The sequence below is a fragment of the Actinokineospora inagensis DSM 44258 genome (genome assembly GCF_000482865.1).
Lineage (GTDB): Bacteria > Actinomycetota > Actinomycetes > Mycobacteriales > Pseudonocardiaceae > Actinokineospora > Actinokineospora inagensis.
On sequence record NZ_AXWW01000013.1, the window covers coordinates 1 to 57671 of the forward strand.

At 70.0% G+C, this 57671-nt stretch carries 56 protein-coding genes (1 of these 56 running past the window's edge); 32 read left to right on the top strand and 24 right to left on the bottom strand.

Annotation, left to right across the window (positions count from 1 at the left end; all coding sequences use genetic code 11):
* Positions 1-659: 659 nt before the first annotated feature.
* Positions 660-2081 (bottom strand): M20/M25/M40 family metallo-hydrolase, encoded by a 1422-nt coding sequence (locus H504_RS0103955; protein WP_035303264.1) that lies wholly within the window; start codon positions 2079-2081, stop codon positions 660-662.
* Between the two features lie 443 nt (positions 2082-2524).
* Between H504_RS0103955 and pdhA the strand changes: the two genes are divergently transcribed.
* From pdhA to H504_RS0103975, 4 genes are all read left to right on the top strand, one after another.
* A complete protein-coding gene (gene pdhA / locus H504_RS0103960; protein ID WP_026421715.1) occupies positions 2525-3730 on the top strand; it encodes a pyruvate dehydrogenase (acetyl-transferring) E1 component subunit alpha in 1206 nt (401 codons plus the stop codon).
* The gene (locus H504_RS0103965; protein ID WP_026421716.1) at positions 3730-4758 is read left to right on the top strand and encodes an alpha-ketoacid dehydrogenase subunit beta; all 1029 of its coding nucleotides are present in this window, start codon (positions 3730-3732) and stop codon (positions 4756-4758) included. Before pdhA ends, H504_RS0103965 begins: the two co-directional genes overlap by 1 nt.
* Before the next feature lie 3 nt (positions 4759-4761).
* Positions 4762-6165: a dihydrolipoamide acetyltransferase family protein gene (locus H504_RS0103970; protein ID WP_026421717.1), complete on the top strand. Its 1404-nt coding sequence runs from the start codon at positions 4762-4764 to the stop codon at positions 6163-6165.
* Positions 6166-6243: 78 nt separating this feature from the next.
* Positions 6244-6777, top strand: coding sequence for a DinB family protein (locus H504_RS0103975; RefSeq protein ID WP_245614067.1), 534 nt, complete (start codon positions 6244-6246; stop codon positions 6775-6777).
* Here H504_RS0103975 and H504_RS0103980 read toward each other — a convergent pair.
* Entirely contained in the window at positions 6764-7414 is a 651-nt protein-coding gene (locus H504_RS0103980; RefSeq protein ID WP_026421719.1) for a TetR/AcrR family transcriptional regulator, read from the bottom strand. The genes H504_RS0103975 and H504_RS0103980 overlap by 14 nt on opposite strands.
* A gap of 124 nt (positions 7415-7538) precedes the next feature.
* Between H504_RS0103980 and H504_RS0103985 the strand changes: the two genes are divergently transcribed.
* Together H504_RS0103985 and H504_RS0103990 are read left to right on the top strand one after the other, a co-directional pair.
* Positions 7539-8090 (top strand): SCP2 sterol-binding domain-containing protein, encoded by a 552-nt coding sequence (locus H504_RS0103985; protein WP_026421720.1) that lies wholly within the window; start codon positions 7539-7541, stop codon positions 8088-8090.
* A 50-nt stretch (positions 8091-8140) separates the two neighbouring features.
* Entirely contained in the window at positions 8141-8668 is a 528-nt protein-coding gene (locus H504_RS0103990; protein WP_026421721.1) for a hypothetical protein, read from the top strand.
* On the opposite strand, the gene H504_RS0103995 is transcribed toward H504_RS0103990, so the two are convergent.
* A complete protein-coding gene (locus tag H504_RS0103995; RefSeq protein ID WP_035303266.1) occupies positions 8665-9492 on the bottom strand; it encodes a MaoC/PaaZ C-terminal domain-containing protein in 828 nt (275 codons plus the stop codon). The two genes, H504_RS0103990 and H504_RS0103995, sit on opposite strands and share 4 nt — an antisense overlap.
* Positions 9492-10829: a 3-oxoacyl-ACP reductase gene (locus H504_RS0104000; RefSeq protein WP_026421723.1), complete on the bottom strand. Its 1338-nt coding sequence runs from the start codon at positions 10827-10829 to the stop codon at positions 9492-9494. Before H504_RS0104000 ends, H504_RS0103995 begins: the two co-directional genes overlap by 1 nt.
* A gap of 108 nt (positions 10830-10937) precedes the next feature.
* Here H504_RS0104000 and H504_RS0104005 point away from each other — a divergent pair, with 108 nt between their 5' ends.
* Positions 10938-12209: an acetyl-CoA C-acetyltransferase gene (locus H504_RS0104005; RefSeq protein ID WP_051385465.1), complete on the top strand. Its 1272-nt coding sequence runs from the start codon at positions 10938-10940 to the stop codon at positions 12207-12209.
* 41 nt (positions 12210-12250) lie between these two features.
* On the opposite strand, the gene H504_RS33185 is transcribed toward H504_RS0104005, so the two are convergent.
* The 8 genes from H504_RS33185 to H504_RS0104045 form a co-directional block, all read right to left on the bottom strand.
* Positions 12251-13261 (bottom strand): nitric oxide synthase oxygenase, encoded by a 1011-nt coding sequence (locus H504_RS33185; protein WP_035303269.1) that lies wholly within the window; start codon positions 13259-13261, stop codon positions 12251-12253.
* Between the two features lie 79 nt (positions 13262-13340).
* Positions 13341-13979, bottom strand: coding sequence for a tRNA (guanosine(46)-N7)-methyltransferase TrmB (gene trmB, locus H504_RS0104015; RefSeq protein WP_245614072.1), 639 nt, complete (start codon positions 13977-13979; stop codon positions 13341-13343).
* 114 nt (positions 13980-14093) lie between these two features.
* Entirely contained in the window at positions 14094-14663 is a 570-nt protein-coding gene (locus H504_RS0104020; RefSeq protein WP_026421726.1) for a hypothetical protein, read from the bottom strand.
* Positions 14664-14832: 169 nt separating this feature from the next.
* Positions 14833-15585 carry an ABC transporter permease gene (locus tag H504_RS0104025; protein ID WP_026421727.1) on the bottom strand — a complete coding sequence of 251 codons (753 nt, stop codon included), beginning with the start codon at positions 15583-15585 and terminating at the stop codon, positions 14833-14835.
* A complete protein-coding gene (locus H504_RS33190) occupies positions 15582-16568 on the bottom strand; it encodes an ABC transporter ATP-binding protein (protein ID WP_084467377.1) in 987 nt (328 codons plus the stop codon). Before H504_RS33190 ends, H504_RS0104025 begins: the two co-directional genes overlap by 4 nt.
* Before the next feature lie 151 nt (positions 16569-16719).
* Positions 16720-17442: an ABC transporter permease gene (locus H504_RS0104035; protein ID WP_026421728.1), complete on the bottom strand. Its 723-nt coding sequence runs from the start codon at positions 17440-17442 to the stop codon at positions 16720-16722.
* On the bottom strand, positions 17442-18206 hold the full coding sequence (locus tag H504_RS0104040; protein WP_026421729.1) for an ABC transporter permease: 765 nt from the start codon (positions 18204-18206) through the stop codon (positions 17442-17444). The genes H504_RS0104035 and H504_RS0104040 overlap by 1 nt, the downstream gene beginning before the upstream one ends.
* Before the next feature lie 4 nt (positions 18207-18210).
* Positions 18211-19155, bottom strand: coding sequence for an ABC transporter ATP-binding protein (locus tag H504_RS0104045; protein ID WP_026421730.1), 945 nt, complete (start codon positions 19153-19155; stop codon positions 18211-18213).
* A 256-nt stretch (positions 19156-19411) separates the two neighbouring features.
* On the opposite strand from H504_RS0104045, the gene H504_RS0104050 reads away from it, so the two are divergent.
* The gene (locus H504_RS0104050; protein ID WP_026421731.1) at positions 19412-19990 is read left to right on the top strand and encodes a TetR/AcrR family transcriptional regulator; all 579 of its coding nucleotides are present in this window, start codon (positions 19412-19414) and stop codon (positions 19988-19990) included.
* A 27-nt stretch (positions 19991-20017) separates the two neighbouring features.
* Complete coding sequence (locus tag H504_RS0104055; protein WP_026421732.1) at positions 20018-20923, top strand: SDR family oxidoreductase; 906 nt, start codon at positions 20018-20020, stop codon at positions 20921-20923.
* A gap of 12 nt (positions 20924-20935) precedes the next feature.
* On the opposite strand, the gene H504_RS0104060 is transcribed toward H504_RS0104055, so the two are convergent.
* Positions 20936-21592, bottom strand: a complete 657-nt coding sequence (locus tag H504_RS0104060) for a response regulator (RefSeq protein ID WP_026421733.1) — start codon at positions 21590-21592, stop codon at positions 20936-20938.
* 25 nt (positions 21593-21617) lie between these two features.
* Entirely contained in the window at positions 21618-22778 is a 1161-nt protein-coding gene (locus H504_RS0104065; RefSeq protein WP_157440201.1) for a sensor histidine kinase, read from the bottom strand.
* A 127-nt stretch (positions 22779-22905) separates the two neighbouring features.
* Here H504_RS0104065 and H504_RS0104070 point away from each other — a divergent pair, with 127 nt between their 5' ends.
* The 9 genes from H504_RS0104070 (at position 22906) to mctP (ending at position 33002) form a co-directional block, all read left to right on the top strand.
* The gene (locus H504_RS0104070) at positions 22906-24498 is read left to right on the top strand and encodes a dynamin family protein (protein WP_035303289.1); all 1593 of its coding nucleotides are present in this window, start codon (positions 22906-22908) and stop codon (positions 24496-24498) included.
* Positions 24495-25067 carry a maleylpyruvate isomerase family mycothiol-dependent enzyme gene (locus H504_RS0104075; RefSeq protein WP_026421736.1) on the top strand — a complete coding sequence of 191 codons (573 nt, stop codon included), beginning with the start codon at positions 24495-24497 and terminating at the stop codon, positions 25065-25067. Before H504_RS0104070 ends, H504_RS0104075 begins: the two co-directional genes overlap by 4 nt.
* A gap of 72 nt (positions 25068-25139) precedes the next feature.
* Positions 25140-25520 carry a nucleotide exchange factor GrpE gene (gene grpE, locus H504_RS0104080; RefSeq protein WP_026421737.1) on the top strand — a complete coding sequence of 127 codons (381 nt, stop codon included), beginning with the start codon at positions 25140-25142 and terminating at the stop codon, positions 25518-25520.
* The gene (locus tag H504_RS0104085; protein ID WP_026421738.1) at positions 25517-27346 is read left to right on the top strand and encodes a dynamin family protein; all 1830 of its coding nucleotides are present in this window, start codon (positions 25517-25519) and stop codon (positions 27344-27346) included. The genes grpE and H504_RS0104085 overlap by 4 nt, the downstream gene beginning before the upstream one ends.
* 96 nt (positions 27347-27442) lie before the next feature.
* Positions 27443-28225 (top strand): hypothetical protein, encoded by a 783-nt coding sequence (locus H504_RS33195; protein ID WP_051385466.1) that lies wholly within the window; start codon positions 27443-27445, stop codon positions 28223-28225.
* A gap of 409 nt (positions 28226-28634) precedes the next feature.
* On the top strand, positions 28635-30467 hold the full coding sequence (locus H504_RS0104095; protein ID WP_026421739.1) for a phosphoenolpyruvate carboxykinase (GTP): 1833 nt from the start codon (positions 28635-28637) through the stop codon (positions 30465-30467).
* Between the two features lie 136 nt (positions 30468-30603).
* Positions 30604-30837 carry a hypothetical protein gene (locus H504_RS0104100; protein ID WP_157440194.1) on the top strand — a complete coding sequence of 78 codons (234 nt, stop codon included), beginning with the start codon at positions 30604-30606 and terminating at the stop codon, positions 30835-30837.
* Between the two features lie 264 nt (positions 30838-31101).
* On the top strand, positions 31102-31374 hold the full coding sequence (locus H504_RS0104105) for a DUF3311 domain-containing protein (RefSeq protein WP_026421741.1): 273 nt from the start codon (positions 31102-31104) through the stop codon (positions 31372-31374).
* Complete coding sequence (mctP, locus tag H504_RS0104110; protein ID WP_026421742.1) at positions 31371-33002, top strand: monocarboxylate uptake permease MctP; 1632 nt, start codon at positions 31371-31373, stop codon at positions 33000-33002. The genes H504_RS0104105 and mctP overlap by 4 nt, the downstream gene beginning before the upstream one ends.
* Before the next feature lie 66 nt (positions 33003-33068).
* Here the strand turns inward: mctP and H504_RS0104115 are convergent, their stop codons facing one another.
* On the bottom strand, positions 33069-33410 hold the full coding sequence (locus tag H504_RS0104115; protein ID WP_157440195.1) for a hypothetical protein: 342 nt from the start codon (positions 33408-33410) through the stop codon (positions 33069-33071).
* A 691-nt stretch (positions 33411-34101) separates the two neighbouring features.
* Entirely contained in the window at positions 34102-34257 is a 156-nt protein-coding gene (locus H504_RS41805; protein WP_169735318.1) for a hypothetical protein, read from the bottom strand.
* Positions 34258-34576: 319 nt separating this feature from the next.
* Here H504_RS41805 and H504_RS0104125 point away from each other — a divergent pair, with 319 nt between their 5' ends.
* On the top strand, positions 34577-35770 hold the full coding sequence (locus H504_RS0104125; RefSeq protein WP_026421744.1) for an AAA family ATPase: 1194 nt from the start codon (positions 34577-34579) through the stop codon (positions 35768-35770).
* 50 nt (positions 35771-35820) lie between these two features.
* The gene (locus tag H504_RS0104130) at positions 35821-37125 is read left to right on the top strand and encodes an amidohydrolase family protein (protein ID WP_026421745.1); all 1305 of its coding nucleotides are present in this window, start codon (positions 35821-35823) and stop codon (positions 37123-37125) included.
* Here the strand turns inward: H504_RS0104130 and H504_RS0104135 are convergent.
* The 4 genes from H504_RS0104135 to H504_RS0104150 all read right to left on the bottom strand — a co-directional run bounded on the left by H504_RS0104135 (position 37122) and on the right by H504_RS0104150 (position 42628).
* Entirely contained in the window at positions 37122-37790 is a 669-nt protein-coding gene (locus tag H504_RS0104135; protein ID WP_026421746.1) for an SDR family oxidoreductase, read from the bottom strand. The genes H504_RS0104130 and H504_RS0104135 overlap by 4 nt on opposite strands.
* A gap of 868 nt (positions 37791-38658) precedes the next feature.
* Positions 38659-40734: a PhoX family protein gene (locus tag H504_RS0104140; RefSeq protein WP_425394031.1), complete on the bottom strand. Its 2076-nt coding sequence runs from the start codon at positions 40732-40734 to the stop codon at positions 38659-38661.
* Between the two features lie 183 nt (positions 40735-40917).
* Positions 40918-42009 (bottom strand): inositol-3-phosphate synthase, encoded by a 1092-nt coding sequence (locus tag H504_RS0104145; RefSeq protein WP_026421748.1) that lies wholly within the window; start codon positions 42007-42009, stop codon positions 40918-40920.
* Positions 42010-42082: 73 nt separating this feature from the next.
* Complete coding sequence (locus tag H504_RS0104150; protein WP_026421749.1) at positions 42083-42628, bottom strand: PadR family transcriptional regulator; 546 nt, start codon at positions 42626-42628, stop codon at positions 42083-42085.
* Positions 42629-42893: 265 nt separating this feature from the next.
* Between H504_RS0104150 and H504_RS0104155 the strand changes: the two genes are divergently transcribed.
* The 3 genes from H504_RS0104155 (at position 42894) to H504_RS33205 (ending at position 47995) form a co-directional block, all read left to right on the top strand.
* Positions 42894-43298 carry a DUF5318 domain-containing protein gene (locus H504_RS0104155; RefSeq protein ID WP_026421750.1) on the top strand — a complete coding sequence of 135 codons (405 nt, stop codon included), beginning with the start codon at positions 42894-42896 and terminating at the stop codon, positions 43296-43298.
* 100 nt (positions 43299-43398) lie between these two features.
* The gene (locus tag H504_RS33200; protein WP_051385467.1) at positions 43399-46251 is read left to right on the top strand and encodes a transglycosylase domain-containing protein; all 2853 of its coding nucleotides are present in this window, start codon (positions 43399-43401) and stop codon (positions 46249-46251) included.
* Positions 46252-46363: 112 nt separating this feature from the next.
* Positions 46364-47995, top strand: coding sequence for a glycosyltransferase family 87 protein (locus H504_RS33205; protein ID WP_425394032.1), 1632 nt, complete (start codon positions 46364-46366; stop codon positions 47993-47995).
* A 65-nt stretch (positions 47996-48060) separates the two neighbouring features.
* Here H504_RS33205 and H504_RS0104170 read toward each other — a convergent pair whose 3' ends face one another.
* Positions 48061-48291, bottom strand: coding sequence for a hypothetical protein (locus H504_RS0104170; protein WP_026421751.1), 231 nt, complete (start codon positions 48289-48291; stop codon positions 48061-48063).
* Between the two features lie 215 nt (positions 48292-48506).
* Between H504_RS0104170 and H504_RS33210 the strand changes: the two genes are divergently transcribed.
* The 3 genes from H504_RS33210 to rarD all read left to right on the top strand — a co-directional run bounded on the left by H504_RS33210 (position 48507) and on the right by rarD (position 51289).
* Positions 48507-49766, top strand: a complete 1260-nt coding sequence (locus H504_RS33210; protein WP_157440196.1) for a helix-turn-helix transcriptional regulator — start codon at positions 48507-48509, stop codon at positions 49764-49766.
* Positions 49759-50265, top strand: coding sequence for a flavoprotein (locus H504_RS33215; RefSeq protein WP_035303273.1), 507 nt, complete (start codon positions 49759-49761; stop codon positions 50263-50265). The genes H504_RS33210 and H504_RS33215 overlap by 8 nt, the downstream gene beginning before the upstream one ends.
* Before the next feature lie 130 nt (positions 50266-50395).
* Positions 50396-51289, top strand: a complete 894-nt coding sequence (gene rarD, locus H504_RS0104185; RefSeq protein WP_026421752.1) for an EamA family transporter RarD — start codon at positions 50396-50398, stop codon at positions 51287-51289.
* Here the strand turns inward: rarD and H504_RS0104190 are convergent.
* The 3 genes from H504_RS0104190 to H504_RS0104200 are packed head-to-tail and all read right to left on the bottom strand — an operon-like array spanning position 51286 to position 53854.
* Positions 51286-51675: a hypothetical protein gene (locus tag H504_RS0104190; protein WP_026421753.1), complete on the bottom strand. Its 390-nt coding sequence runs from the start codon at positions 51673-51675 to the stop codon at positions 51286-51288. The two genes, rarD and H504_RS0104190, sit on opposite strands and share 4 nt — an antisense overlap.
* Positions 51672-53090 (bottom strand): glycosyltransferase 87 family protein, encoded by a 1419-nt coding sequence (locus H504_RS0104195; protein ID WP_084467368.1) that lies wholly within the window; start codon positions 53088-53090, stop codon positions 51672-51674. Before H504_RS0104195 ends, H504_RS0104190 begins: the two co-directional genes overlap by 4 nt.
* Complete coding sequence (locus H504_RS0104200) at positions 53087-53854, bottom strand: deoxyribonuclease IV (protein ID WP_026421755.1); 768 nt, start codon at positions 53852-53854, stop codon at positions 53087-53089. Before H504_RS0104200 ends, H504_RS0104195 begins: the two co-directional genes overlap by 4 nt.
* A gap of 195 nt (positions 53855-54049) precedes the next feature.
* On the opposite strand from H504_RS0104200, the gene H504_RS0104205 reads away from it, so the two are divergent.
* The 6 genes from H504_RS0104205 to dnaB all read left to right on the top strand — a co-directional run.
* Positions 54050-55066, top strand: coding sequence for a hypothetical protein (locus H504_RS0104205; RefSeq protein WP_026421756.1), 1017 nt, complete (start codon positions 54050-54052; stop codon positions 55064-55066).
* A 117-nt stretch (positions 55067-55183) separates the two neighbouring features.
* A complete protein-coding gene (gene rpsF / locus H504_RS0104210) occupies positions 55184-55474 on the top strand; it encodes a 30S ribosomal protein S6 (protein ID WP_026421757.1) in 291 nt (96 codons plus the stop codon).
* Between the two features lie 2 nt (positions 55475-55476).
* Positions 55477-56004, top strand: coding sequence for a single-stranded DNA-binding protein (locus tag H504_RS0104215; RefSeq protein ID WP_026421758.1), 528 nt, complete (start codon positions 55477-55479; stop codon positions 56002-56004).
* A 60-nt stretch (positions 56005-56064) separates the two neighbouring features.
* Positions 56065-56313, top strand: coding sequence for a 30S ribosomal protein S18 (gene rpsR, locus H504_RS0104220; RefSeq protein ID WP_026421759.1), 249 nt, complete (start codon positions 56065-56067; stop codon positions 56311-56313).
* A 13-nt stretch (positions 56314-56326) separates the two neighbouring features.
* A complete protein-coding gene (gene rplI / locus H504_RS0104225) occupies positions 56327-56785 on the top strand; it encodes a 50S ribosomal protein L9 (protein ID WP_026421760.1) in 459 nt (152 codons plus the stop codon).
* A 555-nt stretch (positions 56786-57340) separates the two neighbouring features.
* Positions 57341-57671, top strand: the 5' portion of a protein-coding gene (gene dnaB, locus H504_RS0104230) for a replicative DNA helicase (RefSeq protein ID WP_425394036.1). It continues 992 nt past the right edge of the window; the window shows 331 of its 1323 coding nt (coding positions 1-331); it begins with the start codon at positions 57341-57343; its stop codon lies off the right edge, out of view.

Consider the following 57671-nt stretch of genomic DNA (forward strand, 5'->3'; position numbering starts at 1 on the left):
GCGAGGCGGGCGTGACGGGTGCGAGGCGGGCGTGACGGGCGCGGGTCAGTGAAGGTGTGGGTCTCGTGTTTGCCGGCGTCGTGACGGGTGATGCGGAAGACCTGTACGGCGGCGGTGTCGTTGACGTTCTCAGGGACGGACGCGGTGTTCGATCCGGCTGCGGACGGGGACTAGGGGTGGCTCCGGTCCAGGCCGCGCGCAGCGGGGGTTGACGGTGAACACGTGGCGACCGCCGCAGCCGGTGACGTGGCGGGACGTGGTCGCAGATGGCGTGCGGGGTGCCCACCGCCCCAAGCGGGTGGGCGAGACTCGACCCAGACGATCAAGCACCGAGGCGATCGGCAAGAGGAACGGCACCCTCACGTGATCGCGCGACCGAGGCACTCCCATGATCGACCCAACCCCGGCCCCCACCCTTCCCGGGGGGCGTCCCCGAGGCCAGTCTACCGGGCAGGCCCGACAGGCAGGGTGGCGTGGATCTTGCCTGTGGATAACTCGGCACCGGATTGTGACAAGTTGTCGCTGGACCAGGGGAGGAGCGGCCACCTGAACGGGTGGAATTCGCGGCCCGACGTGGATACACAGCGGCATCGGCGCAGGTGGAACGCGTCGGCCGCCCCGGCAGACGGGAAGTCTGGCAAGGCGGCCGACAAAGATGACTACGAGCGGGCGTGGGCGTCGAGGAGGTGGGCGACGGCCTCGGTGAGGCGTACGGCTTGTTTCACGTGAAGCCATTCGTTGGGGACGTGGGCGTTGCTGTCCGCGCCGAGGGCTCCGGTGATCACGAACTGGGCGGCCGGGTAGCGGCGGGCCAGCAGGCCCATGAACGGGATCGACCCGCCGAGGCCGACGGTCGCCCACGGGTTGCCGAAGACGTCGGTGGAGACCTGGTCGAGTGCGTCGCGCAGCCAGGGGGCGGGTTGTGGGGCGTTCCAGCCGTCCACGTGTTCGACGCGGCTCAGCTCGACCGTCGCGTTGTACGGGACGTCTACGGTCAGGGCCTCGCGGACGGCTTCGAGCGCCGCGGTCGAGTCGGCAGTGGGGGGCAGGCGGAAGCTCAACGACAACGTGGTGAAGGGGCGGAGGACGTTGCCCGCGTCGACCGGGATGGGGAAGCCATCGGCGCCGATGACGGAAAGGGTGGGGCGCCAACTGTTGTTGAGGATCAGCTCGACCTCGTCGTCGTCCACCGGGCGGGTGTCGGCGTGCAGCGGGAACGTGGTGCGGAAGGCGCCGGGGGTGGCGGCGACGGTGGCCGCGGCCTCGGCGATGCGGTCGTCGGGGATGTCGACGTGCATTTCCTTGATGACGATCTCGCCGCTTTCGGCGTCCTCGATGCGGTCGAGCAGCCGCCGCAGGACGCGGAAAGAGCTCGGGACCACGCCACTCGCGAGACCGGAGTGCTGGCCGGAATCCAGGACCCGAACGGTCACCGTCGCCGAGGCAAGACCGCGCAATGACGTGGTCAGCCACAGGCGCTCGTAGTCGTTACCGCCGGAGTCAAGGCAAACGATCAGGCTGACGTCACCGAGCCTGTCTTCCAGTTGTTCCAGGTACGCGGGCAGGTCGGGGCTACCTGATTCCTCACCGGTTTCCAGGATCACCACGCACCGGCTGTGCGAGCCGCCACCGGCGCGGACAGCCTCGATCGCGGCGGTGGCGGCGTAACCGGCGTAGCCGTCGTCGGCCGCGCCGCGGCCGTAGAGCCTGCCGTCCTTGAGCACCGGCTTCCATGGGCCGAGCCCTTCGGCCCAACCGCCGACCGGCGGCTGTTTGTCGAGGTGGCCGTAGAGCAGCACGGTGCCCTTGTCGTCACCCGTCGCCGGGACGTCGAGGAGGAGAACGGGGGTGCGGTCCGGGAGCTGCACGACCTCGACCTGGGCGCCGGGGATGTCCCTGGCGGCCAGCCACTCGCGCACGTGCTCCACGGCCGCGTCCAGGTGCCCGTTGGTCGCCCACTGGGCGTCGAACATCGGGGAGAGTGCTGGTATGGCGACCAGGTCCGACAGGCTGGGCAGGATCTCTGCTTCCCACGTCTGCCGAACGGTCTGCGCAACGGCGGTCTTGTCCACGGACCCGATCCTGCCACCCGGACCGGCCCGCGACCCGAACGCTTAGGGGTTCATCAGGTTCTACCGGGCAGGGTCGGGGTCGGCGCGCGGGGCGGACCGTTCCCGCACCGCGCCGCGCGCCGCCGAACTGTGATGCAGGTCACCGGCGGGTCACGATCGCTCGCCGACGGGTCCGGCCGGGTCCGCCTGAGCTGCCCCTACCCCCGGCTGTTCTGACCCCCTAACGTCGGGCATCCAAGCGTTTCCGCAGCTCAAAGCACCCCTGTGCACAACTGGACGCACCTTCGCGCTCACTCGTGCACACTCACCCGTGTCAGGATGTGAGAGGAACGCCGTCAGCGCCGACGGTGGCCAACGCCCCAACCCCGATGGCGGTGGCGAACCCGGCGGCGCGTCCGCATGCCGTCGCCATAAGCGACTGCGCGGCACAGACACGACTGAGGAGAACGCGCATGTCGTCTGCAGAACAGTGGACGCACCCGGAACCCCGGGAGGGGCCCGCCGCAACGGCCGCCGCCCCGACAGCAGAGCAGGTGATCGCCGGTTTGCGTGCGACCAGTGAGGGTGGGCCGGAGCTGGTCCAGTTGCTGACGCCGGAGGGCGAGCGGGTCGAGAACCCCGAGTTCGACCGGTACGTCGCCGATGTCACGGCCGAGGACCTGCGCTCGCTCTACCGGGACATGGTCCTGGTCCGCCGGGCCGACCGCGAGGGCAACGCCCTGCAGCGACAGGGTCAACTGGGCATCTGGGTCCCGCTGCTGGGCCAGGAGGCCGCGCAGATCGGCGCCGGGCGGGCGCTGCGCGCGACCGACATGGTGTTCCCCAGCTACCGCGAGCACGGCGTGGCCTGGTGCCGCGACATCAGCCCGAAGGACGTCCTGGGCATCTTCCGCGGCACCGACCACGGCAGTTGGGACTCGCAGGCCAAGCGCTTCCACCCGTACACCATCGTGATCGGCAACCAGGTGCTCAACGCCGCCGGTTACGCGATGGGCCAGCGCTTCGAGGGCAGGGTCGGCGACGACGACGGCGAGGCCACCATGGTCTTCTTCGGCGACGGCGCCACCAGCCAGGGCGATGTGCACGAGGGCTTCGTGTGGGCGGCTGTCTACGACGCGCCGCTGGTGTTCTTCTGCCAGAACAACCAGTGGGCGATCTCCGAGCCGACCGAGCGCCAGTCCCGGTTGCCGCTCTACCAGCGCGCCCGCGGCTACGGCTTCCCCGGCGTGCGGGTCGACGGCAACGACGTGCTGGCCTCGCTCGCGGTGTCCCGGTGGGCGCTCGACGAGTGCAGGCACGGCAACGGCCCGGTGCTGATCGAGGCGTTCACCTACCGGATGGACGCGCACACGACCACCGACGACCCGACCCGCTACCGGCACTCCGACGAGTTGGAGGCCTGGAAGCTGAAGGACCCGATCGAGCGGGTCCGGGTCAACCTGGTCCGGCACGGCGACGCCGACCAGGACTTCTTCGACTCGGTGCAGGCCGAGGCGGACGCGCTGGCCGCGGACCTGCGCGAGTTCTGCTTCACCATGCCGCAGCCGCCGACCGAGCAGATCTTCAACCACGTGTACGCGGAGGCCAGCCCGTACCTCGACGCCCAGCGCGACGAGTTCCTGGCCTACCACGCGAACTTCACCGGAGGTGAGCACTGATGGCCGCACCTGTGATCAACAAACCCGGCGCGGCCACCTCGACGGTCCAGTCGCTCACCCTGGGCAAGGCGCTCAACCTGGGTCTGCGGGCGGCCATGGAGGCCGACCCCAAGGTACTGGTGATGGGTGAGGACGTCGGCAAGCTCGGCGGCGTCTTCCGGATCACCGACGGGCTGCAGAAGGACTTCGGCGAGCACCGCGTGCTGGACACGCCGCTGGCCGAGTCCGGCATCATCGGCACCGCGGTCGGCTTGGCCGTGCGCGGGTTCCGGCCGGTGTGCGAGATCCAGTTCGACGGGTTCATCTTCCCCGGGTTCGACCAGATCGTGTCCCAGGTCGCCAAGCTGCACGCGCGCACCCTGGGTCGGGTGAAGGTGCCGCTGGTGATCCGGGTCCCGTTCGGCGGCGGCATCGGCGCGGTCGAGCACCACTCCGAGTCCCCCGAGTCGTACTTCGCGCACACCGCTGGCCTCAAGGTGGTGTCCTGCTCCAACGCGGTCGACGCGTACTGGATGATCCAGCAGGCGATCCAGTGCGACGACCCGGTGCTGTTCTTCGAGCCCAAGCGGTACTACCACTCCGGGTTCATGAAGGCCGAGGTCGACACGGAGGCCACCCCGGAGCCGCTGTTCGCGTCCAGGGTGGTGCGCCAGGGCAGCACCGCGACGCTGGTCGCCTACGGCCCGTCGGTGAAGGTCGCGGTGGACGCGGCCACCGCCGCCGAGGAGGACGGGCACTCACTGGAGGTCATCGACCTGCGCTCGTTGTCCCCGCTCGACCTGGCCCCGGTGTTCGAGTCGGTGCGCCGCACCGGCCGGCTCGTGGTGGTCAGCGAGGCGCCCGCGGAGGCGTCGCTGACCTCGGAGATCGCCGCGCGGGTGCAGCAGGAGTGCTTCTACTCGCTGGAGGCGCCGGTGCTGCGGGTGACCGGGTTCGACACGCCGTACCCCCCGGCCAAGCTGGAAGAGGAGTTCCTCCCAGACCTGGACCGGGTGCTCGACGCCGTCGACCGCTCGCTGGCGTGGTGACCCGTGCCTGAGTACAAGAGCTTCCCGCTGCCGGACACCGCGGAGGGTTTGACCGAGGCCGAGATCCTGGGCTGGCGCGTCCAGCCGGGGGACACGGTCACGGTGAACCAGATCATCGTCGAGATCGAGACCGCGAAGGCCGCCGTCGAACTGCCCTGCCCGTGGGCTGGTGTGGTCACCGAGCTGCACGTGCAGCCCGGCCAGACCGTGGACGTCGGCACCCCGATCCTGACCATCGACGTCGACCCTGGTGGTGCCGCCGCACCGGCTCCGGCCGCCCCGGCCGCCGCCGCGCCCGCCGAGGAGGAGATGAAGCCGCTGGTCGGCTACGGCTCCAAGGCGGTCACCGCGAAGCGGCGCGCCCGCAGGGGGCCCGCGGTTCCGACCGAGCCCGCGGCCGCCGCGGCGCAGAGCACGGTCGCGGCCTCGTTCGAGCACCGGCAGGGCCCGATCCCGGACGGGCCGCCGCCGGGAACCCCGCTGGTGCCGTCGGTTCCGGTGGTGCCGGACACCCCGGCGGCGCTGATCGACCTGCCCGGCGGGTACGTGCCGCTGGCGAAGCCGCCGGTCCGCAAGCTGGCCAAGGACCTCGGCGTCGACCTGCGGGCGCTGTCCGGCTCCGGCACGAACGGCGTGATCACCCGCGCCGACGTGCAGCAGGCCGCGACCCGGCCCGCCGTTCCCGAACAGGCGCCGTCCACCCGGGAACGCGGTGAGCGGCGGGTGCCGATCAAGGGCGTCCGCAAGGTCACCGCCCAGGCCATGGTGAGCAGCGCCTTCACCGCGCCGCACGTCACGGAGTTCCTGACCGTCGACGTCACGCCGATGATGGAGTTGCGGGCCAGGCTGAAGGACCACCCGGAGTTCCGCGGCGTCAAGCTCACCCCGCTCGCGTTCTGCGCGAAGGCCCTGGTGATGGCGGCCCGCCGGACCCCGGAGGTCAACAGCGCCTGGGACGAGCGGGCCCAGGAGATCGTCTTCAAGGACTACGTGCACCTCGGGATCGCCGCGGCCACCCCGCGCGGCCTGATCGTGCCGAAGATCCGCGACGCCGACACCCTGTCCCTGCGCGACCTCGCGGTCGCCCTGGAGTCGCTGACCACGACCGCGCGCGAGGGCAAGACGCCGCCCGCGGACATGGTCAACGGCACGATCACCATCACCAACGTCGGCGTGTTCGGCGTCGACACGGGGACGCCGATCATCAACCCTGGTGAGTCCGCGATCCTGGCGTTCGGCGCCATCCGGGACACGCCGTGGGTGGTCGACGGGGAGATCAAGGTCCGCAAGGTCTGCCAGTTGGCGCTGAGCTTCGACCACCGCCTGGTGGACGGGCAGCAGGGCTCGGAGTTCCTGGCCGATGTCGGCGCGCTGCTGGCCAACCCGGCGCTGGCCATCACCTACTAGGCGAACCACCGTGATCCGGCCGCGGGAACCCGTTCCCGCGGCCGGTTTTCGTCGGGGGTGGGTTCTAGCGTGGTCGGCATGGAACCTGGGCACGCGATGGACTGGAACACGCAACTCGTCGAGCAACTGGACTGGATGTGGGTCAACCAGTTCCGGCCGCGACTGGACGGCCTCACCGACGACGAGTACCACTGGGAGCCGGTCCCGGACATGTGGGGCGTCCGCTCGACCGGCGACCGGTACGCCTTGGACGGCGGCACCCCCGAGCAGCCCACCACGATCGCCTGGCGGATGGGCCACCTGGTGGGTGTTTTCGCCGACCGCAGCGCGCGCCACTTCAACGGCCCCGCGTTCGACCGCCCCAACCACGACTACGGCGCGACCGCGGGCGAGGGTGTCGCCCAACTCGACTGGGCCTACGAGATCTGGACCGCCGGGGTGCGGTCGCTCGGGGACGCGGGCCTGGACCGACCGTGCGGACCGTCCGAGGGACCTTTCGCGAAGTACCCGCTCAGCACCCTGGTCCTGCACATCAACCGTGAGGCCCTGCACCACGGCGCCGAGATCGCGCTGCTGCGCGACCTCTACCCGCGGCGGCCTATTCGGGCGTAGGGGTCCAGACCGCGCCTTCGACCAGGTCGCCGAACCCCATCCAGACGAGGTTCATCAGCCAGGAGGCGACCACTTTCTCCGGTACCGACGGGTGGTCGAGCCACCAGTCGGCGAGTGACTCGCCCGCGCCGACCAGGGCCGCCGCAAGTGCCTCGGTGGACTTGACGGCGGAGTCGTCGAGGTCGCTCTCGGCGGCGGAGCGGGCCAGCAGCGCGGTGACGAGGGTGATCGCGCGGGCGCGCATGGCCAGCAGTTCCTCGCTGAACGGGCCACCCTGGGAGGTGGCCTGCCGGTGCAGGACGCGCCAACTGGCCCGCTGGTCGCCGACGAACCGGAAGAACGCGCGCAGGCCGTGCCAGAGCTGCATGTCCGGTGGCAGTTCGGCGCGGACCCCGGCGGCGATGGCGGCCATCAGCAGTCCGGCTTCGCGGCGGATGCAGGCGGCGAACAGGTCTTCCTTGTGGCCGAGGTACGCGTAGATCATCGGCTTGGAGACACCAGCGACGTCGGAGATCTCGTCCATCGACGCGTTGTGGTAGCCGTGTTCGGAGAAGACGCGGACGGCGGCGTCGAGGATCTGGCGCTCGCGGACTTCCCGGGGGAGCCGTTTGACCCGCCGCTGCTCGTCGACGCTCACCGCGCACCTCCCTGTTGCCGAGCCAACCTACCCGCCCGTAGCCTACTCAGAAGTAGGTTTCGGGAGGGTGCCATGCCGATGACGGCGAACTTCGGCGTAAATCCTAATGGCTAGGCGACGCCGGGTGGCCGAGCCCATACCGGTCGACGTGGACGCCCTGGCTGACGCGATAGACCCGGCCAGGTTGGACGTCGGCCAGTTCGTTCAGGTCATCGCGGTGCTGCACCTGCTCGGCCAGGTTGGCACCGGGGTCGACCTGGCCGGGATGCGCACCGAGACCTTCCTGCGCTTCCTCGACCGCGCCTCCCGCGACCAGCTCGTCGCCCTCACCGAGCACCCCGAGTTGCGGCCGGTCGTGTTCACCGAGTTGTTCCGCCGCATGTCGGAACACTTCGCGGTTGACCGGGTCGGGTCGCAGCGCGCCGTCGTCCACTGGCGCTTCACCGGCGAGAACGGCGAAGACCGGTTCGAGACGGTTATCGCCGAAGGTAGGTGCGTCACCGGTGTTGACCCCACCGACGACCCGCGCGTGACGGTGACAATCGCGCCAGTGGACTTCTTGCGCGCCATCACCGGTGCGTCCAACCTGCCGATGTTGTTCCTGTCGGGTCGGGTGAGGGTTCAGGGCGACATCGCGTTCGCGGCAAGGCTGATCGGCTACTTCGATCTGCCCTGAACGGGGGACCGGGCGTGACAGACCCACCGTCACCTCAGCACGATAACCACGTGTCGCGTCGCGGTAAGAGCTGGTTCGGTGTGCTGTTCCGCAGCCCGTCCCTGCCCGTACCGCGGCAGGTGCCGCGCACCGCGCTGACCACGATGCGGGGCGCCACCCGGATCGCCGGCCTGCGGATCGCGACCCCGGAGTGGCAGCTCGTCCTCGCCGACCGGGCGCGGTCCGCGATCGCCCCGGACACCTGGTCCCGGTTGGTGGCGATGGACGCCGCGTCGACCTGCACCCGGTTCGCCCAGCTCGCCGACCCGCGCGCAGGGGACGTGCTCGACGGCCTGCTCACGGACCTCTCGCCCGCCCCGCCGGTCCAGGCGGCAACAGATCTCGCCAACCGGCTCCGCGCGCTCGACGCGGTCGATCATGTGGCGCAGGTGCTGCAGGTCCTGGGGGTGTACCTGTGCGCGGCGGGCGGCCGCGACCTGGGTGACTGCCGGTGCCTGCGCGACCTGATCACCGACAACGGGCTCGCCGAGGCGAAGCGGATCTTGCGCGACGGGCTGTCCGAACTGGCATCGACCTAGCTGATCGTCCCGGCCAGATGCGGTTTGGTGGCGTGGGCATCCGTCAGGTCGAACCGCCACCCGTCATCCGTCTCGGCGCTGCGGAAGCCGAGTTTCGCGGGGAGCGACACAGGCAGCTTGAAGCGGACGTCCACGGTGAACGCGTCCGGGAGCAGTCCCTCGAACGCGGCGAGGCAGCGCGCCTTGGTCCACATGCCGTGCGCGATGGCGCGGCGGAAACCGAACAGCCGGGCGGACAACGGGTGCAGGTGGATCGGGTTGTAGTCACCGGAGACCTCGGCGTAGCGCCTACCGGTGTCACCGGGAACCCGCCAGTACGCCGTCGGCTCGGGCAGGTCGGGGCGGGCGTCGCCGCTCGACCCGGTGCCGGGGCCGCGCCGCAGGTAGGTGCTGGTGTCGTGCCAGACCGGGTCGCCCGCGACCGAGACCTCGCTGATCATGTCGAACTGGGTGCCCTTGGCGTGTGGGCGGAGGTTGTCCACGTGCACGCGCAGGTCCAACTTCTCGCCGATCCCCAGCGGTCGGAGTTGGGTGATGCGGTTGGCGACGTGCACCGAGCCCATCAGCGGGAACGGGAAGTCGTTGTCTGTCATCAGTTTGAATTGCATGGGATAGGTCAAGACGTGCGGATAGGTCACCGGGAGTTCGTCGGCAACCCGGAACCCACACACACGGCTGTAGTCAGCGAGGTGCGCTGGGTCTACCTCAACGGCGAAGCGTTCGTACACGCGTGAAGGGAGTTCGCCGCCCCTCTTGGTGAAGCTCGCTAAGAACGCCTTGGGGTATAACGCACTCAGCCGAGGTGACTCGCGTAGCTCGGCCATCACGCCCCCAGCAGGCTCTGGCCGCACACCCGCACGACGTTGCCGTTGACCGCGCCGGACGCCGGATTGGCATACCAGGCAATGGTTTCCGCGACGTCCACCGGCAACCCGCCCTGGGACAGGCTGTTCATCAGCCGCCCCGCCTCGCGGATGAACAACGGCACCGCCGCTGTCATCTTCGTCTCGATAAAACCGGGCGCGACAGCGTTGATCGTCATCCCGCGTTCAGCGAGCACAGGCGCGTACGCGTTAACCATCCCGATTACACCTGCCTTGCTTGTGCCGTAGTTGGTCTGCCCGGTGTTGCCCGCGATACCCGCGATCGACGACACGCCGATGATGCGGCCACCGTCGCGCAACACCCCCTCGGCGAGGAGAGCGTCGTTCACGCGCAGTTGGCTGGCCAGGTTCACCGACAGCACGGCGTCCCAGGCGCCTTCCTTCATGTTCACGAGCTTCTTGTCCCGGGTTATACCGGCGTTGTGCACGACAACGTCGACCCCGCCGTGACGTTCACGCAGGTGCTCGACCAGCCGCGCCGGGGCGTCGGGAGAGGTGATGTCGAGTTGCAACGTGGACCCGCCGACCCGGTTCGCGACCGCCGCCAACTCGTCCCCCTGCGCGGGGATGTCCAGCGTGACAACATGTGCGCCGTCACGGGCCAGCACGTCCGCGATCGACGCGCCGATGCCACGGGACGCGCCGGTCACCAACGCCACCTTGCCCGCCAACGGCTCCGACCAGTCACCCGGCTCGACCGCCGGCCCGCCGTGGCCGCCGATCCGGATCACCTGACCGTCCACATAGGCCGATTTGCCGGACAGCAGGAACCGCAGCGTGGACGCGATCCCCTGCTCCGCACCGGGTTCCACGTACACGAGTTGGGCCGTCGAGCCGCGCACCAGCTCCTTGCCGACCGACCGCACGAACCCTTCCAGCGCCCGCTGGGCCACGATCTCGCCCGCGTCGGCCAGCCGTTCCGGCGGCGTCCCCAGGACCACGACCCGACCGCACGCGCCCAGCGACCGCAGCACGGGGTGGAAGAAGTCGTAGAGCCCACGCAGGTCTTCGACGGCCTTGGCGCCGGTCGCGTCGAACACCAGCGCGGCGTGGCTCGCGGCGGGCGCGGTCAGCACCTCGATCCCGGCGCCCGCGCAGACTGCGGTGACCTGATCACCCAACCGTCCGCCGGGGCAGGCGCCGAGCAGCACCGGACCGTCGAGGCCGGGCGCGCCGAGGCGGTACCGGCGGAGCCTGGTCGGGTTCGGCAGACCGAGCCGCTTGACCAGTGCCCGACCCAGGCCGGAGTTGCTGAACTGCTGGTAGCGGTCGGTCATCCGCGACACTCCCTCATTCACCGGCGAGCTCATCCACCGGCGGGCTAATCTACTGGTGAGTAGGTTACGATGGTAGCGCAGGGCCGGCCCCGCGTTCAGGAGGATGGAATGACCCCCAGTGGCGTGCGCACGGTGGCGGTGCTCGGCGGGAACCGCATCCCGTTCGCCCGGTCGAACGGCCCGTACGCCCGAGCGTCCAACCAGGACATGTTCACCGCCGCGCTGGACGGCCTCGTCGCCCGGTTCGGCCTGCAGGGACAACGACTCGGCGAGGTCGCCGCGGGCGCGGTCCTCAAGCACAGCCGGGATTTCAACCTGACCCGCGAGTGCGTCCTGGGCAGCCGCCTGTCCGCCGAGACCCCCGCGTACGACGTCCAGCAGGCCTGCGGCACCGGTCTGCAGGCGATCATCCAGGCGGCCAACAAGATCGCCCTGGGCCAACTCGACTCCGCCATCGCCGGTGGTGTCGACACGACCAGCGACGCGCCGCTGCAGGTGAACGACGACCTGCGGCGCATCCTCATCGGACTCAACGGCGCCCGCACACTCGGTCAGCGGCTGCGGCTGCTCGGCAAGATCCGTCCCGGGCACATCGTCCCAGACATCCCGCGCAACGCGGAGCCGCGCACTGGGCTGTCCATGGGGGAGCACGCCGCGCTCACCGCCGAGCGGTGGGGAATCGGCCGCGCGGCGCAGGACGAGTTGGCCGCCGCGAGCCACCAGAAGCTCGCCGCCGCCTACGACCGCGGGTTCTTCGACGACCTGGTCACCCCGTTCCAGGGCCTTACCCGCGACCAGAACCTGCGCGCCGACTCCACGGCCGACAAGCTCGCCAAGCTGAAGCCCGTGTTCGGGTCGACGATGACCGCGGGCAACTCGACTCCGCTGTCCGACGGTGCCTCGGCCGTGCTGCTCGCGAGTGAGGAGTGGGCCGCCGCGCGCAGTCTGCCGGTCCTGGCGTACCTCACCTTCAGCGAGACCGCGGCGGTCGACTACGTGCACGGCGACGAGGGCCTGTTGATGGCCCCCGCCTATGCCGTCCCCCGGATGCTCGACCGCGCGGGCCTCGCCTTCGGCGACTTCGACTTCTACGAGGTCCACGAGGCGTTCGCGTCCCAGGTGCTCTCGACGCTCGCGGCCTGGGAGGACCCGGAGTTCTGCAAGACCCGCCTGGGGCTGGCCGAACCGCTCGGCCCGGTCGACCGGTCGAAGCTCAACGTCACCGGGTCGTCGCTGGCGGCAGGGCACCCGTTCGCGGCGACCGGCGGCCGCATCGTGGCCACCCTGGCCAAGCTGCTGCACCAGCGCGGATCCGGCCGCGGCCTGATCTCGATCTGCGCTGCCGGTGGCCAGGGGGTGACCGCTGTATTGGAGAAGTAGCGCTCTCTAGCTCCAACACTAGATATCCGTAGACAACCCGATCAACGCAGGAACGCGGGCCGGTCGTGGTGGTCCCCCGCCGGGAGGTAGACGTCGGCGGAGTGCTCGATGGTGATCCCGGCCACGTCGAACGAGTGCAGGACGGCGCGGTTGAGTTCGAGGGCCACCCGGTCCCGCCAGAGCGTGCGCTCACGCGCGACGTCGAGACCCAGCCGACCGGCGATGGTCGGGGCCAAGCCGTACGCGGCGTCCTCGGCGAGCACGTCCTCCCCGATCGCCCGGCAGATGTAGACACCGTTGTGCGGGGCGGCCGGGTAGTCGATGCCGCCGATGGTCAGCCTGGTGTTCGAGATGACCGGGACGGCGTGCCAGCGGAGACCGAGCTCGGCGAACCACGGCAGCTCCGGGTGGGTCAGCGCGACCTCCAGCACCGCGTCGCGCGGGATGGGGAACAGCCGGACACCCTCGGTGCCGGTCTCGATGACCAGCGGCAGCAGGTCGAACGGGCCGCGGGGGACCGGCGGGCGCCAACCGAGCTTGCCGACCCCGGTGGTGAACTCGATGTAGCGGCGGTCGCCGAGGACGTGCGCGCGTTCCCGGTACCCCGCGTACCGGACCAGTTGGTCGTTGCGGATCCGCGGCCCCGGCCGCCACGGCGAGTCGGGCGCGAACACGCTGACCATCGGCTTGATGGTGCCGGTCCCGGCCGCCATCCGCAGGTGGTGGACGCACTCGGCGGCGACGTCGGGGGCCTCCCTGACCTCGCGCAGGTCGCGCACCAGCAGACCGCGCCACGGGATGCTGTCCGGGCACCAGCCGCTCTCCCGCAGGGCGAGCCGGGCGCCGAAGGCGAGCTCGGCCGGGGTGTGCCGGTAGGTGCCGGTGGCGGCGACCTCGGCGCGGACCTTGGCCAGCCGGGTGTCCAGCGGTCCCGCCTTGGGGCGCGCCCCGTGGAACATGCGGAGGAACTGCTCAGCGGCGCGGAAGACCGTGCTGCCCGCCGGCCGGGTGGAGGTGGGTGGCGGAGCGATGTCGTCGCGCAGGGCGGTCACATCACTGGATATCGGTACTCAAGCGATCAGGCTCGACTACTCGGACGTGTGGTCCTCACCGACCGCCTGTCACAGACGGTCAGTCCTTCACTCGTTCGAAGATGAGGTCCCGGCTGATCCGGCCCTCCTCGCGGGCCCGCGACTCGAACTTGGTGACCGGTCGCCACTCGGGTCGCGGCGCCCACCCGTCGAACCGGTTGCGCAGCAGGGGTTCCCCGGTCAGCACTTCGAGCATCTGGTCGGCGTAGTGCGCCCAGTCGGTGGCGCAGTGCAGGGTGCCGCCGGGGGCGAGTCGCGACGCGAGCAGCCGCACGAACTCGGGCTGCACCAGGCGCCGCTTGTGGTGCTTCTTCTTCGGCCACGGGTCCGGGAAGAAGATCCGCACCCCGGACAGCGAGTCGGCCGCGATGTGCTCGGTCAGCAGGACGACGGCGTCACCGAGCAGCAGCCGCAGATTGGTCAGCTCCATCGCCTCGGCGCGCAGCATCAACTGGGCCAGACCGGGCTCGTAGACGTCGACCGCCAGGTAGTTCAGCTCGGGCGCGGCCTTGGCGAGCTGCGAGGTCGTCTCGCCCATGCCAGGGCCGATCTCCAGCAGCAGCGGCGCGGACCGGCCGAACCACGTGTCGGCGTCCAACGGCCCCGCGGCCAGGTCGGCGACCTGCCGCCCCAGCTCCGGCCAGCGCCGGTCCCACGCACGGGCCTGGCCGACGGTCATCCGACCGGCGCGGTGGACGAAGCTGACGACGCCGCGTCTGCGCGGTACCTGGTCGGTCGGTGTCACCCGCCCAGCGTGCCATCCGCCCGGCGCGCGCCGGGCGGCCGGGCAGGCTCAGGCGGCGGGCGCCAGGGACTCCAACCGGGACAGGTTGGCCCGCAGGTCCGGCAGGCCCGCGACCGGGATGGGGGCGGGCTGCGGTCCGGCGTGCACCGGGAACACGTCGACCCAGCCGGTGTGCCGGTGCGTGTGCGCCAGGGTGGTCGGCATACCCGGCTCGGCGAGCGCCCGTTCCGACGGCATGTACTCCCAGTACCCGGAGTCGCCGTCGACGCCCCAGGGCACGAACACCCAGCCCGGTCTGGCGTCGAGCAGCTTGGCGACCCGGTCCTCCACCGCGAAGCCCTCACGGCGGGACCCGAGCTCACCCGCGGCCAGCGCGCGCAGCCACCAGGGGGCGGCCAGCCGCGGCTCGGCGGCGCTCGCGGCGTGGAACAGGGCGAGCACCTGCGGCTCGGGGGCCCGGTGCACCCAGGCCCGGCGGGCTTCCGCGGGCGCGGTGGCGGGGGCCCCGTTGTGCTGTTCCAGGGCTTCCGACCACTCCAGGCCGATCAGCGGCTCCACGTGCAGGCCGCGCTGGGTGGGCACGGTGAGCCGCTTCTGCGAAGCGTTGGCGTCAAGCACCGTCAAGGTCCACCTCCAAGGGTTCCGAGACGGGTCCGTGTGTCCATCTGACCCCGGGGAGCTGACCGGCGTCTGTAACGTGTGTGCGGTCTCACACCTACTTAACGTGGTCTTAATCCTGCTGCTTGTTGTAAGAAACTTCGCCCACGGGCACCAGGGTCGGAAGTCCTCAGGCGTCCCGGCGCACCGCGGCAAAGATTCCCGCACCCAGTACGACCACTGTGATCGCGGCGAAGTACGCCAGGTACGCCCACGGCCCCAGCGGGAGGTTCTGCAGGTCATCGCCCCCGTCCCGGATGCCGAGGAACCGGTCGGCGGCGAAGAACGGCATCCAGTGCTGGATGTCCCGGCCCACCTTGGGGATCACCCCGATCAGGCCCTCCACGAGCAGCGCGTAGACGAGCAGGATCGCCACCGCGCCCGCGGTCTGGCGCACCAGGATGCCGACGCCGAGGGCGAGCGCCCCGGTGAGCGCGAACACGAGCACCTCGCCCGCCACCGACCGCCAGTCGGCCGCGGTCACCAGGTCCAGGTCCGGACCGCTGTGCAGCGCCCGGAAGACAGCCCACGAGCCGAACCCGACGACGGCGCCGATCACCGCGGTCAGCACGACCACCACGGCCGACTTGGCCAGCAGCGCGGCGACCCGCTGCGGGGCGGCCTGGAAGGTGCTGCGGATGGTGCCGAACCGGTACTCGCTGGTGACGGCGAGCGCGGCCAGCACCATCACCACGGCCCGGCCGAGGCTCGCGGTGCCCTGGGTGGCGGCCGGGGTGAACTCGAAGCCGGGCGCGTTGGTGGGGTTGACCTGGGTGGCCAACAGCACGGTGAACCCGACCGGCAGCACGATCGCCAGCAGGCCGCACCACCAGGGTGAGCGGGTGCTCAGCAGCTTGATCCGCTCGGCGGTGAGCAGGCTCATCCGGACGTGACCTCCCCGTTCCCGGCCGGTTCCCCGGCGCGGTGTTCCCCAGCGCCGTGTTCCTCGCTGCGGTGTTCCTCAGTGCGGTATTCGACCGTGTCGCCGGTCAACTGGATGAACGCCTGCTCCAGCGAACCGACCTGCGGGTTCAGCTCGTGCAGCACGATGTTGTTGGCAGCGGCCAACTCCCCGATGGCGGCGCTTGCCACCCCGCCGATCCGCAGCGCGTCGCCGTCCTCGGTGATCTCGGTGATCTCGCTGCCCTCGGCGCGCAGCAGGTCCCGCAACCGGTCGAGCTGAGGGCTGCGGACCAGGACGGTGCTCTCGGTGGCGTGCTCGACGAAGTCCTCGACGGTGCCCTGGTAGATCAGCTTGCCGCGACCGATGACCACCAGGTCTTGCGCGGTGAGGGCCATCTCGGACAGCAGGTGGCTGGAGACGAACACCGTGCGGCCCTCATCGGCCAACCGGTGCATGAACTTGCGGATCCAGAGGATGCCCTCCGGGTCCAGACCGTTGACCGGCTCGTCGAACAGCAACACCCGGGGATCACCGAGCAGCGCGGCGGCGATGCCGAGCCGCTGGGACATGCCGAGGGAGAAACCGCCCGCGCGTTTGCCCGCCACGCCGGTGAGGCCGACCAGGTCCAGCACCTCGTCCACCCTGGCTCGCGGGATCTTGGACGCGGCGGCGAGCCAGCGCAGGTGGTCACGAGCGGACCGGTTGGGGTGCACCCACTTCGCGTCCAGCAGGGCGCCGACGGTGCGCAGCGGCTGGTGCAGGTCGTGGTAGTGCTGACCGTCGATGCGGACGTCGCCCGAGGTGGGGCGGTCCAGGCCGAGGACCATCCGCATGGTGGTCGACTTGCCCGCGCCGTTCGGCCCGAGGAACCCGGTGACCCGGCCCTCCGCGACGGTGAACGACAGGTTGTCGACCGCGACGGTGCGGCCGTAGTGCTTGGTCAGACCGGTCGCCTCGATCATGGCGCCGATCCTGGCACCAATCCGGCGGCGGCGCAGGCGAACCGCGTGGGAAACGGCGGAAACCCGGGTCATCTCCCCGTGATGACCCGGGTTCCCGCATCCCCGAGGTGGGTCCCGCCGTTCCCCGTTCGACCGGCGGGACCGCGGTGGATCAGGCGTCCCGCTTCTCGGCCACCGCCAGCGCGGCGACCAGCAGGACGGCGGCGACACCGGCGAAGTAGGCCAGCGATGCCCACGGGCCGATCGGGCCGGGCACCGTGCTGTCGGTGAAGCGGCTGACCGCGGTGAACGGCATCCAGTTGTGGATGTCCTCGCCGACCCGCGGGATCAACTGGACCAGGTTCTCCACCAGCAGCGGCCAGATCAGCAGGACCGAGATGGCCCCGGCGGACTGGCGGATCAGGGTGCCGACGGCGACCGCGATGACCGCGCCGACGGCGTAGACCAGGCCGAGCCCGGCGACCGCGCGCCAGTCACCGCCGGTGACCAGGTTCATCTCCGGGCCGCCGTCGATGACCCTGGCGGTGATCCAGGAGCCGAACGCGGCGACCTCGCCGATCACCGCGGCCAGCACGGCGACCACGGCGGTCTTGGCCAGCAGCACCGCCGTGCGGTGCGGGACCGCCTGGAAGGTGGCCCGGATGGTGGCGAACCGGTACTCGGTGGTGATCGCCAGCGCGGCCATCACGGTCACGATCATCAGGCCGAACTGGGCGCCGAACTGGCTGTGCCGCACGGTGAGCGGGCCGCCGCTGTGGTTGAGCGCGACCAGCGCGGCGAAGCCGATGGTCATGCCGAGCGCGAGCAGCGTGGACCACCACGGCGAGCGGGTGGTGAACAGCTTGATCCGCTCGGTGGCGAGCAGGGTGGTCATCAGGCGTCCCTCCGGTTGGCGACGGTGACCGCGACCGCGAACAGCACGACGGCGAAGGCGGCGAACGCGGCGATCGCGGGCCACGGGGCGAGCACCGCGTCCGACGGCGGCGGGCCGTGCAGCACGTCGCGCGCGCTGGGGTCGGGGTTCCCGGTGATGAACTTGTTGGCCACGTTGAACGGCAGCCACTTGTGGATCTTGTCGCCGACCTTCGGGATGAGCTGCACCAGCGGCTCGGCCAACTGGGTCCAGATCATCAGGACCGCGATGGCGCCCGCGGAGTGCCGCAGCATCAGGCCGACGGCGACCGCGATGACGGCGGCGACGGCGTAGACCAGGCCGACCCCGGCGATGGCCCGCCAGTCGTAGCTGGAGTTGATCGCCAGGTCCGAGGTGGGCTTGATCAGCTTCGCGATGCCCCACGACCCGAACGCGGCGGCCTCGCCGACGACCCCGGCGAGCAGGGCGACCACGGTGGCCTTGGCGACCAGCGGCGACGGCCTGCGCGGCACGGCGAGGAAGGTGGCCCGGATGGTGGAGAACCGGTACTCGGTGGTGACAGCGAGCGCGGCCATCACCATGATCACGACCAGGCCGAAGCCGTAGCCGAACTGGGTGGCGCTGATGTTCATCGGGTCGGCGGCGTCCGACGTGCCCGCCATCAGCGCGCTGAACCCGATGGTGAGGACGAGCGCGAGCAGTGCGCACCACCACGGTGACCGCGTGGTGAGCAGCTTCATCCGCTCGACGGCGAGGAGGGTCATGTCGTCACTTCCCCGCCGGGACGAGCGTGGCCGGGGTGGCGCCGTCGACGAGGTCCGTGTGGTACTCGACCGAGTCGCCGGTGAGCTGGATGAACGCCTCTTCCAGCGAGCCGCGCTGCGGGCTGAGCTCGTGCAGCACGGTCTGCGTGCGGGCGGCGAGCTCGCCGATGTCGGCGCAGTCCATGCCGGAGACGATGAGGCTGTCGCCCTCGTCCCGGATGGTGACACCGGCGCGACCCAGCTCCGAGCGCAGCGCCGTCAACTGCGGCCCGCGCACCTTGACGGTGTTCTCGGTGGCCATCGCGACGAAGTCCTCGGTGCTGCTCTGCGAGATCAGCTTGCCGCGGCCGATGACGACCAGTTCCTGCGCGGTGAGGGCCATCTCGGACAGCAGGTGGCTGGAGACGAACACCGTGCGGCCCTCATCGGCCAACCGGTGCATGAACTTGCGGATCCAGAGGATGCCCTCCGGGTCCAGACCGTTGACCGGCTCGTCGAACAGCAGCACCTGCGGGTCGCCCAGCAGGGCGGCGGCGATGCCGAGCCGCTGGGACATGCCCAGCGAGAAGCCGCCCGCGCGCTTGTTGGCGACGCCGGTGAGGCCGACCAGGTCCAGCACCTCGTCCACCCGGCCCGCGGACAGGTTGTTCGACCGCGCCATCCACGCCAGGTGGGCGCGGGCCGAGCGGTTCGGGTGCACCCACTTGGCGTCCAGCAGCGCGCCGACGGTGCGCAGCGGCTGGTGCAGGTCGCGGTAGCGCTTGCCGTCGATCAGCGCCGACCCCCCGGTCGGGGTGTCCAGCCCCAGGATCATCCGCATCGTGGTGGACTTCCCGGCGCCGTTCGGGCCGAGGAAGCCGGTCACCCGACCGGTCGGCACCGAGAACGACAGGTTGTCGACCGCCAGTGTGTTGCCGTACCTCTTGGTGAGGCCGACTGCCTCGATCATCTTCTGCTCCTTCTGGCCAATCCCTGTGCGCGAACCGACCCCAGTGCCGATCCGGGCTCCCCCGTTGACCCTGACCATGGTGCCCGGTGCGGACTCGCGTCCGCGTCGTTCTGTGGTCGCCTGCCGGGTCAACTCTGAGTCGTAGCCTCCCGCGTTGGGCCGGTCGGGGATATGGGTGACGACCCTGAGTGCACCCTGATCCGCTTCCCCGGTCCGGATGGGTGACAGGGTTAATGAACCGTGATTCAATAATGGGGTGGCCCGGCCCCGCACGATCACCGACCAGCGCCTGCTCGACGCGGCGCACGCGGTGATCGGCCGAATCGGACCCGGGTTCACCCTGGCCCAGGTCGCCGCGGCGGCCGGGGTCTCGGTGGGGACGGTCGCGAGCCGGTTCGGCTCGAAGGACGGCCTGCTGGTGGCGATCTTCGACCACGCCACCGCCGAGGTCGTCACCACGATGCGCTCGATGGCCGAGGCGGAGCACGACCCGGTCGCCGGACTGCGCGCCGCCGCCGTGGGGACGTACCTGTCCCTGGGCGACGCGGACACTGCGGCCAACCACCTCGGGCAACTCGGACACGACCTGATCGACCCGCGACTACGCGACCGGCTCGGCACGCACTTCGAGGTGATGCGCGCCGAACTGGCCCGCGCCTTCGACCGCGCGCGGCCGCTGCTGCCGGGGGCACCGAGCCCGGACGTGGCGGCACGGGTGCTGTTGTCGCTGGTAAGCGGCGGGTCCCTGGACTGGTCCGTCCGGCCGCGCGGTCGGCTCGTGGACCGCTTGGCCGAAGACGTCGACGCGGTGCTGGACGGCTGGCGCCGAGGATAGGAGGAACAGATGGCTCTGGCAGGTGGACTGGCAGGGAAGGTCGCGGTGGTCACCGGCGCGACCCGGGGCTGCGGTCGGGGCATCGCGGTGGAGTTGGGCGCGGCAGGGGCGACGGTGTACGTCACCGGCCGCAGCACGCGGGAGTCGGCGTCGCCGATGCGGCGGACCGAGACGATCGACGAGACGGCCGAACTGGTGGACGCCGCGGGCGGGGTCGGCGTCCCGGTCCGCTGCGACTTCTCCGTCGTATCCGATGTGGACGCCCTGCGGGACCGGATCGCCGCCGACCACGGCCGGATCGACGTGCTCGTCGACGACGTGTGGGGCGGCGACCAGTTCGTCGAGTTCGGCACGCCGTGGTGGGAGTCCGATCTGGACCAGGGGATCGGCGTGCTGCGCAACGGGATCGAGACGCACCTGGTCACCCTGCACCGGCTGCTGCCGCTGGTGGTGGCCAACCGGGGCGGCCTGGTGGTCGAGGTGACCGACGGCGACAGCGAGGACTACCCGGGACCGGTCGGCCTGCCGTACTTCCTGGTCAAGTCCGGGGTCCGCGCGCTCGGCCGGGCCCTGGGCGCGGAACTGGCCGCGCACGGGGTCACCGGACTGGCCGTCACGCCCGGGTTCCTGCGCTCGGAGATGATGCTGGAGCACTTCGAGGTCACCGAGGACAACTGGCGCGACGGGGTGGCGAAGGACCCGAACTACATCATGGCCGAGTCGCCGCGCTACCTCGGCCGCGCGATCGCCGCGCTGGCCGCCGACCCGGCGGTGTCCCGGTTCGCGGGCAGGACCCTGGCGAGCTGGACCCTGATGCGCGAGTACGGGTTCACCGACGTCGACGGCAGCAAGCCGGACTGGGGCCGCTGGCTGGCCGACGTGGTCACCACCGGCACTGATCCGTCCACAGTGGATGCCAGTGCCTACCGCTGAACCCGGGTACCGCTAGACGTCGCCGGGGCGGACCAGGCCGGTCTCGTAGGCCAGCACCACCGCCTGCACCCGGTCCCGCAGCTCCAGCTTGGCCAGCACCCGGCCGACGTGCGTCTTCACCGTCGCCTCGGACAGGAACAGCTTGCGGGCGATCTCGGTGTTCGACAGGCCCTGGGCCATCAGCACCAGCACCTCGCGCTCCCGCTCGGTCAGCACGTCGAGCACCGAGGCGTCCCGCAGTTCCCCGCCGCCCGGACCGAGGAACCGGTCCAGCAGCCTGCGGGTCACGCTGGGCGACACGACCGCCTCACCGCTGGCCACCGACCGCAGCGCGGACACCAGGTGGTCCGGCGGGGTGTCCTTGAGCAGGAACCCGCTCGCCCCGTTGCGCAGCGCCGACAGCGCGTACTCGTCCAGGTCGAACGTGGTCATCACCAGCACCTTCGAGGTGCCGGCCTCGGTGATCGCCTTGGTCGCCTCGACCCCGTCGAGCACCGGCATCCGGACGTCCATCAGCACCACGTCCGGGCGCAGCCGCTCAGCCAGCTCGATCGCCGCCCGGCCGTCCCCGGCCTCGCCGACGACCTCCATGTCCTCCTGCGCGCCGAGCACCATCCGGAACCCGACCCGCATCAGCTCCTGGTCGTCGACCAGCACCACCCTGATCACGTGCCCCAACTTAGCCCGCCCCCCGTCACGACGCGCTGACCGGGAGCACGGCCCGCACCCGCCAGCCGCCGTCCGGCTGGGGGCCTGCCTGCAGCGTGCCGCCGAAGACGTTGGCCCGCTCGCGCATGCCGATCAGCCCGTTGCCGCCGACCGCCAGCCCGTGCCGGGGGGCACCGGAGCCGCAGTCGGAGATGTCCAGTTCCACCCGGTCGCCGACCCGGCGCACCTGCACCGCCGCCGTCGCCCCCGGCCCGGCGTGCTTGATCGTGTTGGTCAGCGCCTCCTGCACGATCCGGTAGATGCCCAGGCCGACCCCGGCGGGCAGGTCGTCGAGCTCACCGGTCAGGTCCAGCCGGACCGGGACGCCGATCGCGCGGACCCGCTCGGCCAGGTCCGAGATGGACTGGGCGCCCGGCTGCGGGGCCCGGTCGGACTCGGTGTCGTCGCTGCGCAGCACGCCGAGCAGGCGGCGCAGCTCGGTCAGCGCCTCCCGGCCGGTCGCCGAGATGGTGCGGATCGCCTTCTCGGCGAGGTCCGGCTGCTTGCGCACCGCGTACGCGGCCCCGTCGGCCTGCACCACGATCACGCTCACCGCGTGCGCGACCACGTCGTGCAGCTCCCGGGCGATCCTGGCCCGCTCCTGGCCGACGGCGATCCTGGCCTGCTGGTCCCGCTCGGTCTCCAGCAGCGCCAGCCGCTGCTCGACCTCCCGGTGGTAGGCGGCGCGGGCCCCGGAGAACTCGCCGAGCACCCAGCAGAACGCGAAGATCACCACGATCACCAGGGTGGGCAGGATCCCCTGCGGCAGGCCCATCCGCCACACCGCCCACAGCACCGTGCCGATCGCCAGCCACAGCACGTACAGCGCGCCCTGCCTGCGCCCGATGTAGGCGACGATCGTGTACAGCGCCATGCCCAGCGCGATGTCGGCCACCCGGATCCTGGCGTCGATCCCGCCCGGGTTCGGCCCGTGCGTGATCAACTGCGCGAACCCGGACGCGAGGATCAGGTACCCCGCCAGCAGCGGGTCCCGTCTGCGGATCACCAGCGGCGCCAGCAGACCGATCCCGACCAGCCAGTACACCACCTGGTTGACCCCGCCCGGGACCGCGAAGACGGAGACCAGCTCCATGCAGGCGAGCATGGCGGCGATGACGCTGTCCCCGGCTATCGGGTGCGCCTTCATCCACAGACTGAACCTCCGCACGGTGCGAGCGTAGGCACCGACGGTTGCCACCCGCGTCCCCCCGGCGTCGCATTGCCGCTCCAACCGCAGGCTGAGCGGGGAGATCATGTCCACCGCCGCGGCCGCCATGGCACGATTCCGGGGCGAGCAGGGAGGGGATACCGCGTTGTCGACCGAGCAGCACCTGGCCGGACCGCTGTCCGCTGCGGTGGCGAACCTGTGCCAGCGGCTGCAGCCGCAGGTGTCCGCGCGCACCGCGGCGGGCTTCCGCGAGGTGCTGCGCAGGCTCGGCGCGCCGCTGCAGGTCGCGGTCGCGGGCCGGATCAAGTCGGGCAAGTCGACCCTGGTCAACGCGCTGATCGGCAGGCGGGTCGCGCCGACCGACGTCGGCGAGTGCACCCGGCTGGTCACCCGCTTCCAGTACGGCACGGTCGACCGGGTGGAGCTGGTGTTCTTCGACGGCACCAAGCAGGTCCTGCCGTTCGACGTGGGCGGCATGATCCCCAAGGACCTGGAGGTCGACTTCGACAAGGTCTCGCACCTGGAGGCCTACCTGACCAACGCGGTGCTGCAGAACTTCACCGTCATCGACACCCCCGGGCTCGGCTCGCTCGACCTGGCGTCGGTGAAGCGCACGGAGCAGTTGCTCGGGGCAGCCGCCCAACAGGACGACGCGGCGGACTCCGACGAGCTGGACGAGACCTCCCGCAACGCCGTCGCGGGCGCCGAGGCCGTGCTCTACGTGGTGACCCAGGGGGTGCGGGCCGACGACCAGCAGGCACTGGCCGCGTTCACCGCCGCGACCGCCAGCCGCGAAGCCGGACCGGTCAACGCCATCGCCGTGCTCAACAAGGCCGACACGATCACCCCCGAGTCGGTCGAGGGCAGCGACGGGGACGTGTGGAAGGCGGCGACCATGCTCGCCGAGAAGCAGGCCTCGACGTTGAAGCCGCGGGTCGCCGACGTCATCCCGGTCATCGGCCTGATCGCCGAGTCCGCCGAGTCCGGCGGCTTCACCTCGGCCGACGCCGACGCGCTGCGCCTGCTGTCCGGGTTGGACGACGCCACCTGGGAGACCATGCTGATCTCCGCGGACATCTTCACCTCCTGGGAGTGCGACGTCCCCACCGGCACCCGGCTGCGCCTGCTGGAGACCCTCGACCTCTACGGCATCCGCCGCGCCGTCGACGCCCTGCGCGCCGAGCCCGACCTGACCGCAGGCGCGCTGCGCCGCAGGCTGCTCGACGCCTCCGGCCTAGCCGGGGTCCGCACCCGGCTGGACGCCGTGTTCCGCGCCCGCGCCGACGGCATCAAGGCCGCCGCAGCGCTGGCCTCGGTCACCGCCCTCGCGCACGCCTCCGGCGACCCGGGCGAACGCCAGCGCGTGCACGACGCCATCGAGGTCCTGCTCGCCAAGCCCGAGGCCCACCAACTGCGCCTGCTGGAAGCCCTCACCCTGGTCACCTCCGGCGCCGTGAACATGCCCGACGACCTCGCCGAGGAAGTCCTCCGGGTCGGCAGCACCGCCGAGATCGGCGAACAGTTGGGCATGAAGGGCCGCCCGCACAAGGAACTCTCCGCGTACGCCCTCGAACGCGCGGGCTGGTGGCGTTCCTTCGCCTCCTTCGGTGCCACCCCGGCCCAAAGCCGGGTCGCCCACGTCATTCACCGGGCGTACTTCCTGATCTGGCAGCAACTCAAAGCCCAGGCCGCCGGATGACGGTCACCCCGGACGACTTCGACGCGGCCACCGCGAGCGTGCTGACGGCTCTGGCGACTGCCACCGACCGCGACTGGACGCAAGCACCCGGTACCGGTGACTGGAACGCACGGGTGACCGCTGAGCACATCGGGGACGGCCTGATGTCCTACGCGGCGCAGCTCGCTGTCCGGCCGACGACCGGATACGTGCGGTTCCTCGCCCAGGTCGACGCCGACGCCACCGCGGCCGACGTGGTGGAGTTCGCGGCGGCAGGCGCGGGGATGCTGTCGGCGTCGCTGCGGGTCGCCGACCCGGACCTGCTCGCGTACCACCCGAGCGGCATGGCCGACCCCGCGGCGTTCGCGGGCATGGGGTGCGTGGAGGTGTTGGTGCACGGCGTCGACATCGCGCGCGGGCTGGGCAGCGCGCTGGAACCGCCGCGGGATGTGTGCGCACGGGTAGTGGCGGCGATGTTCCCGCGCTTGGACGTCGCCGGGCTCGATCCGTGGACGGCGCTGCTGTGGGCGACGAACCGGGTCGAGGTCCCCGGTCGTCCGTCCCAACGCGGCTGGCGGTGGCGCGGCTGAGGAACCACCCGTCGGTGCCGTGCGTCGGCTATACGATGCGGCGGCACGTGGGCGACAGGCTGGGTGAGGCGGATGGCTTCCTGGTTCAAGAGCAGGCGCGAGGACGGGGAATCGGCGATCGACGAGCGGGTGGCGCCTGAGGTGTACGAGCAGGCGGTGCGGGAGCGGCAGGCACTGGTCGCGTTGTGCCTGTACGCGCACGACCGGGCCCGCAGTTCCGGGGTCGCGGAGCGGATCGAGGAGGGGTTGGCCGCGGTCGGGGTGACCTCGTCGCGGCCGGACGGTGACCGGTTCGACCCGGCGGTGCACGAGGCAGGGGGGACGGTCGGCACCGACGACGAGTCGTTGGCGGGGACGGTCGCCGAGACCGAGGTGGTCGGGTTCGACGACCGGGGGCAGGTGTTGCGCGCCCCGATCGTCACCGTCTACACCAGCAGGGCGACCACCGCATGACGCAGCCGAAGTTGTCGCTGCCCAAGCAGGTGGCGCAGACCCGCGAGCAGTTGTTGGCACTGCTGCGGGACGCGGCCCCGGAGTCGGCGCAGTGGGTCGAGCAGATCCGCGCGAAGCGGCGCAAGAAACCGTCCGTTGTGGTCGTCGGCGAGACGAACCGGGGGAAGAGTTCCCTGGTCAACGCCATGATCGACCGACCGGGCCTGTCCCCGGTCGACGCCGATGTCGCCACCGCGACCTACCTGTTGTTCGGGCACGCCGAGCAGTGGTCGGCGCGGGCGTGCTACCCGGGGCAACTGGCGCCGGTGCCGGTGGAGATCGACAAGCTGGTCAACTGGGTGTCGGCGGCGCACGAGCTGCCGGACGGGGAGCTGCCGCCGCGCTACGTGGAGGTCGACGGGCCGTCCGCGCTGCTCGAGGAGCTGATCGTGGTCGACACGCCGGGGGTCGGCGGGCTCGACTCGGTGCACGGCGAGCTGGCGATCGAGGCGGCAGCGTCGGCGACGGCGCTGCTGTTCGTCGTCGACGCCTCCGCCCCGTTCACCGGCGGCGAGCTGGCGTTCCTGGCGAACATCGGCGAGCGGGTGGAGACCGTCGTCTTCGCACTGTCCAAGGTGGACGCCTACCGGGGCTGGCGGCAGGTGCTGGACGCGAACCGGGCGCTGCTGGCCGAGCACGCGCCCCGGTTCAAGGACGCCACCTTCCACCCCGTGTCCTCGCGGATGTTCGAGCTGGCGGGCAAGGCACCCAACCCCGAGGCCGCTGCCATGCTCAAGGAGCGGTCGGGCATCGCCGAGCTGGTCGGGTCGCTGCGGGCGCTGCTGGTGGGCCGCTCGGCGATGCTCGGTGAGGCCAACACGCTGCGCGCGCTGTCGTCCGCGCTGGGTGAGTTGAAGGTGACGCTGGAGAACGAGCGGCGCGCGTTGACCACCGGCGAGGCGGAGGCGGAGGCGCTGCGCGCGCGCAAGGACGAGCTGACCGCGGAGCGCCGGTCGTCGACCCGGGGCTGGCAGGTGAAGCTGCGCAGCGAGGTGCAGCGGGCCCGGCTGGAGAACGCGCACGAGGTCAGCCGCCAGATGCGCGACCTGCAGTCGTGGTTCCGCCAGGCCATCGACCTCGCCGACCGGGACCGGCTGCGTGAGCTGCCCGGCCAGGTCGACGCGGCCATGCAGATGGTCAGCGGCCGGGTCGGCGAGTCGGTGGGCACCCGGCTCAACCAGGTCGCCGACTCCGTCCTCAGTGCACTGTTCAGCGCGGACGAGCTGGCCGTGATCCGCAGCCAGTTCGCCCGCGCGGGCGGCTCCCAGGTCGTGGTGCGCACCGCCGAGAAGCGCACCCCGACGGCCGAGGACAAGCTGCTGGTGTTCATGGGCGTCTCGGGCGGGTTCGGCGCGGGCAAGATGGCCGTCATCCCGCTGGCAGGCGCGATCGCGGCGCCGATCCTGCTGGTGCCGACGATCGTGATCGGCCTCGGCGCGGGCTGGTGGATCGCCCGCACCCGCAAGCACACCGCGGACAAGCAGCACATGAAGACCTGGCTCAACGAGTCCATCGCGGACGCGCGTTCCACATTGGACCAGTTGGTGTCCGAGCAGATGATCGACGCCGAGTCGCAGTTGTCGCTGGCGCTCGACGAGGCGCTCGGCAAGCGGATCGCGGGCATCGAGGAGCAGTTGCGCGAGGTGGACAAGGCGCTGCGGCTGGATGTCAGCGAGCGCCAGAAGCGCGCCACGGCCGTCGGCAAGCGGCTCACCGACGTGGTCGCCGGGCAGGATCGGGCGGAGCGGCTCCTTGCCGGTATCCGCACGGTTCGCGACAAGAACTAACGGCGTAACGCCGGGAACCGGTGCGGCGAACCGTCAGTCATATCCGCAACAACCCAGTGAAAACGCCCGCAAGGGTTAAGCCAGAGGGGGCTACCCGTGTACGTCGACGAGACCGGTGCCGACCACACCACCACTGACACCTCCGCGGACGAGGCGCACCACGACGAACTGACCGTTGAGGTCAACGGCGAGGAGTACGAGGTCCAGGAGAACTACGACTACGACCAGGACGGTCACAACGACACGGCCGTGGTCCAGACCGAGGACGGCTACCTCGCCTTCACCGACACCGACGGCGACGGCCACGCCGACACCGCGGTCGAGTTGGACGACCAGGGCAACGTGACCGCCGCGGCCGAGTACGACGCCACCTCCGGTGAGTGGACCGAGGCCGACCCGGGCTCCGTGCACAACCCGGCGGGCGACGGCACCGACGACCACGGGCACTCGACCGGCCACACCACCGATCACACCGGCGGCCACACGGCAGATCAAACCGGCCACACGGGCGACGACAGCACGCACGGCACGCACACCACCGCCGCGGGCCACGACGAGATCACCGTCGACACCAAGGACGGCGAGATGTCCGCGGGCACCGCGGAGTACGACGCGGACGGCGACGGCAAGAACGACACCGCCGTGGTGACCGACGAGCAGGGCAACACCTACGCGTTCACCGACAGCGACGGCGACGGGCACGCCGACGAGGCCGTCGTGATCCAGGCCGACGGGGACGTCACCGTCGCCGAGCACGGCACCGACGCGGAGTGGACCACGGTGGAGACCGGCCACATCGGCGCCGACGGCTCGTACGAGTCGGACAACTCGGGCCACACCGCCACCACCTCGGGGTCCGACTCGGCCTGGCAGGGCTGATCGTTCACCCGCGCCGGGCGAACGAGATGATCGACACCCGGTGATTCGGCACACGCAGCGTGAGGTCCCGGTACGCCACAGGCGCACCGGGACCTCGCTTGTTTGGCCCTGTTACCGTGTCAGTGCTCACCTTATGTCGTGATCTTTTCCCGCAAGACCGCTCGATCGGGGGAAAATCCGATCCGCAAGTGGGTACTGAATCGATTCCCTTATCGTTCTTGTGAGAGAACCGACAGGCAAGGTCTCGGTTACCTCGCCGTCACCGGGCTAACCTCGTAAGCATTCCTTCACGGCACGCACCCGCTCGACAGGGCGGGTGCTGCGCCATTCGGTTAGGACGCCGCCGTCCCCGGTCAGGTTGGTGGTGTCCTGATCGGCATTTCGGCGTTCAGTCAGGAGACGAGGCGAGATGACGGCAGTGACAATCCCTGGCGTTGACCAGGCACCGACGACGCACAAACGACTCCTGGCGTGGGTGCGCGAGGTGGCCGAGCTGACCGCTCCGGAGCGGGTGGTCTGGGTCGACGGGTCCGAAGAGGAATGGACCCGGCTCACCGACAAGCTGGTCGACGCAGGCACGTTCACCCGCCTGGCCGCCAAGCCGAACTCGTTCTACGCGGCGTCCGACCCCAACGACGTCGCGCGGGTCGAGGAGCGCACCTTCATCTGCTCGGTCGACGAGCAGGACTCGGGTCCCACCAACAACTGGATGGACCCGGCCGAGATGAAGTCGGTCATGACGGAGCTCTACCGCGGCTCGATGCGCGGTCGCACCATGTACGTGATCCCGTTCTGCATGGGCCCGCTCGACGCCGAGCAGCCGATGCTGGGCGTGGAGATCACCGACTCCGAGTACGTCGTGGTCTCGATGAAGATCATGACCCGGATGGGCACCAAGGCGCTGGCGAAGTTCGTCGACGCCGACGGCACCGAGCGCGACTTCGTGCCCGCGCTGCACTCGATCGGCGCCCCGCTGGAGCCGGGCCAGGCCGACGTCGCGTGGCCGTGCAACGACACGAAGTACATCGTGCACTTCCCCGAGGAGCGGCTGATCTGGAGCTTCGGCTCCGGCTACGGCGGCAACGCGCTGCTGGGCAAGAAGTGCTACTCGCTGCGGATCGCCTCGGTGATCGGCCGCGACGAGGGCTGGCTGGCCGAGCACATGCTGATCCTCAAGCTGACCTCGCCCGAGGACAAGGTCTACTTCGTCGCGGCGGCGTTCCCCAGCGCCTGCGGCAAGACCAACCTGGCCATGCTGGAGCCGACCATCCCGGGCTGGAAGGTCGAGACCATCGGCGACGACATCGCCTGGATGCGGTTCGGCGAGGACGGTCGCCTCTACGCGGTCAACCCGGAGAACGGCTTCTTCGGCGTCGCCCCGGGCACCGACTACCACACCAACCCGAACGCGATGCGCACCATCGCCAAGGGCAACTCGCTGTTCACCAACGTCGCGCTGACCGACGACGGCGACATCTGGTGGGAGGGCATCGGCGAGGCGCCCGCGCACCTGACCTCGTGGAAGAAGGCTGACTGGTCACCACAGTCCGGACTCGATGGTGAGAAGGCGGCGCACCCGAACTCGCGCTACTGCACCCCGATCGACCAGTGCGACACGAAGGCCGCCGAGTGGGACGACCCGAAGGGCGTGCCGATCTCGGCGATCTTCTTCGGCGGCCGCCGGGCCACCACCATCCCGCTGGTGACCGAGTCGCGGGACTGGCAGCACGGCACCTTCATGGGCGCCACGCTCTCCAGCGAGACCACCGCCGCCGCGGTGGGCGCGGTCGGCGTGGTGCGCCGCGACCCGATGGCGATGCTGCCGTTCATCGGCTACAACGCCGGTGACTACTTCAACCACTGGATCGAGACCGGCAAGCGCGCCGACGCGACCAAGCTGCCGAAGATCTTCTACGTCAACTGGTTCCGCCGCGGCGACGACAAGCGGTTCCTGTGGCCCGGGTTCGGCGAGAACAGCCGGGTGCTGAAGTGGGCGATCGAGCGGATCGAGGGCAAGGCCGCCGCGCGGGAGACCCCGATCGGCTGGGTGCCCACCGCCGACGAGCTCGACCTGGCCGGTGTGGACGGTGACCGCGCGGACATCGACGCGGCGCTGGCGTTCGACGCCGACGAGTGGCGGGCCGAGTTGCCGCTGATCGAGGAGTGGTTCGACAAGATCGGCGACAAGCTGCCCACCCCGCTGCGCGACGAGCTGGAGGCGCTGAAGCAGCGCCTCGGCTGACAGGTGACCACCGCGAAGACCCCCTACCGACGCAGGTAGGGGGTCTTCGTCGTACGCGGGTGTTCGCCGCGTCACAGCGGGGTCACCCGGGTGTCTGAGAGGGTAGGGCGGATTTGGCGGAGGAGGAGTGAGGTCGGTGCCCGAACACCGCGCATGGCGCTGGCTGCGGTCAGGCTACGACGACCGCGTGCACGCCTTCCCGGCCGACGAGCGGCCCGCCAGCTTCGTCGAGGCGGTCTGCGCGCACACCGTGCCGTTCGGCAAGCTCACCCGGTCGCACACCGGGGCCCGCTGCCTGTCCTGCCTGCTGATCGTCGGCGACCACCTGCCCGACCGGCTGCCTGCCCGGCCGGTGGACACTGTGGACTAACTCGGGACAACCCCGGTGCCGGGTCGCCGCGCGCCGTCTCGATCATCGAAATCCCACACGTCACACCCGTCCCATAGTTGTCCACAGGCTGTGGACAAGGTTGTGCACAGCCTGTGGAGCGTCGTGGGGAACCGCCTGCGGGGGTCGGCGATCGGCTCGCCAACAATCGGCCAAATGGGTTCACGCTCGGTGAGCCGGTGACGGGAGGCGGGTTCGCGCTCTAGTGTGTCGCGGCAAGCCGCCGTCACGGAGAGCGAGGCACCGATGACACACGCACCCGGCCGCTCCGGCATCCGCTGGAGCAACTGGAACCTCCTGCTGCTGATCCCGCTCGTGCTGCTGGTCACCCCGATCTTCAACCGGACCGATCCGAGGCTGTTCGGGATGCCGTTCTTCTACTGGTTCCAGTTCGCCGGGGTCGTCCCCGGCGTGCTGGTCACCTCGATCGTCTACCTCAAGACCCGCGGCGCCCCGACCACGCCCGCCCCCGGCGACGAGCCGGGCGTGGACACCCTGGACGAGGGGGTGGCGCGGTGAAGTGGACCGAGTTGGTCGTCTTCGTGGTGCTGTTCGGCGTCGTCACCGTGCTCGGGTTCGTCGCGGCCCGGTGGCAACGCGGCGAGTCGCTCGACCACCTCGACGAGTGGGGTCTCGGCGGCCGCAAGTTCGGCTCGTGGATCACCTGGTTCCTGATCGGTGGCGACCTCTACACCGCGTACACCTTCGTCGCCGTGCCCGCGCTGATGTTCAGCTCCGGCGCCGTCGGGTTCTACGCGCTGCCGTACACGGTGGTCCTCTACCCGCTGGCGTTCATGCCGCTGCTGCGGATCTGGTCGGTGTCGCGGGCCAAGGGCTACGTCACCCCGGCCGACTTCGTCCGCGGCCGCTACGGCTCGTCGGTGCTGGCGCTGCTGGTCGCGATCACCGGGATCGTGGCGACCATGCCGTACATCGCGCTGCAACTGGTCGGGCTGGAGGCGGTGCTGCGCACGTTGGGGCTCAACGGGTCCGGCGTCGTCGGACACCTGCCGCTGCTGGTCGCCTTCGTGATCCTCGCGGTCTACACCTACCAGTCCGGGCTGCGCGCGCCGGCGCTGATCGCCTTCGTCAAGGACATCCTGGTGTACCTGGTGATCATCGTCGCGGTGGTCTACCTGCCGTCGAAGCTCGGTGGCTGGAGCGCGGTCTTCCACGCCGCCGACGCCAAGTTCACCGCCACCGCGAGCCCGGCGGACGGCGTCCTGCTCAACGGCAACAACCAGTTGCAGTACGCGACGCTGGCCCTCGGGTCGGCGCTGGCGCTGTTCCTCTACCCGCACTCGATCACCGGCGTGCTCGCCTCGCGCGGGCGCACCGTGATCAAGCGGAACATGTCGGCGCTGCCCGCGTACTCGCTGCTGCTCGGCCTGTTGGCCCTGCTCGGTTTCGTGGCGATCGCGGCGGGCACCAAGCCGCTGATCAACAACGCCACCGGCAACCCGGACACCAACACGATCATCCCCAACCTGTTCGCGGGCCAGTTCCCGTCCTGGTTCGCCGGGATCGCCTTCGCCGCCATCGGCATCGGCGCCCTGGTCCCCGCCGCGATCATGTCCATCGCCGCGGCGAACCTGTGGACCCGCAACATCTACAAGGAGTACTTCCGCCGGAACGCCACGCCGAAGGACGAGGCGCGGCAGGCGAAGCTGGCGTCCCTGGTGGTGAAGTTCGGCGCGGTCGCGTTCGTGCTGTTCATCGACCCGCAGTTCTCCATCGACCTGCAGCTCATCGGCGGCGTGCTGATCCTGCAGACGCTGCCTGCCGTGGTGATCGCGCTCTACACCCGGTGGCTGCACATCTGGGGCCTGGTCGCGGGCTGGGTCGTCGGCATGGGCTGGGGGTTGACCATGCTCTACGGCATCAAGAGCGCCGATGGGAAACGCGCGCACTTCGGCGCGTCCGCGTTGAAGCTCGGCGACCTCAGCGTGTTCGGCTGGCACCCGCTCGCCGGGTCGACCGTGCAGATCTACGTCGGGATCGTCGCGCTGGGGGCGAACCTGGTGATCGCCGTCGCGGTCTCCTCGATCGCCCGCGGCCTGCGCGCGTTCAACGGGCTGGACGAGACCAACCCGGCCGACTACCACGTCGACGAGACCCCGGCCGCCACACCGGTCGCGGCGCGCTGACCGCCCAACGGCGAAGGGGCGGGACCCGACCCCGGGTCCCGCCCCTTCCTCGTTCTCGGTCGGCCGTTACCGCTGGCGGACCACCAGCATGGCCACCACCAGCGCCGCGCTGAGCAGCGACGGCACGATCCCGGCGATGAACGCCAACCCGATCAGGCCGGTCAGCACGCAGACGACCAGCAACATCGCCCGGTGCAGGGTCGGCGCCCAGTCACCGAGCAACCGCTCGGCGACGACCAGGGCGCGGTCGGCCCCGGTCCGGTGGGCCTGCGGCGGCTCGGGCCGCTCGACTTCGGTGGCCCGGTCCACCGGCGGGCTCGGCACGGCCCGCTCGGCGACTTCCAGATCTTCGAACCTCAGGTGCAGCGTGCGGCGGACGTCCGTGCCCACGGACTCCGTTCCTGTCACGGCCAAGGTGTCCGGCTCCTTCGTGGTACTGCGATTACCGATCAGTTTCCCGGTCGAGCTGGTGCCCCGGTGGCAACTACCGGGTAGTAGACGGTAAGCGGAGCGTGTTCGTCGGTGAGCGGCATCCTTGTGACGCCCCTCACCTATCGAGTGACGCTATGACCGATAGCTACTACGGATGGCCTACGACGACCGCCATCCGTCGGCTGTAGAACTGAACGGGTGGAGTACGCGCGGCGACATCGGCCCAGGAGGGGGCACCGCGAACCAGCCGGGCGGAGCAACCGGGCGACCCTCTGTGCCGATGTCCACTTCATCCGCGTGGAGCAATCCCATTCTGCGACGTGAAATTCGGTCACGCTCCGTTGGTCGCGGTTAGTCGACCCTTGGTCGAGCTCCGGCAGGCCGGGACAACGCCGTCGAGCGCGGTCCGCACACCGCGTCGGTCGCGGCGGGATCTCGCGGGGATCGGGCGCGCTCGGCGGCACCGGTCCACTTCGATCGGCAGGTCGGGCGGGTGGATCGGCAAGTGGCCGGAAAGGCCCTGGAGACAGCAGAAACCCCGTAGTGCTGCCAGGTCGGGGGTCCGCCAGCACTACGGGGTCAACCGGAACATCGTGCGTCGCTCCGGGGGTGTTACAACGGGCCGGAGATGTGCCCTGCATCACATCTCACGGCCCGAGCTCGTGGTTCAGCGCCACACGTTGTGCGAGTGCGCCATCGCGATCAGCTCGTGGCGCATCGCCGGGGTGGCGGCCTTCTCGATCGCGCGGTTCACGGCCTTGCGCGTGCGGGCCTCGGCGCGGCGGGCTCGGATCTTCGCGGTCACGTTCATCTTCGCTGGCATCCCCTCTAAGGACCTCGGTAGCCGCTCTGGCTGAGTGGCATGGCTCAAGTATGCGCCATGCGATCGGCAAAAGCACGTGTTTGTCCGGTGAAGTGGGGCACACACCGATGAATCATCGGCAGTGGCCTGGGTCTCACCGGATAGTGTCCGGTTTCTTGTGAGCCGGCGAACACTGTGCTAACGCTCGGCAGATCTGACTGTGCCTTCGGCTGTCTTTGGCTATCTACGGCATCTGCTAGATACCTGGATAAACCGTGAGCCCCGGTGGCGCGCCGGGGAAATATCGGGCAAGCGCTAGAGACGCCGATACGGTCCGGTGGTGGATCCGGTTCGCAACCCCTTCGCGCCCGGCGCGGGCCAACGGCCGCCCGAGCTGGCGGGCCGCGAACGGGAGCTGGCCGCGTTCGACGTCGTGCTGGAACGGGTCGCGCGCGGCAAACCGGAACGCAGCCTGGTGCTGACCGGCCTGCGCGGCGTCGGCAAGACGGTGCTGCTCGGCGAGCTGCGGTCGATGGCCGTCCGGCGCGGCTGGGGCGCCGGGAAGATCGAGGCCCGGCCCGATGCCGACCTGCGGCGACCGCTGTCGGCCGCGCTGCACCGGGCCATCCGCGACCTGGCCGTCCGGCACCGCGCCCCCGACCGGGTCGAACAGGTGCTCGGCGTGCTGAAGGCGTTCGCCCTGAAGGCGTCACCGGACGGCGCGAAGCTGCGCGAACGCTGGCAACCGGGCATCGACGTCCCGGCCACCCAGGGCCGCGCCGACTCCGGCGACATCGAGATCGACCTGGTCGAGCTGTTCACCGAGGTCGCCGAGCTCGCCAAGGACGTCGGCACCGGCGTCGCCGTCCTGATCGACGAGATGCAGGACATCGGCGCCGACGACATCTCCGCCCTGTGCGCCGCCTGCCACGAGCTGTCCCAGTCCGGCGCCCCGCTCGTCGTCGTCGGCGCGGGCCTGCCGCACCTGCCCGCCGTGCTGAGCGCGGGCAAGTCCTACTCCGAGCGCCTCTTCCGCTACGTCCGCATCGACCGGCTGGACCGGATCGACGCCGACCGCGCCGTCCTCGCCCCCGTCGACCGCGAGGACGCCGAGATCACCCCCGACGCCCTCGAAGCCCTCTTCGAGCGATCCGGCGGCTACCCCTACTTCATCCAGGCCTTCGGCAAAGCCGCCTGGGACGCCGCCCCCGCCGACCCGATCACCGCCGAAGACGTCCTCGTCGCCGCCCCCGAGGCCGAGGCGGAGCTGGCCGTCGGCTTCTTCGGCTCCCGCTACGAACGCGCCACTCCCGCCGAACGCGAATACCTCCGCGCCATCGCCGACCTCACCCACGGCCGCGACGAACCGGCCAGCACCTCCGACATCGCCGTCTCGCTGGGCCGCAAACCCTCCTCCCTGTCACCCGCTCGCGACAGCCTCATCAAGAAGGGCCTCATCTACTCCGCCGAACGCGGCCGCATCGCCTTCACCGTCCCGCACTTCGGCCGCTACCTGCTCGCCATGGACGAGTAGCCCACCCGGGCTGCGGTGGCGGGGCGGGCGGGACCTGGCAGGATTCGGGCATGTCGCTGCGTTTGCGTGCTGCCGTGGTCCTGCCGTGTGACGCCGCCGGTTCGGTGGTGCGCGACGGCGTGGTGGATGTCGATGACACCGGCCGGATTGTCTACTGTGGACCAGCCAGTGCCGCGCCGGTGACGGCGGCGGAGACGGAAGCGCTGGACGGCATCCTGATGCCCGGTCTGGTCAACGCCCACGCGCACAGTCCGATGACGTTGTTGCGCGGGCTCGGCGGCGACCTGCCGTTGCTGCGGTGGCTCACCGAGGTCATCTGGCCGACCGAGGCCAAACTGACCCCCGACGACGTTTACGCGGGAATGGTGCTCGGGTCGTTGGAAATGCTCAAGGCGGGCGTCACCACCAGCGCCGAGATGTATTTCTTCGGCGAAGAACTGGTGCGCGCCGTCCTCGACACCGGCGCCCGCCTCGTCTACGGCCCGGCGATCATCGACGCGCCCGGCTGGGACTGGGAGCACCAACTCCAGCAGGCCTGCGCCTGGATCGACGCGGACGGCCTGCGGTTCGGGCACGGAGACCGGATCGAACTGGGCTACGGCCCGCATTCCGCGTACACGCTTTCCCCGGAGGCGTTGAAAGAAGTGGGGGAGGCGGCCCGGGAACGCGGGGCGTTGGTGCAGATCCACGTGGCCGAGTCATTGCCGGAAGACGTGCGGCAACGCGAGGAATTCGGTTCGGTCCCCCGACTGCTCGACCAGGTGGACCTGTTCGGCGGTCGGGTGCTCGCGGCACACGCGGTCCACCTGTCGGACGAGGACATCGAAATCCTGCTCCGCCGCGACGTCGGGGTGGCGCATTGCCCGGGGTCGAACATGAAGTTGGCCTCCGGGACCGCGCGAACGGTTGACCTCCGCGACGCCGGGGTCAAGGTGGGATTGGGCACGGACGGCCCGGCGAGCAACGACGACCTCGACCTCTGGGAGGACGCGCGGCTGGCAGGCCTGCTCGCCCGAGTATCCACAATGGACTCCACCGCGCTCAAGGCCACCGACCTGCTGCTGATGTCAACCCGAGGCGGCGCGGACGCGCTGTCCCGCCCGGACATCGGACGGCTCGAACCGGGAGCGTGGGCCGACCTCGTGCACGTCGACGCGACCGGCCCCGCGTTCCCCGCGGGCCTCGACGTGACCGACGAACACCTGATCGCGAACCTCGTGTGGTCCGCCGGTTCCCGCGCCGTCCAGGACGTGTGGGTGGCCGGTCAACAGGTGGTCGCCAACCGGGAACCCACCCAGGTCGACGAGCAGGCGGCCATCGCGAAAGCACGAGCGATCACCCGCAGGCTGATCTAACGCGGACGAACGACGACCTCGGTGAAATGCGCGTCGTCACCAGCCAGAACGGCGGTGCGGACAGCAGCGGCGACAGACTCGGCCCGCAGATAGCGATCCGGCTCGTAAGCGCCGCCCTCATCCGCCCGAATCCCGCGCTGCATGTCCGTGTCAGTGCGACCGGGAAACACCGAGGTAACCCGCAGTTCAGGCTCCTCCGCCCGCAAAACGTCAGCATAAGCCCGAAGCGCGAACTTGCTCGCCGCGTACGGCCCCCACCCGGGATTCGCGGTACGACCCGCACCCGAATTGACGAACACAACCTGCCCACGCGCAGAACGCAACGCGGGCAACAACAACCGAGTCAACTCGACAGCAGCGATCACGTTGACCTCATAAGTACGCCGCCACACCTCAGCGGTCGCGTCGGCAAGCCGCCCAACCCGACCAATCCCGGCGGAATGCACCAAAACATCCACAGTGGACAAACCGGTGACCGCGGCAGCCAAGGCGGCTTGGTCGGTCAGCTCAACCGCCCAGGGCCGGGCATCCGGCAACTCACCGGCCAACCCCCGCAACGCAGCCACATCCCGACCCCCCAACAACAGCGAATGCGTACCACCAAGCACCCGCGCGACAGCCGCACCAATCCCACGGGACGCACCAGTGATCAAAGCCAAAGGCATACCCCCAACCTAAGCCCCACCCCTCGGCAACGCCTCACCCCACCCTCCCCACAGCTCCAGCGAAGTCGGCGAATTGGTCGTAGGGAGCATCGGACGACATGTCCGGCCACGCAGAGACCGCCAAGTCGCGCAGGCCGCCATCACGAGGCTCGGGCACCGCCCCAGAAAACGCCACAGGCCAACAACCGCACCCGGTCCACCGAGCGCAACGTCAAGTCGCACCCGCCCGTCCCCGGCCCCCACCCTTCCCGGGGGGCGTCCCCGAGGCCAGTCTACCGGTGCGGCAAGATCATCAGGGACCTGCGGTGCGGGCTGTGGACAGCGGGACGGAGTGTGGACAACTTCCCGAGCCAGGGGTGAACACGCAGGTCAAGGATGGTGTCCGTCCGGTGGGATCGCTGGTCAGCGACACATGGCCGAACCGGTGCGATCGCTGGTCAGGGACGACGTCTGGTCGAGTCGGGGTGAGATCGCCCGTCAGGAACGGCACCTGACCGAACCGGGGTTTGGACTGCCCGTCAACAACGACGTCGGGCCAAGCCGAGGCGAGATCGCCCATCCAGAACGGCACCTGACCGGACCGGAGCGGCATCACCCGTCAACAACGACGTCAGGCCAAACCGGGGATCACTGGTCAACGACGATGCCTGGCCTGAGTCGGGACGGGATTGGCCGGTGGTTCGACCCAAAACGTAAGCCGGGTACCGATCTGCCCTCGGCATCACAGGCAAGACGCCGGCGCATCCTCGGCAGCGCGGCCAGAGAACAGCACGGCCAGAGAACCCAGAGAACCCAGTGGGCAAGTCGATACCCGGCCGACGGGCTGGTCAGCGGCCCTCCCGCCCAAGCGGGCGGGAGGGCCGCCTGCTCACTCGCCGACGCGGCAGCCGGACTTCCACACCATGGCCACGGCGGGGCGGGGCTGGGCGGTGCCGCCATCAGGCCAGTGGGCCAGCGGGTTGTCGGCGCTGGCGCCGTCCAGCTCACCGGGATGTTGCACCGAGACCAGGATGAAGTCGTCCTGCACGACCGGGCCGCAGGTTTCGGCGCCGACGGGGACGGTCAGGAACTGCTTGAGGTATCCGCGGTAGTGGCCGTCGACCGGGACGGCGAACAGGCCGTCGTTGGAGCCGAGGGCGTTGCCGTCGGTGGCGATCCACAGGTTGCCGTGCCGGTCGAACGCGACGTTGTCCGGGCAGGAGATCGGGCTGACCTGGGTTTTGTCGTAGCCGCCGAAGTAGGTGTCCGGGGAGTTGGGGTCGCCGCAGACCAGCAGCAGGCGCCAGGAGAACGTGGTGGCGGTGTGGTCGCCGTGCGTCTCGGCCCATTCGAGGACGTGGCCGTGTTTGTTGCCGTTGCGCGGGTTGATCTCGGTCGGGCCTTCTTTGCCCGGCTTGCCGCGGTCGGTGTTGTTGGTGAGCGCGGCGTAGATCCGGCCGTTGACCGGGTTCGGCTCGACGTCCTCGGGGCGGTCCATCTTGGTGGCGCCCACCCTGTCCGCGGCGAGGCGGGTGAAGACGTACACCTCCTCGGCGGTGAAGCCGTCGACGTACGAGCGGTCGCCGGACACCAGCTTGATCCACTTGCCGGTGCCGTCGAACTCGCCGTCGGCCGGGAGCCTGCCGGTGCCGTCGAACTCGGCCGCCGGGCTGTCGCCGGTGAACTGGGCGACGTACAGGGTGCCCTCGGTGAGCAGGCGCTTGTTGTGCGCGCGGTCGCCGTGGCGGTAGCGGTCCTTGGAGACGAACTTGTAGATGTAGTCGAACCGTTCGTCGTCACCCATGTAGCAGACGACGCGGCCGTCGCGGGCGACCTGGATGGTGGCGCCCTCGTGCTTGAACCGGCCGAGCGCGGTGTGCTTCACCGGCGCGGCACCGGGGTCCAGCGGGTCGATCTCCACGACCCAGCCGAACCGGTTGAACTCGTTGGCCTCCTTGGCCAGGTCGAAGCGGGGGTCGAACCGCTCCCACTTCCGCACGCTCTCGCCCTTGGGGGTGCCGTAGCGGGCGACCCTGGCGGCGGCGGTCGGGTCGGTGACCTTCTCGCCGTTGCCGAAGTAGCCGTTGAAGTTCTCCTCGCCGGACAGGATGGTGCCCCACGGGGTCACCCCGCCCGCGCAGTTGCCGAAGGTGCCGCTCACCCGGCGGCCGGTCGGGTCGGTCGACGTGCGCAGGAACTGGCTGCCCGCCGCCGGGCCGGTGAACTCGAACGGCGTGCTGACGGTGATCCGCCGGTTGCACCTGCGGTCGATCTTCGGCACCAGCTTGCCGCTGCGCCGGTCCCGTTCCACCCGCACCACGGAGAACCCGTGCGCCGCCCAGCCGATCTTGACCTGCTCCTCGGTCGGGTTCGCCGCGGTGTAGCCCTTGAACATGAACGACTCGGTCGTGTACTCGTGGTTCGAGCCCAGCAGGTACGCGTCGTGGCCCAACGGCACCAGACCGCAGAAGTCGTTGTTGTAGCCGAACTGCCGCGCCTGCCCGGCCGCGGTCTGGTGGTCGAAGTCGAACGCGGGCGCGCCCGGCAACACCGCGTCACCCCACCGGATCACCACGGCGTCGTGGTACCCCTCGGGCGTGACGATCCGGTCTTCGCGGTTGGGCGCCACCGCCGTGAAGTCCAACCCCTTCGGCCCACGCGGGCGCCCGTGGCCACCGTCGCGCGCCGGGGCCGCCGCCGCGGTACCGGCAACCCCGCCGACACCGGCCCCCGCCACGGCGAGCACCGCCCCCGCCCGGAGCATCCCCCGGCGACTGACGATCGACCGGACCACGTCACCGAAGTAGGCGTTGTCCGAAGAGTTGGGCGCCTCGTGCGAGCAGGCGTTCGCGCAGCGGTACTGGCACGTCACCGCGGACCGACCAAGCGGGTGGTTCGGCAGCAGCGGCAACGGGATCCGGCCGTCGGTGGGGGACACGGAGCCTCCGGTGGTGGGAACGGTCACTGGGAATGGCGTGACCGTAGGAGGCACAAACCGACCGAAGCGGACATTCGGGTGAACGGGGGGCGAACAGACCAAAGGTGTGCCCCGATGGTCGCGCCACGCGACCAGTCGATCACCACGGGGTATCGCGGAAGGGAGCGGCTTCCCGAGTTCGAGAAAGCCGGCCCCCTTCCGCGATGTGAACTACCGGTCGACCTCGCCGCGGATGAACTTCTCCACCGCGTCGTAGGCGTCGTCGTCGGAGTACTGCTCGGGTGGGGACTTCATGAAGTACGAGGAGGCCGACAGGATCGGGCCGCCGATGCCGCGGTCCAGGGCGATCTTGGCGGCGCGCACCGCGTCGATGATCACGCCCGCCGAGTTCGGCGAGTCCCAGACCTCCAGCTTGTACTCCAGGTTGAGCGGGGTGTCGCCGAACGAGCGGCCCTCGAGGCGGACGTAGGCCCACTTGCGGTCGTCGAGCCACGGGACGTGGTCCGACGGGCCGATGTGCACGTCGGCCTTGGCCATCTCGTGCGGGATCTGCGAGGTCACCGACTGGGTCTTGGAGATCTTCTTCGACTGGAGCCGCTTGCGCTCCAACATGTTCATGAAGTCCATGTTGCCGCCGAAGTTGAGCTGGTAGGTGCGCTGCAGCTCCACCCCCCGGTCCTCGAACAGCTTCGCCATGACCCGGTGCGTGATCGTCGCGCCGACCTGGGACTTGATGTCGTCGCCGACGATCGGGACACCTGCCTCGGTGAACTTCGCGGCCCACTCGGGGTCGGAGGCGATGAACACCGGCAGCGCGTTGACGAAGGCGACACCGGCGTCGATGGCGCACTGCGCGTAGAACCGGTCCGCCTCCTCGGAGCCGACCGGCAGGTACGACACGAGCACGTCGACCTCGGCCTCGCGCAGCGCGGCGACCACGTCGACCGGCTGCTCGTCGGACTCGCTGATCATCTCCCGGTAGTACTCGCCGAGGCCGTCGTAGGTGTGGCCGCGCTGCACCGAGACACCCAGCGGCGGCACGTCGCAGATCTTGATGGTGTTGTTCTCGCTGGCCACGATCGCCTCGGACAGGTCGCGGCCGACCTTCTTGGCGTCAACGTCGAACGCGGCGACGAACTCGACGTCGCGGACGTGGTAGTCGCCGAACTGGACGTGCATCAGCCCCGGCACCCGCGTCGTCGGGTCGGCGTCGCGGTAGTAGTGCACGCCCTGCACCAGCGACGCGGCGCAGTTGCCGACGCCGACGATGGCCACCCGCACGCTCTGGCGGTTCTCGCCCATGCCGGTTCTCCTTCTCGTTTTCCGCCGCGCGCCGAGCGCGGTCCTCGTCACAGGCGCCTGGCCTGCCTGCCGGTCATTCCGTTGGACCGGGCTGCTCGCTCTGCTCGTGCGCGATCAGCTCGTTGAGCCAGCGCACCTCGCGCTCGCTCGTTTCCAGTCCCAGCCGGTGCAGCTCCCGGGTGTAGCGGTCGATCTGCTCACCGGCCCGCGCCAACGAGGAACGCAGACCCTCGCGGCGTTCTTCCACCCGGCGGCGTCTGCCTTCCAGGATGCGCATCCGCACCTCGGCCGGGGTTTTCGAGAAGAACGCCAGGTGGACGCCGAACCCGTCGTCGTCCCAGGTCTGCGGGCCAGCGTCGGCGAGCAAACCGGCGAAGTGCTCCTTGCCCTCCGCGGTGAGCTTGTAAACGCGCTTGCCGCGCCTGCCCCACGAGCGGGCGTCGCCGTCCGGTGTCTCCTCGACGATCCAGCCGGACCGCAGGAGGCGGCGCAGCGTGGGGTAGAGCGAGCCGTAGGAGAACGTCCGCAACGTCCCGAGCAGTTCGTGCAAGCGCTTGCGCAGCTCGTACCCGTGCATCGGGGCCTCGTGGAGCAGCCCGAGGATCGCGAACTCGAGCACGGGCACCTCCTTCGAAAACCTGACCGCCACCGCACGACATGAGTTGACCTACTGGACACTTATATCGTGCCGATACATCGCGAGCCTGGCCAACCGAAGACCGTGTGTCAATCGCCACGCGGGCGGATCAACCCGCCGGATCACCGCGAGCCACCCGCATCCCCGCCGGTCAACCGGTACGCAGGTCACGAATCGGATCCCGGGCGCATGTCGACGCGGCGAATCGGCTCACCTCCGTGATAACGCGGCCGCGTAGGCTGTCCTCGTGCGAACGCAGCGGCAGGTGGTCGACTACGCGTTGCAGCGCAGGTCGCTGCTCGCCGGGGTCTACTCGGGTCGCGTCGGCACCACCGAGGTGTGCGACGCGAACCCGTACCTGCTGCGCGCCGCGAAGTTCCACGGTCAACCGACCGACGTGACCTGCCCGGTGTGCCGCAAGGAGCAGCTAACCAACGTGAGCTGGGTGTACGGCGACGAACTCAAGCACGTCTCCGGCTCGGCGCGCGTCCCGGAGGAGCTGGCCAAGATGGCGGCGGTGTACGAGGAGTTCTCCGTGCACACGGTCGAGGTCTGCCGGACATGTTCCTGGAACCACCTGGTGCAGTCATACGTCCTGGGGACCGGGGGCGTTCGCACGCCCAAGACCCGCAGGAGGACGGCAGCGGAGTGAGTGCCCGCGTGACCGGGTCCAACGCATGGCACGCACGCGCTGCCGCGCATGACCACCGAACGACGCCCATCCCGGGCCGTCGGGCCGGGGAGGCCTTTTCGTGAACGACCACAATGACCAGCGGCGACGGCCGGAGCCGGACTGGCCCACCGGGGACGACCCGGACGGGGCCAAATCCCGCGCGTCCGGACCCCCCGCCGAGGAACGCACCGGGTTCTGGAGCCCGCTGTGGGAGGAAGAGGGGGGAGCCGTCGACGGCAAGGGCGTCGACGGCAAGGGCGTCGAACCCCCGGCAGACAACAAGGCCGCGGATGAGGGCGTCACCCGCCAGGTCAACCGCCCCAACGGCGGTCGCAGCGGCCCCAACGCCCAGTCCGGCCCCAACGGCGGTCCGGCCCGCCCCGGTCCCAACGGCGGCCCCGGCGGTCGCCCGCCCGCAGGTCGCGGTCCCAACGGCGCACCCATTCCCCCCGGCCGTCCCGGTCCCGCCAACGGACGCGGCCCAGCCGGCCCCAACGGCCCAGGCCCCAACGGCCCGGGTCCGAACGCCCCCGGCGGCCCGACCACGGTGATGAACAGCCCCGGCGGCCCGCGCAAGCCCGGCGCGCCCGACCCGGCAGGCCCCACCACGGCCCTGCCGAACCCGAACCGCGACCAGGCGACGATGGCGATCCGCCAAGGCGGCAGGCCGGACCCGAACGCCGAGGGGCCGACCGTGTTCATGCCCAAGCCGGTCGGGCAGGCCCGGTCCGAGCCGCAACTGCTGACCCACCGCGAGCCCGAACTGGAAGAGGGCTTCAACGACGAGGTCGACACCGAGGCCGATGCCGGGCCGACCGAAGAGGAACTGCGCAAGATGCGCAAGAAGAAGATCTGGCGGCGGGTGCGGCGCACCTGCTACGTGCTGGCGGGCCTGATGATCGTCGGGCCGATCGTGGCCTTCTTCATCACCTACCAGCTCGTCGACGTGAACAACCCCGAGGACGTGGCCCGCGACCAGGCCAAGGTCGTCACCCTGCTCTACAGCGACGGGCAGCCGATGACCCAGATCGCCGCTGCGGGCGCGAACCGGGTGATGCTCAAGCCGGAGGACATCCCCGACGACGTCAAGCACGCGGTGTACGCGGCCGAGGACCAGACCTTCGAGACCAACTCCGGGTTCGACCTCACCGGCATCATGCGCGCGGTGTGGAACAACGTCACCGGCGGCGGCGGTGGTGGCTCGACGATCAGCCAGCAGTACATCAAGCAGGCCACCGGCAACGACGACCCGACGCTGACCCGCAAGTGGGTCGAGGTCGTGAAGTCGTACAAGATGAACAAGACCTACGACAAGAAGTACATCATCACCGCGTACCTGAACACGGTGTACTTCGGTCGCGGGGCTTACGGCATCGCGGCGGCGGCCAAGGCGTACTACGGGGTCGACGACCTGCACAAGCTGAGCAGGCCGCAGGCCGCGCTGCTCGCGGGCATGATCCAGACGCCTGCGAAGTCGAAGCAGGCGGCCTACCAGCACCAGCGCTACGACTACGTGTCCAAGCGGATGGTGGAGAACGGCTGGATGACCGACCAGGAGCGCACCTCGGCGCAGTTCCCGGCCCCGGCGGACCCGACCACCACCAAGGCCGCCTCGCTGACCGGCGCGCGCGCGTTCCTGCCCGGGATGATCACCGACGAACTGGAGGACCTCGGCTACTCCGAGGACCGGCTCAAGCAGAACGGCTACAAGATCACCACCACCATCGACGAGCGGGCGCAGGGGATCGCCGAGGACTCGGTGACGACGGTGATGAAGGGCCAACCGGCGACCAGCCACGTCGGTCTCGTCGCGGTCGACCCGAACAACGGCGGCATCCTCGCCTACTACGGCGGCAGCGACCCCAACGGCGTGAACTGGGCGAAGACACAGCAGGAACCCGGTTCGTCGTTCAAGCCGTTCGACCTGGTCGGGCTGCTGAAGAAGGGCATGGGGCTGCAGAAGATGTACGACAGCTCCCCGAAGGCGTTCCCCCCGGGCTCGAAACACATCGTGAAGAACGCGGCAGCCCCGAAGTGCCAGCAGTGCACGGTCGCCGAGGCCATGAAGGAGTCGCTGAACGTGGTGTTCAGCGACATGGTCTACAACGACGTGAAACCGGCGGGCACGGCCGAGGCGGCCAAGGAAGCGGGCATCACCTCCGACCTGTCCAAGGCGCTCGACCTGAACATCGCCATCGGCGGTGGCCAGACCCGGGTCAGCGTCCGGGACATGGCCGGGGCGTACGCGACCTTCGCCGACGGCGGCACCCGCAGGCCGACGCACCTGATCGCCAAGATCCAGTACCCGGACGGCGCCACCGCCTGGGAGGCCTCGGCCGAGCCCTCCTACGCCGAGGCGCTGGCGTTCACCCCGAACGACCCCGACCTGAACTCCAAGATCGCCCGCAACGTCACCGAGTCGCTGCTGCCGATCCCGCAGTCGTCGAACATCCCCTGCTCGGACGGGCGGCTGTGCGCGGGCAAGACCGGTACCCACCAGTACATGGACACCCCGGACAACGCCAAGGCGTGGATGGTCGGCTACACCCCGCAGGTGTCCACCGCGGTCGCGCTCAGCGCCGAGAACGGCCAACCCATCCGCGACGCCGTCACCGGCAAGGCCGTCTACGGTTCCGGCCTGCCCGGCCACGTGTGGCAGAAGTTCATGAACGAGTACCTCAAGGGCGCCCCGAAGGTGAACTTCCCCCGGTTCGTGGCGATCGGCGACGAGGAGCCGGTGACCGACACCAGTGACTCCCGTCCGCCAGTGACGACCACCCCTACCACCCCGCCGGTGACGACCACCACGACACCACCGGCGACAACCACGACCACACCAACCGAAACGACAACCACCACCACAACCACCAAGCGGACCCGCCCGCAACCACCGACGCTGACAACGGACGTCCCCCAACCCGGTGACGGGTAACCGCACGACCGTCGAACTGACCGGCAGGGCCGGGGACACCAGTCCCCGGCCCTGCCCGTTGTTTGCCCGCGGCCCTACCCCGTTCGCACACCGCAGGCCGTAACATCGCCGCGTGCCAGGCGATCAGGTGCGGCCCGACGAGGCCGAGTCCCCGACCGGGGCCGTCCGCGCGCCCGAAGCGGGCCAGGTCAGCGACACAGCCGTGCTCACCGAGCAGGACCGGGTGCTGCCGTCGCGCTCCGAGTCGCTCGCCCGCTACGCCGCCACCCCGCTCGGCGGGCCGGTCGGCGCGCACGCCGCCATCGGCAGGCACTGGTTCTGGACGCCGCTGCGGGTCGCGCTGCTGCTCGCCGTCGTCGGCCTCGCCCTCGGCTGGTTCAGCAAGGCCGCCTGCGTGCAGCAGTACAACTCCGGCGACAAACTCGAACTGGACTGGCGCTCCGGCAGGCCGTACGTGGCCATGTGCTACTCCGACATCATCCCGCTCTACACCGCGGAACGGCTCGACCAGCCGGACACCTTCCCGTACAAGACGTTCTGGTACGACGACGAGGGCAAGCCGACCCAGCAGTTGCGGTACATGGAGTACCCGGTGCTCACCGGCATGTTCCAGTGGGTCAACGCCAAGCTCACCCACGGGTACCTGGAGATCGAGAAACAGGGCTGGCTGCCGACAGCGCTACCGGTGGTCGTCTACTTCACGATCAGCGCGCTGTGGTTGTCCGTGGCCTGGCTCATCACCATCTGGTTCACCGGCCGAACAGCGAGACACCGACCGTGGGACGCCGGGCTCATCGCCCTGTCCCCACTGGTCGCGGTGCACGCGTTCACCAACTTCGACACCCTCGCCACCGCGTTCGCCGCTGGCGCCCTCTTCGCCTGGTCCCGCAAACGCACCGGCTGGGCGGGCATCCTCATCGGCCTCGGCGCCGCCGCCAAGCTCTACCCCGCGTTCCTGCTCGGCCCGCTGCTCATCCTGTGCCTGCGCTCCGGCCGCGTGCGCGCCTGGTGGCAGACCACCGGCCTCGCCGTGTTCGCCTGGGGCATCAGCAACATCTGGCTGATCATCCCCGAGCAGTACCGCCAGGGCTGGTGGGAGTTCTTCCGCCGCAACGCCGAACGCGGCGCCGACCCCGACTCCATCTACAACGTCCTGCAGAAGTTCACCGGCTGGGACGGCTTCGACGGCATCGTCCCGTTCGGCGAGTCCCCGCACTGGCTCAACCTGGTCAGCGGCGCCCTGTTCGTGGCGTGCTGCCTCGGCATCGCCTTCGTCGGCCTGCACGCGGGCACCCGCCCCCGCGTCGCCCAACTGTGCTTCCTGGTGGTCGCCGCGTTCCTGCTGACCAACAAGGTGTGGAGCCCCCAGTACAGCCTGTGGCTGGTACCACTCGCCGCCCTCGCCATCCCGCGCTGGAAACTCCTCCTCGCCTGGATGACCGTCGACGCCCTCGTCTGGGCCCCCCGGATGATGTACTACCTCGGCGAGGACAACAAAGGCCTCCCCGAAGAGTGGTTCCTCGGCACCGTCGTCGCCCGCGACCTCGCCGTCATCGGCCTCTGCGTCCTCATCATCCACGAGATCTACCACCCCCACCTCGACCGCGTCCGCCGCTTCCCCGGCGACGACCCCGCGGGCGGCGTCCTCGAAGACGCCCCCGACAAGATCGTCATCACCCTCACCCCCAAATCCCCCACCCCACCCCCGGCGGAAACCCACGACAAGGAACCCGCCCCCGCATAGAACTCCGCCGACCTCCGACGGTTTCGGTAGCGCGCGAACAATCACGCGCCACCGAAACCCGCACATCAGCCCACTCGGCTGGCGACGTACTCCCGCTCAGCCCGCGCGAGGTCGGCCAATGCCCGCTCGGCGGTGTTCATCAGGGAGCGAAGTGCTGTCCCCTCGATGGTGAGGGTGCAGCCGTCCTGCTCCGTGCCGAAGGTGAACTCCACGTCATCGACGTTGTGGATCTTGTAGGTGATGTCGCAGCCTGCGCCGATCGTGGCGTAGACATCGACCATGGGGTTGCGGAGCAAGGGAATGCCTTCCGTTCGGGTGGACCCCGCGGTCCACCGCGGGGATACAAATAATCCAACCTTCGGGGATTAAGTCAGTCCAGGTTCGTTCCGCATCACACCCGCCACGTTCACGTCGCCGACCTGCGGGGTATCAGCACGATTCTCACTCGAAAGGGCGAGCAGCGGGCCCGCATTCCATTCACCCCGATCGAAGCGGAAAAGGCATCATTAAAGTGTCGTTTGCGCATCATAGAAATCGCCGCAGCCTGCACGATCAGCGTGGCCACATTGCCGCGATGTGCCACACTGGCGCTATGTCCGCAGGTAGAAGCAGGTTGGCTCAGGCCAGGGCGGCACATGGCTATACGCAGGAGAAATTCGCCGATGCTTTGGGCGTGACCCGCTTGACGGTGCAACGGTGGGAACATGGCCAGTTCTCCCCGCGCCCGGAGATGCGCGCCAAGATGGCGGCCCTGCTTAAGGTCACCGCAGCGGAGGCCAGTACCTGGTTCGGTGACCGCGAGCGGCCACACGTCATCTCACCTGCGCACGCCGAGGTGCCCGATGTTCCCCAAGAGCTGACCGAGCTGCGGGCGGCCGTCTTCGGCGGCGGTCCTCAACAGGCGCCGGTGGATCTTGGCAAGCTGGTCAACCGCGCCCACCAGCTGTACCAGCACGCCGACTACGACGGGGCCACCCGTGTGCTGACCAACCTCATCCCGAGGTTCAACAGCCAACAGGCCGGCGCGGGTCAGCGAGCTGCCGGGTACATCGCCGCCGCCAAGTTGGCGACGAAACTCGGGGACACGCACCTCGCCTGGGTAGCCGCCGACCGTGCCCACCAGGCGGCTCGCGAGGGTGGGAGCCCGGCGTTGGTCGGTGTCGCCCGGTACCAGGTCGCCGCCGCTTTGCACCGGAGCGGTGACGTCGACCAAGCCCGGGCCGTTGCCGCCGACGCGAGTGACGATCTTGCCCGGACTCGGGCGGTTGAGCCCCAACACCTGTCCGCACGCGGGTCGTTGCTGTTGCTGTCGGCTGTGTTGTCCGCTCGGCTCGACGAGCCCGGCGCGGCGCGGGCGTCGCTGGCGGAAGCGCGCGAGCTCGCCGGTGAGCTGGGGGCGGATGGGAACCACCTGTGGACCGGTTTCGGGCCGACCAACGTGGTCATCCACGAGCTGTCCGTCGCGGTCGAGTCAGGTGCCCATGACCGGGTCCGCGCTCTGGGAGACACGATCGACACCGATCTGATGCCCACCGGGTTGGTTTCCCGCCGCGCGCAGGTCCACCTCGACCTCGGCCGGGCAGCGGCCTCCACCAACACAGACGCTCTGGCGGTCTTGCACCTGCTTGAAGCGGAGCGGGTGGCGACCCAGTCGGTCTCGCGGAATGTGGTCGCCCGTCAACTGATCGCCACCCTGGTGTCGCGGGAACAGCGCAGCGCGACCCCGGGTCTCCGGGCCTTGGCGCGGCGTGTTGGGGTCATCCATGGCTGAGCGGGTGCTCTACCTGGTTGGTTGTGCGGCGCCGCCGGTGCGTGACCTGGGCACTTTCGTCGCTCTGCTGCAGGCTCGGGGTTGGGACGTGTGTGTCATCGCCACGCCCACTGCGGCCGGGTGGGTTGATGGCGACGCCCTTGCCGTGCAGACCGGGTACCCGGTGTTGAGCGCGGCGCGGCGTCCCGATGTAGTCGGTGGGTTGCCCAGGGCCGACGTGGTTGTCGTGGCGCCGGCTACGTTCAACACGGTCAACAAGTGGGCGGCGGGTATTTCGGACACGCTCGCTCTCGGCGTCCTCAACGAGGCCATCGGCCTGCGCCTGCCGGTGTATGTCGCCCCGTACGCGAAGGCCACCCTGGCCGCACATCCCGCGTTCGGCGAGAGCCTGACCAAGTTGGCCCGCTGGGGTGTGACCGTTCTCCCCAACGAACTCATCCGGCCTGTGGAAGGGCAGTCGTTCCGATGGGCTCGGCTGCTGGACAGCATCCCCGGGTGAAAGAAAGTGCCGGCTGTGCGCGAGATGCCGCCGGCGTGCCGCGGGGTGGAATATCTGGTGGCCGACCCCCGCTGTCCGAATGAGACACTGGCGGTTCGGGCGGTGAGTGATGGGATGATCGGAGGGGGACGTGGCGAGTCGGCGGGGCTTCATCTTTGGCTTCCTGGCCTATGTGACCTGGGGGTTCTTCCCCCTGTACTGGCCGTTGCTGGCGCCCGCCGGGCCGGTGGAGATCTTGGCGCACCGGATTTGCTGGTCACTGGCGGTGGTCGCGGTGATCGTGGCGGTGAGCAGGCGGTGGCGGCACCTCAGGGCGATCACGAAGGCGCAGTTCGGGTTCATCGCGGTGGGGGCGGTGACGATCGGGGCGAACTGGGGGATGTACATCTACGGGGTCAACAGCAACCAGGTCGTCGAGACCGCGCTCGGCTACTTCATCAACCCGCTGGTGACGATCGCGCTCGGGGTGCTGTTCATGGGGGAGCGGCTGCGGCCCGCGCAGTGGTTGGGGTTGGCGGTCGCGTTCGCGGCGGTGGTGGAGTTGACGTTCGACTACGGGCGGTTGCCGTGGATCGCGTTGACGTTGGCGTTCTCGTTCGGCACGTACGGGTTGATGAAGAAGAAGGCGAACGTCGGGTCGACCGAGGGCCTGGCGCTGGAGACGGCCATCCTCACCCCGGTCGCGTTCGGGTACCTCATGTTCGCGCCGAGCACGTTCGCCGATCACGGGTGGGGGCACGCCGCCCTCCTGGTCGGCACCGGGGTGGTCACGGCGATCCCGCTGCTGCTGTTCGGCGCCGCCGCGACGAAGGTGCCGATGACGACGCTCGGGTTGCTGCAGTACTTCGTGCCGATCATCCAGTTCGCCATCGGGCTGCTGATCTTCCACGAGCAGATGACCACGGCGCGGTGGGTCGGGTTCGGGCTGGTGTGGCTGGCGTTGCTCAGCATCACCGCCGAGTCGCTGATCAGCAGGCGGCGGACAACCACGAAAACTGCCCAGCCGGAGCCCGAACTGGTCTAGCGATCACGCACCCGGCGAACCATCTTCAGCCCGGACCACACCGCGTCGACCGCGCAGACCTTCACGTCGACCAGGCCGTGGTTGAGGGCGTACGACCGGACCACGCCGTCGTCCAGATCGGTCGGGACCTTCGACGCCTTCTTCGGCCACGCCACCCACAGCGCGCCGTTGACCGTCAACCGGGCAACTGCGGGCGCCCAGCCGCGCTCGAGGTCGGTCAGCCACGGGCAGAACAGCAAGATCACGTCGTACGGGTCGCGGCCCGCGCGCCGGTGGAAGTCGAAGCCGAGCTCGACCCCGTCCGGGACGCCGGTGACCAGCACCCGCGAGTCGGCCTTGACGCCGAGCTTCGCGGCGAGCGGTGTGCCGGAGTAGCCGGAGGTCACGCCCGCGACGGTAGGGCAGGCGCGAGTGGACTGTCCACAGTGTCCTTCGAACCGAGGAACGCGATGAACAGGCCGACCAGCAGGGCGGCCCGACCCCACACGCCGATCATCACCAGTTGCGCGGCGAACCCCTCGTAGATCCCGGACGGCTGCTTGGCGGCGATCTTGGCGAACCAGAGGAAGATCCCGATGCCCATGGCGGCGTCGGCGATGAAGTACGCGGTGATCCAACCCCAGCGCAGGTTGAGCAGCACGAACATCGGCACCAGCCACAGCGTGTACTGCGGCGAGTGCACCTTGTGGAACAGCAGGAACCCGCACAGCATGGCCGCCGACACCGCGATCCACGGGTAGCTGCCCTCGCGCTGGTAGCGGACCCAGCCGACCACGGCGGCGACGGCGAACCCGGTGAACACCAGCACCGGGGAGGCGACCCCGATGAAGTCGTGCACCGCCTTGTTCGACGGATCGGAGTCCGGGCGCAGCGCCCAGAACCAGATCGAGTTGGCGGTGATGTCGGCCTTGCGCTGCTCCTGGAACACGAACGACGCGAGCCAGCCGTCGAACCCGGCGATGGCGAACGGCAGGTTCACCAGGACCGCCGTACCGATCGCGGCCAGCGCCACCTTGACCATGCCCGCCACGTCGCGGACCTTGCCCACCGGCAGTTCCCGACCGCCGCGGCCGCCGGTGAGCACGTAGAGCATGAGTGGCAGCACGAAGATCGCCGGGTAGAGCTTGAACGCGAACCCGAGACCGAGGAACACCGCGCTCACCATGGCCCGGTGCACCAGCGGCCGGTCGACACCGCGCGCGCCCCAACCCCGGTGCACCACGTAGACTGCGGCGACCGCGCACGCCACGACCGGGAGCTCCCAGTTGTGGAACGCGTAGAGCACCAGCGGCGGTGACAGCGCCCAGATCAGCGCCCGCCACCGGGACAACCGGCCGAGCAGCCACGCGGTGGCCAACCCGAACGGCGCCATCAGCAGCGCGGAGAACAGCAGGAACCCGGCGTCGGTGTGCGCGAAGATCGCGCCCGCCCAGATCAGCAGGCCGGTCAGCACCGGGTACTCGACCGTGCCGCCGGTCAGCTCGCCGTCCTCGGTGATCCCGCCGTGCACGTACGGGAACACGTGCCGGTCGATGTCCCGGCCGATCCACAGGTACTGGATGTCCGAGTAGCAGACCTCGGCGTACTTGCGCTCGCCGAAATCGGGCTGGCTGCGGCCCCACTGGTCGAACTCGGGGCCGGTGCACCGGTTCTTGTTCACGAACCCGATCAGCAGGGTGATCCCGCAGAGCAGGACCAGCACCGCGAGCGCGCCCCGACCGAGCCGGGTCAGCACCGGTCGCCCCCGCTCGGGGTCACCGGTGGACGCGGCTGCGGTCACGCCCGCGGGCACCGTGCTCACCCGAGGGCCTCGCGCAGGAACGCGATGTCGGCGGCTTGGCCCTCGCTCGGCGTCTCGACCACGACCGGGGCGCCCGCGCCCGCGACGACCGCGACCAACTGGTCGGCGTCGATGGTGCCGGTGGCGATGTTGTCGTGCCGGTCGCGGGCGGAGTCGAACTCGTCGCGGGAGCTGTTGAGGTGCACCAGGTCGATCCGGCCGGTGATCGCCTTGACCCGGTCGACGATGCCGACCAGGTCCTCACCGGCGGCGAAGGCGTGGCAGGTGTCCAGGCAGAACCCGGCGCCGAACTCGGCGACGGTGTCCCAGAGCCGGGCGAGCATGTCGAACCGGCGGGCCATGGCGTTGTCGCCGCCCGCGGTGTTCTCGATCAGGATCGGCACCGCGAAGCCGCCGTCGGCGTGTTGCCGCTCGAAGAACTTGCGCCAGTTGTCCAGGCCGACCTGGGGGTCCTCGCCCTTGTTGACGTGGCCGCCGTGCACGACCAGCCCCTTGGCGCCGACCTTGGCGGCGGCGTCCGCGTGCTGGGTGATCAGCTTGCGGGACGGGATCCGGATCCGGTTGTTGGTCGAGGCCAGGTTGACCACGTAGGGCGAGTGCACGAACAGGGTGAGGTCGGTGGCCAGCAGTTCGTCGGTCCTGGGGTGCGGCTTGGGGGCCTTCCAGTCCTGCGGGTCGGCGAGGAAGAACTGCACCACCTCGGCGCCGCGTACGCGGGCCGCGGCGAGCGGGTCGTCATCGCGGACGTGGGCACCGATGCTCATGGCCGGAAAGGGTAGTCGTCGAGTCCGACCGTGGGACCCCTCGGTGGTCGGTCCGGTGGGCGCGGACCGGGGCGTTCTGCTCCAACCGGGCTAATGCGAAGCACTTTCGGGCAAAGACACCCGGTGAGCGTCACCATGTCGGGTTACAGTCGTTGTCTCCGAGTGAAGTTACTCATCGGTATCCGGAGGATCTTCATGCGACGGCGTGGCAAGACCGGGGTAGCCACCCTGGTGCTCGTGCTCAGCGGGACCACCGCGGCACTCCTGGCGGGCAGCGGTACGGCCGCGGCCGCCGAACCGATCGTGGTCGGCGACTGCGCGACCACGGTCCAAGGCGCCCCGGGCACCCCGATCTCACTCAGCCCGGCCGCCGTGCTGCGCCCGGTGCTCGACATCGTCAACGCCGTGCCGCTCCTGGGGCCGTCGCTCGCGGGTGGGGTCAGCGGCGCGGTGTCGTCCATGGGCAACATCCCGCTCGGCGCGATCCCCGCGGCGAACTCGACCATCCCGGGCGGAACCATCGCCGCCGCGGCGGTACCGCAGATCAAGAACGCGATCGGCAAGGTCCCGCTCATCGGATCCGTGCTCAACGGTGTCGTCTCCAGCGTGCAGAGCACGTTGACCGCGGGCTGCTCGATCACCGTCCAGGTCGTCAACGCGGCGACCGCGCCGGTCCAGGACGGCGCGAAGGCGGTCGCGGGCGCGGTCCAACAGGGCACCGCCGCGCTGCCGAACCTGGTCCCCGGCCTCATCCCGGGGACCCCGAACAAGCCGGGCACCAACCCGGGCACGACCCCCGGCAACCCGCAGACCCCCGGCGGCACTCCCGGCACGACCGGCAACCCCACGACCGGGCCGAACACGTCCGTGATCGGCGGGATCACCCCGGGCGGCCTGCCGCTCTACGGGTCCGGCCTGAGCTTCGGCCGCTCCCCGATGACCGACTACGCAGGCATCCCGTACGCCGAGGCCGGGCTGTTCTCCCCGTCGCCGGGTGTCCGGTACGGCGGATCGGTGCCCGGGTACGCGCCGCAGTTCGGCATCCTCGGCAGCGGCGACGCCAACGGGGTCCAAGCGGCCGGGCACGCGGAGGCGATGGACTCGCCCGGCGGTCGCGGCATCGAACTCCCCGTGCTGCTCGCGGTCTTCGCGCTGTCCGGCGTGACGGCGGCGCTCGTGCGGACCTGGGTGCTGCGCCGGACCCCGGCCTGACCCGAACTCGCGGTCCCGCGCAGGGGCCGGAAAGTCCGACTGTTACCCTTCTGCGGCAAGACCCTCCTGCCACGGAACGTCCGTGGCCGCCGAGCCCACAGGAGGTGAGTGGTCTTCATGCGTCATTACGAGGTCATGGTCATCCTCGACCCCACACTCGACGAGCGCACCGTCGCACCGTCGCTCGACACGTTCCTCAACGTCATCCGCACTTCGGGCGGGAACGTGGAGAAGGTCGACATCTGGGGCAAGCGCCGCCTCTCGTTCGAGATCAAGAAGCACAGCGAGGGCATCTACGCGGTGCTCGACGTCAACGCCGAGCCCGCCGCGGTCAAGGAGCTCGACCGCCAACTGTCGCTGCAGGAGTCCGTTCTGCGGACCAAGGTCATGCGGCGCGAGACGGCCTGAGCATGGCAGGGGACACGATCATCACGGTCGTCGGCAACCTGACCGCTGACCCGGAACTGCGGTTCACCCCGTCCGGTGCCGCCGTCGCCAGCTTCACCGTGGCGTCCACCCCGCGCACCTTCGACCGCCAGAGCGGCGAGTGGAAGGACGGCGAGGCGCTGTTCCTGCGCTGCAACATCTGGCGGCAGGCGGCGGAGAACGTCGCCGAGTCGCTGACCCGCGGCTCCCGCGTGCTGGTCACCGGGCGGCTCAAGCAGCGGTCCTTCGAAACCCGCGAGGGTGAGAAGCGCACCGTCATGGAGCTCGAGGTCGACGAGGTCGGCCCGTCCCTGCGGTACGCCACCGCGAAGGTCAACAAGGTCAGCCGGGGCACCGGCGGCGAAGGTGGCGGCTTCGGCGGTGGCGGCGGAAGTCGCGGCGGCAGCGGCGGCGGGGGCTACAACGGCCCGTCCGCGCCGCCGGACGACCCGTGGGGTTCGGCACCGCCCGCAGGCGGCGGTGGCGGCTTCAACGACGAACCGCCGTTCTGACCGGGTAGCAGCGCACCCAACCCCAGACGCTTTCTCGACATACCACTCAGGAGTTTCCCCGTGGCCAAGCCACCGATTCGCAAGCCGAAGAAGAAGGTCTGCGTGTTCTGCAAGGACGCGAAGAAAGAGCGTCCGGTGAACATCGACTACAAGGACACCACGCTGCTGCGCAAGTACATCTCCGACCGCGGCAAGATCCGCGCGCGTCGGGTGACCGGCAACTGCAGCCAGCACCAGCGCGACGTCGCCATCGCGGTCAAGAACGCCCGCGAGGTCGCCCTGCTCCCGTACACCTCGACCGCCCGCTGACCAGGAGGGGACGATCATGAAGCTCATCCTCACCACCGATGTCAGCGGACTCGGCGGCCCCGGTGACCTCGTCGAGGTCAAGGACGGCTACGGCCGCAACTATCTGCTGCCCCGCGGCTTCGCCATCCTGGCCACCCGCGGCGCGGAGAAGCAGGTCCAGGTCATCCGCCGGGCGCAGGAGGCCAGCCGGATCCGCAACCTCGACCACGCCAAGGAGGTCAAGGCCGCGCTGTCCGCGCTGGGCACCGTCCCGCTGAAGGCCAAGGCCGCCTCGGGCTCGGGCAAGCTGTTCGGCTCGATCACCACCGCCGACGTCGTCGCCGCGGTCAAGGCCGCCGGTGGCCCGGTGCTCGACAAGCGCGCCGTCGAGCTGTCCGGCCACATCAAGACGGTGGGCAAGCACTCGGTCAGCGTGCGCCTGCACCCCGACGTCACCGCCGCGTTCACGGTGCACGTCGCCGCCACGAGCTGAGACCCGCTCGACTCCCGCAACCGCCCCGCTCGGTCACGCTGAGTGGGGCGGTTGCGTCTGCTCAGTTGTCCACAGGCTGAGCCGCACCCGAGCGAGCGACCGGTCTCGCGACACGCCGAAAAGCGACAACAGCGCGACACGCCGGGCAACGTCCCGGGCAATTTCTCCACAGCCTGTCCACAGGCCCTGACCTGGGGTTCTTTCCACAGCACGGACACCTGTCCCCAGGTTGTCCACAGCCCGCCGGGTAGCTGTGCCCAGTGGTTCGCGCTCATCCCCAGGTTGTCCACAGGTGCATCCCCAGCGTGGTTTGCAAGCCGCCGATCAGGGGTCCTAGCGTCGCCTGGCGACATCGGCGCGGCGGGTCGATCACCACCCGAATGTCGTACCGAGCACCTATCGTCTGACCCACCCACCCGTGGCGGACCCGGGGCTCGCGGCTTGTCGGCAGTGACGTTCGTTCGAAGTGCGACGTTCGTTCGAAGTGCAGAGGAGGGGCAGTCAGTGGCGCTCGCCAACGACCTCTCGGTGCCGCCGGAACCCGGCGACTTCGGCATGGACCGCAAGCCCCCGCAGGACCTGCCCGCCGAACAGAGCGTGCTCGGCGGCATGATGCTGTCCAAGGACGCCATCGCCGACGTGGTCGAGGTGCTCCGCCCCGGCGACTTCTACAAGCCCGGCCACCAGATCGTCTACGACACGATCCTCGACCTGTACGGCCGCGGCGAGCCCGCCGACCCGATCACCGTGTCCGCCGAATTGGAACGGCGCGGCGAACTGCGCAAGGTCGGCGGCGCCAACTACCTGCACACACTCATCTCGTTCGTGCCCACCGCCGCCAACGCGGGCTACTACGCCGAGATCGTCGCCGAGAAGGCGACGCTGC

Coding starts and splice junctions, on each gene's coding strand:
- H504_RS0104075 (WP_026421736.1), top strand. CDS start 24,495: ATGACGGTCACCCCGGACGACTTCGACGCGGCCACCGCGAGCGTGCTG.
- trmB (WP_245614072.1), bottom strand. CDS start 13,979: ATGACCGTCGGCCAGGCCCGTGCGTGGGACCGGCGCTGGCCGGAGCTG.
- H504_RS0103995 (WP_035303266.1), bottom strand. CDS start 9,492: ATGGCCGAGCTACGCGAGTCACCTCGGCTGAGTGCGTTATACCCCAAG.
- H504_RS0104045 (WP_026421730.1), bottom strand. CDS start 19,155: ATGATCGAGGCAGTCGGCCTCACCAAGAGGTACGGCAACACACTGGCG.
- H504_RS0103975 (WP_245614067.1), top strand. CDS start 6,244: ATGGAACCTGGGCACGCGATGGACTGGAACACGCAACTCGTCGAGCAA.
- H504_RS0104070 (WP_035303289.1), top strand. CDS start 22,906: ATGGCACGATTCCGGGGCGAGCAGGGAGGGGATACCGCGTTGTCGACC.
- H504_RS0104205 (WP_026421756.1), top strand. CDS start 54,050: ATGCGACGGCGTGGCAAGACCGGGGTAGCCACCCTGGTGCTCGTGCTC.
- H504_RS0104200 (WP_026421755.1), bottom strand. CDS start 53,854: ATGAGCATCGGTGCCCACGTCCGCGATGACGACCCGCTCGCCGCGGCC.
- H504_RS0104035 (WP_026421728.1), bottom strand. CDS start 17,442: ATGACCACCCTGCTCGCCACCGAGCGGATCAAGCTGTTCACCACCCGC.
- H504_RS0104040 (WP_026421729.1), bottom strand. CDS start 18,206: ATGACCCTCCTCGCCGTCGAGCGGATGAAGCTGCTCACCACGCGGTCA.
- H504_RS0103965 (WP_026421716.1), top strand. CDS start 3,730: ATGGCCGCACCTGTGATCAACAAACCCGGCGCGGCCACCTCGACGGTC.
- pdhA (WP_026421715.1), top strand. CDS start 2,525: ATGTCGTCTGCAGAACAGTGGACGCACCCGGAACCCCGGGAGGGGCCC.
- H504_RS41805 (WP_169735318.1), bottom strand. CDS start 34,257: ATGCCAGCGAAGATGAACGTGACCGCGAAGATCCGAGCCCGCCGCGCC.
- H504_RS33190 (WP_084467377.1), bottom strand. CDS start 16,568: ATGATCGAGGCGACCGGTCTGACCAAGCACTACGGCCGCACCGTCGCG.
- H504_RS33215 (WP_035303273.1), top strand. CDS start 49,759: ATGGCTGAGCGGGTGCTCTACCTGGTTGGTTGTGCGGCGCCGCCGGTG.
- H504_RS0104215 (WP_026421758.1), top strand. CDS start 55,477: ATGGCAGGGGACACGATCATCACGGTCGTCGGCAACCTGACCGCTGAC.
- grpE (WP_026421737.1), top strand. CDS start 25,140: ATGGCTTCCTGGTTCAAGAGCAGGCGCGAGGACGGGGAATCGGCGATC.
- H504_RS0104085 (WP_026421738.1), top strand. CDS start 25,517: ATGACGCAGCCGAAGTTGTCGCTGCCCAAGCAGGTGGCGCAGACCCGC.
- rpsF (WP_026421757.1), top strand. CDS start 55,184: ATGCGTCATTACGAGGTCATGGTCATCCTCGACCCCACACTCGACGAG.
- H504_RS0104065 (WP_157440201.1), bottom strand. CDS start 22,778: ATGAAGGCGCACCCGATAGCCGGGGACAGCGTCATCGCCGCCATGCTC.
- H504_RS0104145 (WP_026421748.1), bottom strand. CDS start 42,009: ATGGGCGAGAACCGCCAGAGCGTGCGGGTGGCCATCGTCGGCGTCGGC.
- H504_RS0104135 (WP_026421746.1), bottom strand. CDS start 37,790: ATGCCTTTGGCTTTGATCACTGGTGCGTCCCGTGGGATTGGTGCGGCT.
- H504_RS0104025 (WP_026421727.1), bottom strand. CDS start 15,585: ATGAGCCTGCTCACCGCCGAGCGGATCAAGCTGCTGAGCACCCGCTCA.
- H504_RS0104105 (WP_026421741.1), top strand. CDS start 31,102: ATGACACACGCACCCGGCCGCTCCGGCATCCGCTGGAGCAACTGGAAC.
- H504_RS0104000 (WP_026421723.1), bottom strand. CDS start 10,829: ATGACCGACCGCTACCAGCAGTTCAGCAACTCCGGCCTGGGTCGGGCA.
- H504_RS0104130 (WP_026421745.1), top strand. CDS start 35,821: ATGTCGCTGCGTTTGCGTGCTGCCGTGGTCCTGCCGTGTGACGCCGCC.
- H504_RS0104095 (WP_026421739.1), top strand. CDS start 28,635: ATGACGGCAGTGACAATCCCTGGCGTTGACCAGGCACCGACGACGCAC.
- H504_RS0104005 (WP_051385465.1), top strand. CDS start 10,938: ATGACCCCCAGTGGCGTGCGCACGGTGGCGGTGCTCGGCGGGAACCGC.